The organism is Pseudomonas sp. AMR01, assembly GCF_041946035.1.
In the GTDB taxonomy this organism is placed as follows: Bacteria; Pseudomonadota; Gammaproteobacteria; order Pseudomonadales; family Pseudomonadaceae; genus Aquipseudomonas; species Aquipseudomonas antarctica_B.
This window is the reverse complement of the sequence record NZ_JAUTYR010000001.1, coordinates 57,672-115,342: the sequence shown is the minus strand read 5'-3', so window position 1 is coordinate 115,342 and position 57,671 is coordinate 57,672. Positions and strand designations below refer to the sequence as shown.

50 protein-coding genes and 1 pseudogene (2 of these 51 cut by a window edge) are annotated in these 57,671 nt (G+C 60.2%); 24 read left to right on the top strand and 27 right to left on the bottom strand.

Annotated elements, in window-relative coordinates; all coding sequences use genetic code 11:
- Positions 1-362, top strand: partial view of a LysR substrate-binding domain-containing protein gene (locus tag Q7C20_RS00485; protein ID WP_375064377.1) — the 3' end only. The gene continues 535 nt to the left of window position 1, outside the view; 362 of the gene's 897 nt are visible here — the last part of the coding sequence; its start codon lies beyond the left edge, outside the window; its stop codon occupies positions 360-362.
- Between the two features lie 213 nt (positions 363-575).
- Entirely contained in the window at positions 576-1,706 is a 1,131-nt protein-coding gene (locus tag Q7C20_RS00480; RefSeq protein WP_375064375.1) for a GGDEF domain-containing protein, read from the top strand.
- A gap of 154 nt (positions 1,707-1,860) precedes the next feature.
- On the opposite strand, the gene Q7C20_RS00475 is transcribed toward Q7C20_RS00480, so the two are convergent.
- The 5 genes and pseudogenes from Q7C20_RS00475 to Q7C20_RS00455 form a co-directional block, all read right to left on the bottom strand.
- Positions 1,861-2,565, bottom strand: a complete 705-nt coding sequence (locus Q7C20_RS00475; RefSeq protein ID WP_375064373.1) for a methyl-accepting chemotaxis protein — start codon at positions 2,563-2,565, stop codon at positions 1,861-1,863.
- Positions 2,562-3,482 carry an MCP four helix bundle domain-containing protein gene (locus Q7C20_RS00470; RefSeq protein WP_375064371.1) on the bottom strand — a complete coding sequence of 307 codons (921 nt, stop codon included), beginning with the start codon at positions 3,480-3,482 and terminating at the stop codon, positions 2,562-2,564. Before Q7C20_RS00470 ends, Q7C20_RS00475 begins: the two co-directional genes overlap by 4 nt.
- Before the next feature lie 138 nt (positions 3,483-3,620).
- A complete protein-coding gene (locus Q7C20_RS00465) occupies positions 3,621-4,325 on the bottom strand; it encodes a methyl-accepting chemotaxis protein (protein WP_375064837.1) in 705 nt (234 codons plus the stop codon).
- Between the two features lie 153 nt (positions 4,326-4,478).
- Positions 4,479-5,249, bottom strand: a pseudogene (locus Q7C20_RS00460) (MCP four helix bundle domain-containing protein); the annotation flags it as partial.
- A 226-nt stretch (positions 5,250-5,475) separates the two neighbouring features.
- Positions 5,476-6,084: a dTMP kinase gene (locus Q7C20_RS00455; RefSeq protein ID WP_375064369.1), complete on the bottom strand. Its 609-nt coding sequence runs from the start codon at positions 6,082-6,084 to the stop codon at positions 5,476-5,478.
- 153 nt (positions 6,085-6,237) lie between these two features.
- Between Q7C20_RS00455 and Q7C20_RS00450 the strand changes: the two genes are divergently transcribed.
- Positions 6,238-7,143, top strand: a complete 906-nt coding sequence (locus Q7C20_RS00450; RefSeq protein ID WP_375064835.1) for a LysR family transcriptional regulator — start codon at positions 6,238-6,240, stop codon at positions 7,141-7,143.
- Between the two features lies 1 nt (position 7,144).
- Here the strand turns inward: Q7C20_RS00450 and Q7C20_RS00445 are convergent, their stop codons facing one another.
- A complete protein-coding gene (locus Q7C20_RS00445; protein ID WP_375064367.1) occupies positions 7,145-8,077 on the bottom strand; it encodes a cupin in 933 nt (310 codons plus the stop codon).
- Positions 8,078-8,800: 723 nt separating this feature from the next.
- Here Q7C20_RS00445 and Q7C20_RS00440 point away from each other — a divergent pair.
- The 6 genes from Q7C20_RS00440 (at position 8,801) to Q7C20_RS00415 (ending at position 15,256) form a co-directional block, all read left to right on the top strand.
- Positions 8,801-10,195, top strand: coding sequence for an MFS transporter (locus tag Q7C20_RS00440; protein WP_375064365.1), 1,395 nt, complete (start codon positions 8,801-8,803; stop codon positions 10,193-10,195).
- Between the two features lie 126 nt (positions 10,196-10,321).
- Positions 10,322-11,650, top strand: coding sequence for an OprD family outer membrane porin (locus tag Q7C20_RS00435; RefSeq protein ID WP_375064363.1), 1,329 nt, complete (start codon positions 10,322-10,324; stop codon positions 11,648-11,650).
- A 184-nt stretch (positions 11,651-11,834) separates the two neighbouring features.
- On the top strand, positions 11,835-12,863 hold the full coding sequence (locus Q7C20_RS00430; protein WP_375064361.1) for a LacI family DNA-binding transcriptional regulator: 1,029 nt from the start codon (positions 11,835-11,837) through the stop codon (positions 12,861-12,863).
- Between the two features lie 15 nt (positions 12,864-12,878).
- Positions 12,879-13,856: a nucleoside hydrolase gene (locus tag Q7C20_RS00425; RefSeq protein ID WP_375064359.1), complete on the top strand. Its 978-nt coding sequence runs from the start codon at positions 12,879-12,881 to the stop codon at positions 13,854-13,856.
- A gap of 148 nt (positions 13,857-14,004) precedes the next feature.
- A complete protein-coding gene (locus tag Q7C20_RS00420) occupies positions 14,005-14,874 on the top strand; it encodes an oxaloacetate decarboxylase (protein ID WP_375064357.1) in 870 nt (289 codons plus the stop codon).
- 202 nt (positions 14,875-15,076) lie between these two features.
- Positions 15,077-15,256 carry a hypothetical protein gene (locus Q7C20_RS00415; protein WP_375064355.1) on the top strand — a complete coding sequence of 60 codons (180 nt, stop codon included), beginning with the start codon at positions 15,077-15,079 and terminating at the stop codon, positions 15,254-15,256.
- A 70-nt stretch (positions 15,257-15,326) separates the two neighbouring features.
- On the opposite strand, the gene Q7C20_RS00410 is transcribed toward Q7C20_RS00415, so the two are convergent.
- Complete coding sequence (locus tag Q7C20_RS00410) at positions 15,327-17,936, bottom strand: hypothetical protein (RefSeq protein WP_375064353.1); 2,610 nt, start codon at positions 17,934-17,936, stop codon at positions 15,327-15,329.
- Positions 17,937-18,395: 459 nt separating this feature from the next.
- Here Q7C20_RS00410 and Q7C20_RS00405 point away from each other — a divergent pair, with 459 nt between their 5' ends.
- From Q7C20_RS00405 to Q7C20_RS00395, 3 genes are all read left to right on the top strand, one after another.
- Positions 18,396-19,718 (top strand): OprD family porin, encoded by a 1,323-nt coding sequence (locus Q7C20_RS00405; RefSeq protein WP_375064351.1) that lies wholly within the window; start codon positions 18,396-18,398, stop codon positions 19,716-19,718.
- A gap of 72 nt (positions 19,719-19,790) precedes the next feature.
- A complete protein-coding gene (locus tag Q7C20_RS00400; protein WP_375064349.1) occupies positions 19,791-20,171 on the top strand; it encodes a RidA family protein in 381 nt (126 codons plus the stop codon).
- Between the two features lie 247 nt (positions 20,172-20,418).
- Entirely contained in the window at positions 20,419-22,398 is a 1,980-nt protein-coding gene (locus Q7C20_RS00395) for a U32 family peptidase (RefSeq protein WP_375064347.1), read from the top strand.
- Here the strand turns inward: Q7C20_RS00395 and Q7C20_RS00390 are convergent.
- Complete coding sequence (locus Q7C20_RS00390; protein WP_375064345.1) at positions 22,376-23,281, bottom strand: DMT family transporter; 906 nt, start codon at positions 23,279-23,281, stop codon at positions 22,376-22,378. The genes Q7C20_RS00395 and Q7C20_RS00390 overlap by 23 nt on opposite strands.
- Before the next feature lie 109 nt (positions 23,282-23,390).
- Here Q7C20_RS00390 and Q7C20_RS00385 point away from each other — a divergent pair, with 109 nt between their 5' ends.
- Positions 23,391-23,834 carry an Lrp/AsnC family transcriptional regulator gene (locus tag Q7C20_RS00385; protein ID WP_348059703.1) on the top strand — a complete coding sequence of 148 codons (444 nt, stop codon included), beginning with the start codon at positions 23,391-23,393 and terminating at the stop codon, positions 23,832-23,834.
- A 352-nt stretch (positions 23,835-24,186) separates the two neighbouring features.
- On the top strand, positions 24,187-24,645 hold the full coding sequence (locus tag Q7C20_RS00380; RefSeq protein WP_375064343.1) for a transposase: 459 nt from the start codon (positions 24,187-24,189) through the stop codon (positions 24,643-24,645).
- 267 nt (positions 24,646-24,912) lie between these two features.
- On the opposite strand, the gene xylB is transcribed toward Q7C20_RS00380, so the two are convergent.
- The 5 genes from xylB to Q7C20_RS00355 are packed head-to-tail and all read right to left on the bottom strand — an operon-like array spanning position 24,913 to position 30,874.
- Positions 24,913-26,373, bottom strand: a complete 1,461-nt coding sequence (gene xylB / locus Q7C20_RS00375) for a xylulokinase (protein WP_375064341.1) — start codon at positions 26,371-26,373, stop codon at positions 24,913-24,915.
- 15 nt (positions 26,374-26,388) lie between these two features.
- Positions 26,389-27,381, bottom strand: a complete 993-nt coding sequence (locus Q7C20_RS00370) for a LacI family DNA-binding transcriptional regulator (RefSeq protein WP_375064339.1) — start codon at positions 27,379-27,381, stop codon at positions 26,389-26,391.
- Positions 27,382-27,404: 23 nt separating this feature from the next.
- Entirely contained in the window at positions 27,405-28,337 is a 933-nt protein-coding gene (locus tag Q7C20_RS00365; RefSeq protein WP_375064337.1) for an ABC transporter substrate-binding protein, read from the bottom strand.
- 34 nt (positions 28,338-28,371) lie between these two features.
- Positions 28,372-29,349 carry a ribose ABC transporter permease gene (locus Q7C20_RS00360; RefSeq protein WP_375064335.1) on the bottom strand — a complete coding sequence of 326 codons (978 nt, stop codon included), beginning with the start codon at positions 29,347-29,349 and terminating at the stop codon, positions 28,372-28,374.
- Positions 29,342-30,874, bottom strand: a complete 1,533-nt coding sequence (locus tag Q7C20_RS00355; protein WP_375064333.1) for a sugar ABC transporter ATP-binding protein — start codon at positions 30,872-30,874, stop codon at positions 29,342-29,344. Before Q7C20_RS00355 ends, Q7C20_RS00360 begins: the two co-directional genes overlap by 8 nt.
- A gap of 343 nt (positions 30,875-31,217) precedes the next feature.
- On the opposite strand from Q7C20_RS00355, the gene Q7C20_RS00350 reads away from it, so the two are divergent.
- From Q7C20_RS00350 to Q7C20_RS00340, 3 genes are read left to right on the top strand one after another with little or no spacing between them, the layout of a single operon-like run.
- Positions 31,218-32,573 carry a sensor histidine kinase gene (locus Q7C20_RS00350; protein WP_375064331.1) on the top strand — a complete coding sequence of 452 codons (1,356 nt, stop codon included), beginning with the start codon at positions 31,218-31,220 and terminating at the stop codon, positions 32,571-32,573.
- Positions 32,558-32,941 (top strand): response regulator, encoded by a 384-nt coding sequence (locus Q7C20_RS00345; protein ID WP_375064329.1) that lies wholly within the window; start codon positions 32,558-32,560, stop codon positions 32,939-32,941. The genes Q7C20_RS00350 and Q7C20_RS00345 overlap by 16 nt, the downstream gene beginning before the upstream one ends.
- Positions 32,942-32,950: 9 nt before the next feature.
- Entirely contained in the window at positions 32,951-34,204 is a 1,254-nt protein-coding gene (locus Q7C20_RS00340) for an EAL domain-containing protein (protein ID WP_375064327.1), read from the top strand.
- Positions 34,205-34,221: 17 nt separating this feature from the next.
- Here Q7C20_RS00340 and Q7C20_RS00335 read toward each other — a convergent pair whose 3' ends face one another.
- Both Q7C20_RS00335 and Q7C20_RS00330 read right to left on the bottom strand, forming a co-directional pair.
- A complete protein-coding gene (locus Q7C20_RS00335; RefSeq protein WP_375064325.1) occupies positions 34,222-34,344 on the bottom strand; it encodes a hypothetical protein in 123 nt (40 codons plus the stop codon).
- Positions 34,341-35,105, bottom strand: a complete 765-nt coding sequence (locus tag Q7C20_RS00330) for an N-acetylmuramoyl-L-alanine amidase (RefSeq protein ID WP_375064323.1) — start codon at positions 35,103-35,105, stop codon at positions 34,341-34,343. Before Q7C20_RS00330 ends, Q7C20_RS00335 begins: the two co-directional genes overlap by 4 nt.
- Before the next feature lie 750 nt (positions 35,106-35,855).
- Here Q7C20_RS00330 and Q7C20_RS00325 point away from each other — a divergent pair.
- Positions 35,856-37,208, top strand: a complete 1,353-nt coding sequence (locus Q7C20_RS00325) for a sodium:proton antiporter (protein ID WP_348057190.1) — start codon at positions 35,856-35,858, stop codon at positions 37,206-37,208.
- Here Q7C20_RS00325 and Q7C20_RS00320 read toward each other — a convergent pair.
- The 3 genes from Q7C20_RS00320 to Q7C20_RS00310 all read right to left on the bottom strand — a co-directional run bounded on the left by Q7C20_RS00320 (position 37,199) and on the right by Q7C20_RS00310 (position 38,182).
- Positions 37,199-37,333 (bottom strand): hypothetical protein, encoded by a 135-nt coding sequence (locus Q7C20_RS00320; RefSeq protein WP_014718417.1) that lies wholly within the window; start codon positions 37,331-37,333, stop codon positions 37,199-37,201. The two genes, Q7C20_RS00325 and Q7C20_RS00320, sit on opposite strands and share 10 nt — an antisense overlap.
- A gap of 11 nt (positions 37,334-37,344) precedes the next feature.
- On the bottom strand, positions 37,345-37,557 hold the full coding sequence (locus tag Q7C20_RS00315) for a hypothetical protein (RefSeq protein WP_375064320.1): 213 nt from the start codon (positions 37,555-37,557) through the stop codon (positions 37,345-37,347).
- Positions 37,558-37,636: 79 nt separating this feature from the next.
- Positions 37,637-38,182 (bottom strand): hypothetical protein, encoded by a 546-nt coding sequence (locus Q7C20_RS00310; protein ID WP_375064318.1) that lies wholly within the window; start codon positions 38,180-38,182, stop codon positions 37,637-37,639.
- A 502-nt stretch (positions 38,183-38,684) separates the two neighbouring features.
- On the opposite strand from Q7C20_RS00310, the gene Q7C20_RS00305 reads away from it, so the two are divergent.
- Entirely contained in the window at positions 38,685-40,094 is a 1,410-nt protein-coding gene (locus Q7C20_RS00305) for a circularly permuted type 2 ATP-grasp protein (RefSeq protein WP_375064316.1), read from the top strand.
- Between the two features lie 2 nt (positions 40,095-40,096).
- A complete protein-coding gene (locus Q7C20_RS00300) occupies positions 40,097-41,047 on the top strand; it encodes an alpha-E domain-containing protein (protein ID WP_375064314.1) in 951 nt (316 codons plus the stop codon).
- Positions 41,048-41,229: 182 nt separating this feature from the next.
- Here Q7C20_RS00300 and msrA read toward each other — a convergent pair whose 3' ends face one another.
- Both msrA and Q7C20_RS00290 read right to left on the bottom strand, forming a co-directional pair.
- Entirely contained in the window at positions 41,230-41,925 is a 696-nt protein-coding gene (msrA, locus tag Q7C20_RS00295) for a peptide-methionine (S)-S-oxide reductase MsrA (RefSeq protein ID WP_375064312.1), read from the bottom strand.
- A 145-nt stretch (positions 41,926-42,070) separates the two neighbouring features.
- Positions 42,071-43,813 (bottom strand): cytochrome c biogenesis protein DipZ, encoded by a 1,743-nt coding sequence (locus Q7C20_RS00290; protein WP_375064310.1) that lies wholly within the window; start codon positions 43,811-43,813, stop codon positions 42,071-42,073.
- Between the two features lie 484 nt (positions 43,814-44,297).
- Between Q7C20_RS00290 and Q7C20_RS00285 the strand changes: the two genes are divergently transcribed.
- A complete protein-coding gene (locus tag Q7C20_RS00285; RefSeq protein WP_375064308.1) occupies positions 44,298-45,008 on the top strand; it encodes a response regulator transcription factor in 711 nt (236 codons plus the stop codon).
- A complete protein-coding gene (locus Q7C20_RS00280) occupies positions 45,005-46,471 on the top strand; it encodes an ATP-binding protein (RefSeq protein ID WP_375064306.1) in 1,467 nt (488 codons plus the stop codon). Before Q7C20_RS00285 ends, Q7C20_RS00280 begins: the two co-directional genes overlap by 4 nt.
- Here the strand turns inward: Q7C20_RS00280 and Q7C20_RS00275 are convergent.
- The 3 genes from Q7C20_RS00275 to Q7C20_RS00265 all read right to left on the bottom strand — a co-directional run bounded on the left by Q7C20_RS00275 (position 46,434) and on the right by Q7C20_RS00265 (position 51,354).
- Positions 46,434-47,375, bottom strand: a complete 942-nt coding sequence (locus Q7C20_RS00275; RefSeq protein ID WP_375064303.1) for an alpha/beta fold hydrolase — start codon at positions 47,373-47,375, stop codon at positions 46,434-46,436. The two genes, Q7C20_RS00280 and Q7C20_RS00275, sit on opposite strands and share 38 nt — an antisense overlap.
- An 80-nt stretch (positions 47,376-47,455) precedes the next feature.
- Positions 47,456-49,711, bottom strand: coding sequence for an ATP-dependent DNA helicase (locus tag Q7C20_RS00270; RefSeq protein WP_375064301.1), 2,256 nt, complete (start codon positions 49,709-49,711; stop codon positions 47,456-47,458).
- Complete coding sequence (locus Q7C20_RS00265) at positions 49,708-51,354, bottom strand: VRR-NUC domain-containing protein (protein ID WP_375064299.1); 1,647 nt, start codon at positions 51,352-51,354, stop codon at positions 49,708-49,710. The genes Q7C20_RS00270 and Q7C20_RS00265 overlap by 4 nt, the downstream gene beginning before the upstream one ends.
- Before the next feature lie 188 nt (positions 51,355-51,542).
- Here Q7C20_RS00265 and Q7C20_RS00260 point away from each other — a divergent pair, with 188 nt between their 5' ends.
- Entirely contained in the window at positions 51,543-51,767 is a 225-nt protein-coding gene (locus Q7C20_RS00260; RefSeq protein ID WP_348057166.1) for a YgdI/YgdR family lipoprotein, read from the top strand.
- 255 nt (positions 51,768-52,022) lie between these two features.
- On the opposite strand, the gene Q7C20_RS00255 is transcribed toward Q7C20_RS00260, so the two are convergent.
- Positions 52,023-52,175 carry a hypothetical protein gene (locus Q7C20_RS00255; protein WP_348057164.1) on the bottom strand — a complete coding sequence of 51 codons (153 nt, stop codon included), beginning with the start codon at positions 52,173-52,175 and terminating at the stop codon, positions 52,023-52,025.
- Between the two features lie 176 nt (positions 52,176-52,351).
- Here Q7C20_RS00255 and Q7C20_RS00250 point away from each other — a divergent pair, with 176 nt between their 5' ends.
- A complete protein-coding gene (locus tag Q7C20_RS00250) occupies positions 52,352-52,603 on the top strand; it encodes a hypothetical protein (RefSeq protein WP_375064296.1) in 252 nt (83 codons plus the stop codon).
- Between the two features lie 15 nt (positions 52,604-52,618).
- Here the strand turns inward: Q7C20_RS00250 and Q7C20_RS00245 are convergent, their stop codons facing one another.
- The 3 genes from Q7C20_RS00245 to Q7C20_RS00235 all read right to left on the bottom strand — a co-directional run.
- Entirely contained in the window at positions 52,619-54,049 is a 1,431-nt protein-coding gene (locus Q7C20_RS00245) for a lipase (RefSeq protein ID WP_375064295.1), read from the bottom strand.
- A gap of 107 nt (positions 54,050-54,156) precedes the next feature.
- Positions 54,157-57,264: an autotransporter domain-containing protein gene (locus Q7C20_RS00240; RefSeq protein WP_375064293.1), complete on the bottom strand. Its 3,108-nt coding sequence runs from the start codon at positions 57,262-57,264 to the stop codon at positions 54,157-54,159.
- 168 nt (positions 57,265-57,432) lie between these two features.
- A protein-coding gene (locus Q7C20_RS00235) for an autotransporter domain-containing protein (protein ID WP_375064291.1) crosses the window boundary here: on the bottom strand, positions 57,433-57,671 show its end. Its footprint extends 2,719 nt past the window's final position; only the last 239 of its 2,958 coding nucleotides appear in the window; the start codon falls outside the window, past its right edge — the gene reads right to left on this strand; the stop codon is at positions 57,433-57,435.

Here is a 57,671-nt window from a genome sequence, read left to right as displayed (position 1 = left end):
TGTTGGACGAACTCAGTCATCACGCATGCATCGTCCTGCACGCCATGCCGTATTGGCCGTTCGCCAAAGACGGCAATCCGGTGAGCATCCGCGCGCACGGTGCGTTTTCCGCCAACAGCGTCGAGGCGGTGCGCACAGCGAGCAAACAGGGCTTGGGGCTGGCCATGCTGACGTATTGGGACATCCGCAATGAGCTTGCTGAAGGTTCTCTGGTGCTGGTGAGCCTTGAGGATGTCATCCCGGAGCAGCTTTCCATCACCGCAGTACTGCCGACACGTCAACAGGTTCCGCATCGCGTGCGCGTGTTCGTGGACTGCTTGGAGGCAGAACTCAAGAAAACCGCCTTACCTATTGCGTCTTGATAAATTCCAGCATCAATTCATTGCCATCGAGAATGTCCGTACAGATAACATGCCCCGCTGCCCCCTTCCCGCCTCTATATGACTCCAACAATCCGATGATGGTTAGCCCCGACGGTATTCAGTCTTAATCGCGGTATTTAGAGCCGGGTACCCTAAGCTTATGTATAGTGCTAAAAGGCCATCATTCGTTGTGGCTTTATAGCGGACTAGCCTATGTCTAATTTTCACTCTTTTCCCAGTACACCGTTTATCCGCTGGTTTGTGAAAGACAACCAAAGCCTGGATCGGGACATACGCTTAAAGCTACTTAAAGGTCCCTTTACCTCACGCGCTGCGCTGGTCGCAGCGGGGATGAACACGCTGCTCGTATGCAGCGTTGCCGTCGTGCTTCACCCAACGCTGTTCTTCATCAGTTGGTTAGTCGCCGACATGGTGATTTGGATCATCCGCTGGTTCCTGCTGCAGAGATTTATGGCCAGCGGCAAATCCAGTCTCAGATACGCAACGGACCTTTCTCTGCTATTCGGTTTGATCTGGGCCGCCGAAATAGGCATTGGCACGGCGGGATGCATTATCAGTCAGGATCCGGTGCTCCAAGTCCTGGCATGCACATCGGCGGTCAGCATGAATGGCGCGATTGCCATGAGAAACCAAGGCATACCCCGCTATGCATTCACGCAAATCCTTCTCACGGATTTACCGATGAAATTGGCCACGTTGTTCCAACCGGAACCCATGTTGCGGTTGCTGATTCTACAAGCGCCCATGTACCTGACTGGCTTATGGGTGCTGTTGAACAACCTCAATGCAACCCTGACGACAGCCTATATTTCAGAAGCACAGAGCACACATTCAGCCACCCATGACAAATTGACCGGGGTGCTGAACCGCTTAGGTATCTTGAATGTGATGACAGCATCACTTAACTCGAAAACCCATGGGGATAGCGATTTTTGCGTACTTTGTCTGGATTTGGACGGGTTCAAAAAAATCAATGATGCCAACGGTCACGCCACCGGCGACAGAGTATTGGTTTCTTTCTCTGAAATGGTCACCCGGGTGGTACGCAAGGGGGACGCAGTGGCGCGAATAGGCGGTGACGAATTCATCGTGTTGATGCCGGACACCGACAAGATATCCGCATCACTCATTGCCGAACGCATCATAAAAGGCCTCGAAGATTACGCCGGCAAATACGAGAATTATGAAGGTCTCGGCGTCAGCATCGGCATTACCCAGACCTCCCCTTCAGAGCAAGGCAGTGTTGATCAGGTTTTATCCAGAGCGGATGTCGCGATGTATAAAGCAAAATCTGCGGGCAAGAACTGTTTCAGGTTTGGATAAGTCTTTGGCGGATAGGGATGAGCCTCGTTCGCGGGTTTAGCCTTCGGTTCTACACGAAAAATCCGAGTGACCATGAAATAGGAACGGCGTTTTGGCTGCATGAGGTACCCGCTTAAAAGGCTAGAGCTGGTGTCCACTTAAAATCGACTCTGTTTCACACCACAAATCTTTTAACCAACTGATTCAGGTTAACCGCCAGTTTGGACATTTCACCACACGCACTTGCTGTCTGGCTGGCACCCGCAGCACTCTGAGTTGCCAGCTCGCGAATACTGACCAGATTACGGTCAACCTCACGCGCAACATGCGACTGCTCTTCAGAGGCTGTGGCAATCATGAGGTTACGCTCATTGATCTGAACAATGGCCGTCGCTATTTGATCCAGCGAGGTACTGGCCTCTTGGGCAACGCCAAGTGAATCGGTCGCCAGGTCTCTGCTCGTGTTCATCGCCTTTACGGCCAGGTCAGAGTCGTTCTGGATGGCAGCGATCATCTGCTCGATTTCTTGAGTCGACACCTGAGTGCGATGGGCCAAAGCCCTCACTTCGTCAGCTACTACCGCAAAACCACGGCCTTGCTCGCCTGCGCGTGCTGCCTCGATAGCAGCGTTCAACGCCAAAAGGTTGGTTTGTTCTGCAATCGCCCGAATCACCTCCACAACTTTAGTGATGCTCTGGGCACGATCTGACAAACCTTGAATTTGTTCGCTCGTTTTTTCAACGTTACCGTTGAGCTTTTGAATGGACTTGAATGTCTGAGCCACTCGGGCCAAACCTACCTCGGTATAGCCCTGGGTACGCTTTGACTCTTGCGAAGCTGACTCCGCGTTACGAGCAACTTCATCAACCGCCGCGCTCATTTCGGTGTGACAGCTGTGGCAGCTTGATTGACCTCGTCATTTTGGGCGACAAGACCCCGACTCGACGCCTCAGTGACCGCTGTCATCTCTTCTGAAGCAGAGGCCAGTTGGGTGGACGAATCGGATATCTGCATAATTGTATTGCGCAGGTTTGCCTGCATCTGCGCAAGCGCCTTCAACAGTCGCCCAGCCTCATCAGTCCCGCTGACCAAAACCTCCTTGGAGAGGTCACTGGCCGCGATACGCTCTGCCACGGACAGGGCATCGTTAATCGGAGAGGTGATACTTTTCGTCAGCAATAATGCCAATCCAAACGTCAGTATGACCACGCCCGTTATAAGACCGACAACAAGCCAAAGGCCATTGTTATAGAGATCGGTCGCGTTTTGCCCAGCCTGCGCTGCACCTTCATCGTTATAGGTGGTCAGGGCTTTAATCTGTTGTTCCATGGTATTCGTCAGAGGGCGGATTTCTGCACTTACCTGATTGACCGCTGCCGCTATGTCACCCCGCCTCATCAACGGTTCGAGAATATCCAGTTGTTTGGAGTAGGCTTCGGCGCTGTTTGTTATCGGTGTATAAAACGAGCGCTCTTTATCAGTCTCTATCAGAGGCTCATAATTGGCCACCGCCTCATTGAACGCCTTACGATAGCCAGCGAAGCTTTCAATATTCTTTTGAATGGATTGGGGGTCAGCAAGGCCTCGCTGTGTTTCGAGCCGTAGGCGAAGGGCCGCATTGTTCATCAGCGCCGTTTGCCGGATGCTGGCCATCCAATTGAGTTCGACGTCTTTTTCGGAATCCCTCAGTTTGCCCATTTGCAGGACTGCGAATGCGCCGAGTACAAAAACCAACGCAATAATTAACGCGAAAAACAGGGCGGCGCGTGGCGCTACATTGAAGTTTCTAAGACGCATAAGAGATTCCTGTTCGCCAACGGTGGTTGATACGCTCAATAGGCTATCGACCAAAAGTTGGAAACTTTAAGGACCTCGTTGCGTGGGAACTTGCGCACCGACTCATTGCGCAGCTCCCTCGCAAGCACACTGGAAGTTTTACATTTGAAACTGCTTGACCAGTCGATTCAATTCGACCGCAAGTTTAGTCAGCTCAGAGGTTGCGATTGCTGTCTGACTGGATCCTTCTGACGCCTGATTTGACAAGTCCCGGATGCTGACAAGGCTGCGATCCACTTCCCTGGCCACCTGGGCCTGCTCTTCCGACGCGGTAGCGATCAACACATTTCGCTCGGTGATGTTATCAATGGATTCAGTGATTTCCACCAATGCACTGCCCGCGCCTTGTGCAGTTTCAAGTGTTCTTTGAGCTTGGGCGTTAGTGTGAGTCATCGCCGATACAGCCGCCCCAGTGCCTTTCTGAATCGAGCTGATCATCTGCTCAATTTCACTGGTGGATTGCTGCGTACGATGGGCTAACGCCCTCACCTCATCCGCCACTACTGCGAAGCCTCGACCGGCCTCACCGGCCCGAGCGGCTTCGATGGCAGCGTTCAAGGCAAGAAGGTTGGTCTGCTCCGCAATCGCGCGTATCACATCCAGGACCTTGCTGATGTCAGTTGCCATAACGGCGAGCCCTTGTACCTCTGCAGACGTGTCTTCAACATTTGCGACCATCAAGCTGATGGCCTTAACGGTTTCATCTACGCGTGCACGACCCGCCAAGGCGGCGGAATTGGATCGATTGGCTGCTTCAGAGGCTGCTGAGGCATTTCTAGCCACTTCTTCCACAGCGGCGCTCATCTCGGTGACGGCAGTAGCGGCCATCTCAACCTCGTTGTTCTGATGCAGCATGCCTTTATTGGCATCTTCAGTGACGGCGTGCATTTCTTCAGAAGTGGATGCGAGTTGATTGGACGAATCAGATATCAGAGAAAGCGTACCTCGCAGACCTTGTTGCATAGATTTCAAAGCCTGCATGAGCTTGGCAACCTCATCATGCCCTTGCACGTCGATGACTTCACTGAGATCGTTTTTGGCAATACGCTCAGCGATGGCCAGTGACTGACTAACGGGAATTGTGATACTGCGGGTATACATGAGGGCGAGCGCAATGGCAGCCAGGGTGCTGACCAGGATAAAGCCACCCACAATCAGTTTTGCCTGCTCGTAAATATGAGAGGCTTCCTCACCAGCTTTTTTAGCCTTGTCATTGTTCAGCACGATGAGTTTTTTTATATCACGCTCTACGACATCTGCTGATTGCTTCATAGCCTCGTTAGACAACTTGACGGCTCCATCCAGGCTGCCGGAAGCAATCAATGACAGGTACTGATCCTGTACCTGCTGATAAGCGGCATAGTTTTGGGACAGCTCACCAAAAATCTGTTTTCCCATAGCCGTCACTATGTGCGCTTGAAGCTTCGACAACAGTTCCTGGACACCTGCTCGGGCTTTCCTGACGTCCTCAAGCGCTTGAGTCTTGCGCTCTTCTGGCTCCACAGGATTACGCAACCGCGCGTTGCTGCCTCTAATGCTTACAAACTCCCTGTCGATCGAGCCCAGCAAAGATATGCTGGGCACTACGTTGGTCTCCACGAACTTTTCAGAGTCGTTCAAACTGCTCACTTGCTTGAGGGCAATGAGCCCCATCGCAATCATCAGCAGGCAGAAGAATCCGAAGCAAAGCGCCGAGCGGGGAGCGAGGTTCAGCTTGCGCAATATCATAATGAAATCTCTCGTGGTTTTTACTTGTCTCGACGCTTGCGAACAGGTCTGAAGCCGCCGTTCGTCGCCCCGACGACAGCAGCCAATAAACACGAGTATTCACAGGCCAAACATATGTATCCGAATGTGACCGTTGTTAATTTGAAGAGCGGTACCGCCCGCCGCACTGCCAGTCTAATCCGGCGCTCTTCTCTCCTCGGTCCTCGATCCGTCAGCGCATGCGGCCTCAAAGAACCCCATAAATCTCGGAAACCACCTGCATCGTCGCCTCTTCAAGCGTCCCTTCGTTACGGCATAAAACCCAACCGTGCTGCGCAGCCGCGCGCTCGAACGCCTGGGTACACGCGACATGCTCTTCCAGCCGATGGATCACCGTACTGCCCAGCCCACGCTGGCGTTGCGCCGCCCTCGCCCATGAAATTTCAGGGTCGGTCACGACTCCCACATGCAGGTCCGGCACTTGCACGTTTCGATCCCTGTTTAACCGCAAAATCTCTGCAAACGGCACCGTGCGGCGAAAGGCTGCGTCAGAGGGGTACCAGCGGTCGATCAAGATGATGCTGTCGGAAGGCTGTTTGGTGAGTACGTGCCGGGAAATCCAGTGACGACTGTCGGCCAGGCGTTCGCACACCTGCCACTCCACATCCCGGGAGGGATTTTTGACGAGTGTGTTCACCAGGACCATGGTTTCACTTCGGTAGGGATCGCTTTTTTTCTCGCACAGGCGGATGACCTTTTTGTTGTCCGCCCTCAGTGCTTTGGTAACCGCCTCCAGCAGCGTGGTTTTACCCGTGCCCTTGGGCCCATCCAGAGAAATAAATAGCGGACGATTCATGCTTCACGTAATGATTGAGAGTGGAGAGCCCTGGTGAACAGGCAGTGACGAACACTTTAACTGAATCAGTGGCTGATTCGACAAACCCGCGCCTGTCGCCCACTCTCTGCGATGCAACCGCGCCTTCCACCCTGCTCCCTGTCGAGGTCTCACCTGGATTACTTTGCCGCCCTCACCGCCTTCGTCGAAGCCGCCGAAGGCAATAACTTCTCCCGCGCGGCTGATCGCCTTGGCATCAAGGCCTCCACCGTTTCGCGCTACGTGAAAGACCTCGAACAGGATCTGGGCATTGCGCTGTTCAATCGTTCGACGCGCACGCTTCACCTGACCGAGGGCGGCCAGACGTTTCTGGTGCACGCCCGCCGCGTGCTGGATGAGCTTGAGCACGCCAAGGCCGCCACGTCGGCGTTGAACCAGCACCCTCGTGGCGTGCTGAAACTCAACCTGCCGCCGGCATTTGCCCGTCACCATATTCTTCCGGCCTTGAACGACTTTCTGGTGCGCTACCCGCAGATCAGCGTCGAACTGGTTCTGGATAACATCCAGGTCAACCTGATTCATGCCGGCGTCGATCTGGCGATCCGCATTGGTACGCTGGCCGATTCCACGTTGAAAGCGCGCAAGCTCAGCGACGGCGAGTATCGCGTGGTCGTCAGTCCGGCCTTTGGCAGCCTGCACCCGCCGCCGGCAACGCCAGCCGATCTCGCGTGCGTGCCCGCAGTGCTGGGTACCGGTGCTGCGGGCGATATCACCTTCGTCTCCGGGGCTCAGGTGTCACCGCTCGTGCATGCCAACTGTATCCGCATAAATGACTTGGACGCACAGCTGATTGCTGCGCGCCAGTGCTTGGGTTTTGCCCTGTTGCCGGACTGGTTGGTGGCGCGAAGTATCCATGCCGGCGACCTGGTGGTCTGGCTGCCCGCATGGAGCATCCGCAGCGTTGAGCGGGAGTTTGCCGTGTGGTTTGTCTACCCGCCCAAGCGCATCGTGTCTTCCAAAGTCAGGTGTTTTATCGACTTTATGGTCGAGCGATTGGGTGAAACGCCGGATTGGAAATGACTCAGCTGAAGCGAATATCCAGTGCTCGCAGGTAAGTTTGCAGCCCCGCATCCTGAATAGGGATTAGGAACGCCTCGGTGTCGGATTCATTAAAGTGTGCATGCCAATACCCCGGTGGCGTCACGAACGCCAGGCCGGGCGACCAGTCGACGCGCACCGGGTTACGGATTTGCCCATCTGCCGCAAGCTCGGTGCCCACCAATGAGTAACACCCCACCGGGCAATCAATGATGAAATCCAGCGCAATAGATTGATGCCGATGGGGCTTTTGCACAGAGCCCGGCGGCAAAATCCCATACATCGCCCACAGCACATGAGTCACCGTGCGCGTCTGGGGAAAGTGGCGATTGCCGAGCAGGATACTGATGCGACTGCGGTCCTGTGCACGAGGATCATCAGCCGCCTCACGCAGCTTCGCGTTCGCCAACTCGGCGGGATACAGCGTCGGGGCGAAGCGATCTGCGCTGGCGGTTACGCCCAGATAGCGCAACAGCGGCTCGTCATGCACATAGTAAAGGCGCGCATCCTGGGCGGCGCTGAACTGCGCCGCCTGTAAACCCGGCAACGCAATAAAGCAGCCCTTGGACCATTTAATCTCATGCTCGCCCTGAGTGACGCGGCCCTCTCCGGCGATCACATAAAACACTTGCGAGGTCGCGTTGGGTTGCAGGGTGAGCGTGTCGCCACCGTTAAGGCGCATGAAGTTCGCGCAAAGCCCGGGTCCCGTTGCCGGCCCCTCACAGCCCAGGGCTTCACTGAGATCGAGCGGTACGACGCGCGAGGGGCCGCTGTCATACAGCGAGGCGGGAAAGCTGTGGTAGGGAATTCGCGGGATCAGGTTGGCACTGATGGGGTTAGCCGCTTTGCTGTACTCGAAATACTCGGCATCTACCTGGTTGCTATCGGTCATTGCGGGCTGGAATTCACGGTTCATCAGGTTCACCTCAGTCTTGTGCTGTGTGCCGCAGTGGCCTGGAACCGACTGCGGTGGTGAACTCACTATAGGCAGTGCCCCTGACTGGATGAAGTCCCCGCCCTGCACAGCAGTTATGCCAAACGGGGAATCGATGGCTTCGGGGGTTGTAAACGTCGGCCTGTCCAATCTGTTTATCGGGCAAACCCATCGAGCTCTTATGTCCAGCCATTTCAAGGTCTTTAGGTAGAACAGGCGATAAGTATCCCGTGGCGAGCGGGCTTGCCCCGCGTTGGGTTGCGCAGCGACCCTAAAAAGGACGAATGCGGTGATTCAGACAATCTCCGGCCGCTGGTTTGGGGCCGCTTCGCAGCCCAACGCGGGGCAAGCCCGCTCGCCACAGGGATAGTGTTCGCCTGTCAGATAGATTTCCAAAGATCTTGAAACGGCTGGCTCTTATGTCGGCGCCGTGGCACATGTCGCATCGCTTTAAGCGCCACAACGCCTGTCATCCGCTCGCAACATTTCCCAGCCTAGAATCCGGGCCGGAGACCAACCACACGGGTCTTCCCCTGACGCCAACACGTCAACCCCTTATCGAACACCGCTCTATCGAGTATCAGCACCGGCCTTTGAGGTTCATCTTCGGGCCGTTTTTCAAGGACTGGAATCTACGCGCGTAGATAGCTGTGGAACACAGGGATCGAGTGGTGATCGGCACATCCTCAGATCAGGAGTTTAGTGATGTCCACGGTAGAAAATACCGCCCACCCCGCCGCGTATGCAGGCCGTGGCGCGGCGGATGAAAGTTTGACGACATCGCGCGGGCGCCGAGAGATGTACCGCGCGACCCTCGCCTGCTGGCTTGGCACCGCCATGGAATACGCCGACTTCGCCCTGTATGGCTTGGCGGCCGGGCTGATTTTCGGCGACGTGTTTTTCCCTAACGTCACCCCGGCCATGGCCTTGCTCTCGACCTTCGCCACCTGGTCGGTCGGCTTTGTGGCGCGGCCCATCGGTGCGTTGTTCTTTGGCTGGCTGGGCGACCGCAAGGGCCGCAAAGTGGTCATGGTGTACACCGTGGTGCTGATGGGCGCTTCCACCACCCTGATCGGCTTGATCCCCAGTTACGCCTCCATCGGTATCTGGGCACCAGCGTGCCTGGTGCTGCTGCGGTTTACCCAAGGCTTTGGCGCCGGCGCCGAGCTGGCGGCGGGCACGGTGATGCTGGGCGAATTCGCACCGGCCAAGCGCCGAGGGTTGGTGTCTTCGGTGATCGCGTTGGGCTCCAACAGCGGCACGCTGTTGGCCTCACTGGTGTGGCTGGCGGTCATACAGATGGATCAACAGCACCTGCAAGACTGGGGCTGGCGCATTCCGTTCCTGTGCAGTTCGTTGATCGCGCTGGCTGCTTTGTGGCTGCGGCGCAACCTGCGTGAAACGCCGGTGTTCGAGAGACGAAAAGCCGAGCTGCAAGCCCAGCGCGACAGCAGCAGAGCCGCCCTGCCCCAAAGCGTACCCTCAGCCGGGCTCTGGAAAGGCAGCCGCGCGTTCCTGACCATGGTTGGTTTGCGCATCGGCGAAAACGGCCCGTCCTACCTCGCTCAGGGCTTTATCGTCGGCTACGTGGTGAAAGTGCTGACGGTAAACAAGTCAGTCGCGACGCAGGCGGTATTGATTGCTTCGATTCTTGGTTTCCTGATCATCCCGCTCGCCGGCTGGCTGTCCGACCGCTTTGGCCGTCGCGTGGTGTACCGCTGGTTCTGCCTGTTACTGATGCTCTACGCATTCCCGGCGTTCATGTTGCTCGACTCCCGTGACCCCGTGATCGTCACCGCCACCATGGTGGCTGGCATGGGCCTGGCTTCACTCGGCATCTTCGGCGTGCAAGCCGCGTGGGGCGTGGAGATGTTCGGCGTAAAAAATCGCTACACCAAGCTGGCAATGGCCAAGGAACTCGGCTCGATTCTTTCCGGTGGCACCGCGCCGTTGATTGCGGCAGCGCTGTTGTCCTGGACGGGGCATTGGTGGCCGATCGCAACCTACTTTGCCGCTATGGCCGGCGTCGGTTTCTTCACCACCTTTGTCGCCCCGGAAACCCGAGGGCGCGATCTCAACGCCGTGGAAGATGCCATTTAACGCAACTTCCCTTTCGTAAACACCCGCACTGCCAACGCCTCATAGAAGGCGTCAACCCGCACGACTGTGAACTCACAGCCGGGCAAAGCCATGCCTGAAAAACGGCCATTTGATAGGAGCTTCGTCATGAAAAGATCCACTCTCGCACTCGCTATAACAGCCACCGCCTTGACCCAGCAAGCACTGGCCGCAGGGTTTATCGATGACAGCAGCGCGGCCATCAGCGCGCGCACGTTTTACCTGCGCAGTGATAACCCGAACACGCCCGGCGTCGATCAAAACGAACTGACTCAGGGTTTCAAACTCGACTACCTGTCAGGGTTTACCCAAGGCACCGTAGGCTTTGGCCTGGATCTGCAGGCGATGCAGGCGTTCAATCTGTCGGGCGGCACCCAGGACCCGAATGCCACCACCCAGAACTCCCTCGCCCCGGTCAGCTCCGACGGCAGCCCGGTCGATAACTGGAGCCGCCTCGCCGGGAATGCCAAGGTGCGCCTCTCCAAGACCGAGTTTCACGCAGGCGGTGCACTCTCCCCCAACCTGCCCATCCTCGTCGCCAACGATGGTCGCCTGCTGCCGCAAACCTTTGAAGGCGTGACCATCACCTCCAAAGACATCGACAACCTGACCATCAACGCCGGGCAGCTCGACCGTTCCACCGGCCGCGCTTCGTCCAATTCCACTCAGCTCGCCGTCGCAGGCGGCACCGAAGGCAGCAAGTTCACCTACGCCGGTGCCGACTGGAAACTTAACAAAGACACCACTGTGCAGCTTTACCGCGCCAACCTCAGCAACTATTACAACCAGACCTTTCTCGGCCTGCTGAACACCACCCAGCTCGACGGCAATTCACGCTTCAAAACCGACCTGCGCTACTTCAACAGCAACGCCCAAGGCAAAAACGGCCAGCCCGGTTATGTGTTCAACAACAACGGCGGCTACGCCAGCAAGCCCGGCGAAGTCGACAACACCACCTGGAGCGCTGCGTTCACCTACTCCCTGGGCGGCCACGCGGTCATGTTGGGCCGCCAGCAAGTCTCTGACTCAGGCGGCGTGGTCTACCTCAACCAGGGCAGCGTGCTCGACGGCGCCGGCAACAACGAAGGCAATGGCGGCGCGAGCGTGTATTTGATCACTGACGTGATGGACAACTCCTTCATCCGCGCCGGCGAAAACACCAACTTCGGTCAATATTCCTATGACTTCGCCGCACTCGGCATTCCCGGCCTGACCACGTCGGTGCTCTACCTGCACGGCGACAACATCCGCTCCGCCGGTGGCGAGCGCTACTCGGAATGGGAGCGCGATGCGCGCGTCGACTACGTGGTGCAAAGCGGCGCCCTCAAAGGCCTGGGCGCGTCCCTGCGCGAAGGCAGTTTCCGCAGCGGCATCCCCAACGTCGGCGCGGTTGATCAGGCCCGCGTGGTCTTCAGCTACACCTACGCGATCTTCTGAAAAAAGGCTGCGGGTGATCACGTAAACGAATCGCCGGTCATCAAACTGCAATAAAACCGAAGGGATAATGTCGTTTATGAAAAGCCGGTTTTACGCTTCACCTCCAAGCCCTTTTCTATTTTTTTAACGCACGGGTCTACGCGGGTAGACCCCTCGCCAAACGCTGCTAAACGGGAAGGTCACTTTGACCAAACAACACGCAAGCCGCGCCACACGCGACGATGTCGCCCGTGAAGCCGGTACCTCAGTGGCGGTCGTCAGCTACGTGGTCAACAACGGCCCCAGGCCCGTCGCCAAAGCCACACGGCAACGCGTACTGGACGCCATCAAAGCCACCGGTTACCGCCCTAACGGCGTGGCCCAGGCGCTGGCCTCCGGCAAGACCAAAACTTACGGGCTGATCGTCCCGAACATCTCCAACACCTTCATCGCCTCCTTTGCCCATGCCCTGCAACAAGAGGCGCTGGACAACGGTCTGGTGATCCTGCTGGGCGATTCGGGCGACTGCCGCACCCGCGAGCTGAGCCTGATCAACAGCCTGCTCAGCCAGCGCGTCGACGGCCTGTTCTACACCAGCGTCGACCGCCACCCGCATATCGACCTGATCCAGGCCAGCGGCACACCGTTCGTAATGCTCGACCGCGTCGACCCCGAACTGCACGTGAACATGCTGCGCGTGGACGAGCGCGCCGCAGCCCGGCAAGTCACCGCGCACCTGCTCAGCCACGGCTACCGCGACATTGGCATCATCAGTGGCGAACCGGAAATGCTCAACGCCCAGGACCGTCTCAACGGCTGGCGCGACGCATTGGCCGACGCCGCACTTGAAGAACACCCCGAGTGGATCTTCCCCGCCAGCTACACCCGCCAGGGCGGGTATGACGCCACCCAACAGATGTTGGCCAACGGCCGCCCTCCCCGCGCGCTGTTCTGCTCCAACGAAGCGCAAGCCATCGGCTGCGTGCGGGCACTGTCGGAACACCACCTCAAGGTGCCCGAAGACATCGCGCTGGTGTGCTTCAACGGCACCGAAGCCTCGGCGTTCTGCACCCCGTCATTGACCACCGTGTGCCAGCCCGTCAAAGACATGGCCAAAGCTGCCATTTCCATGCTGCTCGCCTGGGATGGCGACGTGAAGTTGCAGGAATTTTCCCATCGCCTGGTACTCGGCGAATCCTGCGGATGCACGCCGGTAAAAACACCGCGAGCCTGAAAACAAGAAGGTGAAATGAAGCGTTTAATCATTGATTGCGACCCCGGCAACGGGATTGCAGGGGCAAATGTTGACGATGGCCTGGCACTGGCGCTGGCATTGGCGGCGCCCGAACTGTGCCTTGAGCTGGTCACCACCGTCGCAGGCAACACGCCAAGCGCCGTGGGCTACAACGTCGCCAAAGACCTGATGGCCCGCGTCGGCCGCGCGATTCCCGTCGTACAAGGCAGCACCCAGGCACTGCAAGAACCCGACGCCCCGTGGCGCGATGCACTGGACAACAGCGTGCACAAACGCCAGCTCGCACATCTGTGGCAAGACGTACGCGCCCCGCAAGCCTTTCAGCCACCCGCCTTGCACGCGGCAGACGCAATCGGCCAACTGATCTGCGCCAACCCCGGCGACATCACCCTCGTGGCCATCGGCCCCTTGACCAACGTTGCGCTAGCGCTGCAACGCTACCCAGCCATGGCCACCGCCGTCAGCCAGATCGTCATCATGGGCGGCGTGTTTGCCCTCGACGACTACATCAAGGACACCAACTTCGGCTTCGACCCCGAAGCCGCCCATCAGGTGCTCACCTGCGGCGCGAACATCACCCTGGTGCCGCTGGACGTCACCACCCAAACCCTGATGACCCACACCGACCTCGACCGCATCGCTGCGCTGGGCACACCACTTGCCGAATTTATCTGCGAAACTTTCCGGCCGTGGATCGACTATTCAATGACTACTCGTGGCCTGCCCGGTTGTTGGATTCACGATGCGCTGGTGATCGCCTGGCTGCTCGACCCCAAGGTTGCCACGGCAGGTGCCTACTTTACCGAAGTGGAGCTGCGCGAAGGCCGCGCACGCGGTAAAACCTGGCGCTACAAACAGCCATTGCGCCTCGATGTCGGCATAGCGCAGCCCACCGGCCGCCCGATCAACGTAATGCAAACCGTGGACAATGGTCGGCTGCTGGCACTGATAGAAAGATATTTGAGCGCTTGAATGCCCTGACGGTGAACCGAAGATCAATGTGGCTGACGCATACCTCATGCTCAAACGTCATAATGCCCGGCCTGTCTGCGTGGTAACCTCGCGCCACCACGAATAGACATTGATCGTCACTCGACGATGACCAGAGCCAGGAAAGAACATGCCGAAAATCTCTCACTCAGCATTGCGCCGCAATTTCCGTGAACTGCTTGCAAAGCCCATCTGCGTTGAAACCGCCTCCGTCTTTGACCCCATGTCCGCGCGCATCGCCGCCGACCTGGGCTTTGAAGTCGGGATTCTCGGTGGTTCCGTCGCCTCCTTGCAGGTACTCGCAGCCCCGGATTTTGCGCTGATTACATTGAGTGAGTTCGTTGAGCAGGCCACCCGCATCGGCCGCGTCGCCCAGCTGCCGTTTATTGCCGACGCCGACCACGGCTACGGCAACGCCCTCAACGTGATGCGCACCGTCGAAGAGCTTGAGCGCGCCGGAGTGGCAGCGCTGACGATCGAAGACACGTTGTTGCCGGCGCAATTTGGCCGCAAATCCACTGACCTGATCTCGATCGAAGAAGGCATTGGCAAGGTCAAGGCGGCACTCGAAGCGCGTGTCGACCCTGAGCTGTCGATCATCGCTCGTACCAACGCCGGCGTGTTGCCGACCGAAGAAGTGATTGAGCGAACCAGGGCCTACGAACAAGCCGGCGCCGATGGCATCTGCATGGTTGGCGTCAAAGACTTCGACCACCTCGAGCAGATCGCCGAAAACCTCACCGTGCCGCTGATGCTGGTGACCTACGGCAATCCGAAACTCAACGACAGCGAGCGCCTGGCCAAACTTGGCGTGCGCATTGTGGTAGCCGGCCATGGCGCCTACTTTGCGTCGATCAAAGCCACCTACGACAGCCTGCGCGCCCAGCGCAAACTGACCCACAGCACCGACAACCTGGGTGCCACGGAGCTGACGCATACCTACACGCGGCCGGAAAGTTACGTGGCCTGGGCGCAAGAGTTCATGGACGTCAAAGAGTAAGTCTCCCTCTGCGCATTCGCCCTGCAATTCGCTGAATTGCAGGGCTGGCCTCTCCCCCGTTGCACAGTCCTCGACGTTCAATATTCCCGATATTACGTTGAGCGATTTTAAAGCCCTCCAGGAACGCCGCCCAGCATGAGGTGGCATGCCGTTTGCTCGTGTGTAGTCAGACTTGAGCACAAACGACCCAGGGGTAGAGGCCATGCACAGTTTGTTTTTTGCCAACGACCACGTCTTCAACCGGCGTTCACAGCCGCTTGATTCGATTGAAAACCCCGACTGCAACGGCGTGTTATCCCTTGAATGGCAAGCGCGACTGGCGATTGCCTTTTCGCTGTGTACCCTCGGCGGCTGCGCGGTGCTGTGGTTGATAGCCGGCTGATGCCGAACCAAAAAGGTGCGCCATCAGATTTCCTGCCCGCCAGACACTTCGATACGCAGGTCAAGCGCGATCAGTAGTTCGCGCTGGGGTTGCCTACGTCCACGTAGCCGTTTTTCGGCGCGATAATCACGTCTAATGGCGGCGGCGTGACGCCGAAACCATTGAGCTGCTCCGTCAGCCCCTTGTACCAATCCTCCTGCTGTTTTTTGCGCGCGTTGTCGGCCTTGATGTCGGCAATAATCGCGTAGATCAGCCCACCCACCGCCGCAATCCCGCCCACGGCGCCGGCCAACGCACCGGCCGCACCGCCAATCACACCCGCCGCCTCGGCCACACCGGCTGCCACAGTGGTAATACGCGGCACCACGTAAGTGGCGACTTCCACGGCACCGGCCACGGCAGACAAGCCATTCAGGCCCGCAAACGTCCCCTGGAAGCCCGCTGCGACCTTGTCACCACTCTGCGCCGAGTTCTTCGCAGAAATCGCCCCGGTGACCAAGCCCAGCACGTTACCCGCAACACCGCCGAGGCTCTTGCCGACGTTCTCCACATCCTTCACAAATTTCGGTGCATCAAACTTGTACGTGCCTTGCTTGGTGCGGTCGAACTGGTCCTGGACGAACTTGGCGCCGCCTTCCATGAACAAGCCGGCCGCCTGAAACGACTGGCCCACGGTCTGTGCCGTACTGCCGCCCTTGCCGCTGGCGATCCGCGTGCCAATGGCACCCGCCAGCAGCACGCCGGACACGCCGTGCATCACCCCGGCCTTGTACGCCGCACTCACCCCGGATGGCAGCTTGCCGCCCCAGGTGCTTTGCACTTTCTTGATTGCGTCGTCGAACTTGGCGCCGCCGCGCATGGCGTCGTCCACCGCGCGAATGCCGCTGATGATATCGGCGGTCTTTGGCGGTGCTTCACCGGGGGCTGTAAAGGCGGCGATGTTGTCGTTGATGACTTGCTCAAGGCGCGGGTCGTTGGCGCCGGTGACGCCCAGGCCACGGTAGAAGTCGTCGATGGACTGGCCCTTGAGCAAGTCTTCGCGGCCCAGCTTGGCGGCGGCGTCATTGAAGCTTGAGCTGCCCGCTTGCACGGTTTGGTCGTCCAGCACGGCGTCGAAAACTGCCTTGTTGACCCCGGACTGAATCACCGCTTTGTCCGCCGGCACGCCGCTGGCGATCAGGTCGTTCATTTGCTTGCCGGAGGTGATGTTTTGGTACTCGGCCTTGACCTTGTCCTTGATGTCTTGCGGGGCGTTTTCCAGGGCTTTTTTGTAGTCCGGCTGCTTGCCAAGCGCCTGGGCGTAAAAGTCGGGGTACTTGATAAAGCTCGACAACGCGTCCGTGGTGCTCGCGCCCTTGACCGCAAACGCGCTTTCCAGGGCGTCGGTGCTGGAGGACGCTGCCAGGCGGCGTTCCATCTCGGCTTTCAGTGACGGGTCGGCGGCGACCATTTTCTGCAGTTGCTCGGTGCCCTGGGTGTTGAGGAACTGCTGGACGTCCGGGTCCTTGCTCAGCTTGTCGATGCGGCTTTGCACGTCATTGATGAAATCTTCACGTTGCTGGCCCGGCGACGTGCCGTCACCCGACCACTCGTTGGCGGCGTCTGGCCCCTGATGGGCGAACGCGTCGGCACCCGCCTTGTAGTTGGCCAGCCCGGTGGACAGCTGGATGATTGCGGCAGTTTTATCCGCGCCGCTGGCGCTGCTGTCGCCGCTGACGAAATAGTCGGCACCGACCTTGGCGGCGTCGCCGCCAGCGGCCTTCACGGCGTCTTCGGTGGCCTTGGCGTTGAGGTCCTTGATCTGGTCGTCGGCGCTGTTGCCGTCCAGGCCCTTGAGGTTGTCGTAGCCGTACTTGCCAAAATCCTGGAGGCGCCCCGCTTCCGTGCCGTGGCGCGCTTCGCCACTTTTGGTGAAGCCGTCGATGCGCCCATTGCCCACATCGCCACCGTCAATGTGCTTGCCGGTTTCGTCGTAGTTTTCCACGTAATTGAGCACCTGGGCTGCGCGCCAGGCGGCGTCCGGGTCGTGCTCAAAGTCACCGACGCGCTCGCGCAGCGCGTCTTTTACGCCACTCTGGTTGCCGAGGTTCTTCAACAACGGGTTGTCGTCGATGATCTGTTGCGCGCTGCGCGTGTCGCCCACCGGGCGCCCTTCGCCGGGCAAAGGCAGGTGATTGGACGGTGCATCGCCTTTGGGTGGGGTCTTGGGCTTGCTGACCGGCAAATCGCCTTTGAGCGTGTCCCAGCCGTACTTGCCGAAATCCTGCAGGCGCCCGGCTTCGGTACCGTGGCGAGCGTCGCCGCCTTTGGTGAAACCGTCGACCTTGCCGTTGCCAGCGTCGTTGAGTTCGGCCCGCTTAAGCGGAGTTTTACCGTTTTCGTCGAGCTTTTCGATGTGTTCCAGCACCCGGCTCGCGCGGTAGGCAGCGTCCGGGTCATGCTCGAAATCGCCCACACGGTCACGCAGCTTGTCTTTCACGCCACTCTGGTTACCGAGGTTTTTCAACAGGGGGTTTTCATCAATAATCTGCTGCGCGCTGCGAAAGTCGCCCTGAGGGCGCTTTGTATCCGGCCCTAGAGGGTTGTCACCGGCCTGATTGTCCACCGCTCTGGAAACCGCTGTGTTCCAGTTAGGGTTGCTGCCCGCTTTTGGCGTGCTGTCGACCGGTTTCACCTGCATAACCTTTCTCCTGTTTGGGTATGGGAGAAGGATTATTGGACGGCAAGTGCAACAGTCTTGTTACACGCGAACAATTGACATCAGTAGAGTCACACTGCCACTACTGAACAGTATCGCCATGTATGAACTTTTAGTCAGGTTAGTTTAACTTGGCTTAAAAAATCCGCCGCAGGCGCTGCGGCGGCAAACCAAAGGTTTTTGTCGAAGCAGAGCGGCTAAGACCCTATCAACGCTACACCGGCGGCCGATTAAAAAACGTGAAGTTTAATTAATCGAGTTTAATTAATTTCACGGCTGCAGGCCGCGCAAACTGTGCTTAGAATCAGCCACGGCAAACACGCCGACCACAATAAAAACGGCAACGCCTCACTTCAAAACCCTGCCCAAAAAACCGATGCATTGTCCAAATAAAGTGCGGTGTTTCTGTGCGCGCGTTAATTATTCCGGGGAAGTAAAAACATGATCAAACAGTGGAGCCTGTTAACACTGGCGGTGTGCGCCGGTATCAGCCAAGTCGCCCTCGCCGACGCCATCGCCGACCAGGCGGATTCCAAGGGTTTTATTGAAGGCAGCAGTGTCACCGGGTTGTTGCGTAATTACTATTTTGACCGGGACCGGCAGAGCGGCAAGGCCGACAACCGTGACTGGACCCAGGGCGCAATGCTCAATTACGCCTCGGGTTTCACCCAGGGCACCATCGGTTTTGGCGTGGATGCCTACGCTTACGGCGCGATGAAGCTGGACGCTACCCACGAAGACAACAACACCGGCAACCTGCCGACCGACCGCAACGGCGACCCCAAAGATGGCTACGGCTCCGTCGGCGCTGCGGTGAAGATCAAGGTCTCCAAGACACAACTGAAATTCGGTGACATGCAGCCCACGGCCCCGGTGTTCGCCACTGGCGGCACGCGTATTTTGCCGCAGACCGCCACCGGTTTTGACCTGACCAGCAGCGAAATCGCCGGGCTGGACCTGGAGGCCGGGCACTTCACCAGCACCAACAGCGGCATGACCAGCAACCATGACCACGATATCTACGCGACCTACGCCAATGTGGCGGCCAACAGCGCAAGTTTCGTCGGCGGCAAGTACACCTTTACGCCGTCCCTGAGTGCAACGGTGTATGCCGGCGAACTGGAAGACATCTGGCGCCAGTACTACACCAACCTCAACTACGTCATCCCGATGGGCCATGACCAGTCGCTGGCACTGGACGGCAACCTGTACCGCACCCTCGACACCGGCAGCGCCAAGGCCGGTGCGATCAACAACACCACTTACTCGGTCGCGGCGGCCTACTCGTTCCTGGCCGCTCACACCCTGACGCTGTCGTTCCAGAAAGTGCACGGCAACACACCGTTCGACTACATCGGCACCGGCAACAACGGCGCGGGTGAAGGCGGCGATTCGGTGCTGCTGGCCAACTCGATCCAGTGGGGCGACTTCAATGGCCCGGGCGAACAGTCCTGGGGCGTGCGCTATGACCTGAACATGGCGAGCTACGGCGTGCCGGGCTTGAGCTTCATGACCCGCTACGTGAATGGCTCGGACATCAACGGCACCCACACCCCGGCCAACAGCGCGTATGTCGGCGATTACGGCGCCGATGGCGACCACCACGAGACGGATGTGGAGGCCAAATATGTGCTGCAAAGCGGCCCGGCGAAGAACCTTTCGTTCCGTGTGCGTGACGCCATGATTTCATCGAACGCCGATCAGGGCGACGGCAAACTCAATGAGCTGCGATTGATCGTCGACTACCCGTTCACCCTGCTGTGACCGGCGGTTTGCCCCTGCTGTGATTTTCGCGGACCATGGGCGCCTTTCTGTTCCTGTAAACAAGAGGCGCCCATGGCCAACCACGACCTGTCCTTCACGCCCGATCCGGATGCCGACTCGATCTCCTCCGACGTCATCGGCTTCAACGGTATTCTGGTCTCTACCCAAATCCCGACGCGCGCCGACGGCAGCCTGGAACTGGGCGACATCACCCTGCAAAGCGAATGCACCCTGCAGGCGCTGAAAGTCGCACTGGAAAAGGCCGGCAGTTCGATGGACCGTGTGATGCACCTGACCATTTACCTCACCGACATGGCCGATCGCGCCGCGTTCAACGACGTCTACAAGCGCTTTTTCGCCAAACCATGGCCGGTGCGTGCAGCCGTGGGTGTGGCTGCATTGGCCGTGGAAGGCATGCGCGTGGAAGTCACTGCGATGGCCGCCAAGGCCTGAGTACTCACCCGCAACGCAGGCTAAATGTGGGAGCGGGCTTGCTCGCGAAGGCGGCGAATCAGTCAATGAATTTTTCGCTGACCCACCGCCTTCGCGAGCAAGCCCGCTCCCACAGTTGATTGGGTTTGCACTCCAAAAGCAGTGCGCACGCGGGGCGCGCGACCCGGCTGTCCTGCGGTAGGTGCCCGCCCAGCGTTTCACAGCTACAATGCGCGCCTCAACCGTGACAAGCCTGACTAAAAAAACTATGTCCTTGCCCAAGCACCACCTGGAATTGCTCAGCCCGGCCCGTGATGTTGCCATCGCGCGCGAGGCTATCTTGCATGGCGCCGACGCCATCTACATTGGCGGCCCAAGCTTTGGCGCCCGTCATAACGCCTGTAACGAGGTGAGCGATATCGCTCAATTGGTCGAATTCGCGCGCCGTTACCACGCCCGGGTGTTCACCACCATCAACACCATCCTGCATGACAACGAGCTGGAACCCGTGCGCAAGCTGATCCATCAGCTGTACGACGCCGGCGTTGACGCATTGATCGTGCAAGACCTGGGCGTGATGGAGCTGGATATTCCGCCCATCGAGCTGCACGCCAGTACCCAGACCGACATTCGCACCCTGGGCCGCGCAAAATTTCTCGACCAGGCCGGTTTCTCGCAGTTGGTCTTGGCCCGCGAGCTGAACCTGCAGGAAATCCGCGCGATTGCCGATGAAACCGAGGCCGCCGTCGAGTTCTTCATCCACGGCGCGCTGTGCGTGGCGTTTTCCGGGCAGTGCAATATCTCCCACGCGCAAAATGGCCGCAGCGCCAACCGTGGCGACTGCTCCCAGGCGTGCCGCCTGCCGTATACGTTGAAAGATGACCAGGGCCGCGTCGTGGCCTTTGAAAAGCACCTGCTGTCGATGAAAGACAACAACCAGAGCGCCAACTTGCGTGCACTGGTTGAAGCCGGCGTGCGTTCGTTCAAGATCGAAGGTCGCTACAAGGACATGGGCTATGTGAAAAACATCACCGCCTATTACCGCCAGCGCCTCGACGAAATCCTCGAAGACCGCCCGGACCTGGCCCGCGCTTCCAGCGGCCGTACCGCGCATTTCTTCCTGCCGGACCCGGAAAAAACCTTCCACCGGGGCAGCACCGACTACTTTGTCAGCGACCGCAAGATCGACATCGGCGCCTTTGACACCCCGACCTTTACCGGCTTGCCGGTAGGCGTGGTGGAAAAAGCCGGCAAGCGCGACCTGCAGGTGGTGACCCACGAGCCGCTGTCCAACGGCGACGGCCTGAATGTGTTGGTCAAACGCGAAGTCGTCGGCTTCCGCGCCAACATTGCCGAGCCTAAAGGCGAGTTTGAGGAAGACGGCGAGAAGCGCTACCGCTACCGCGTCGAGCCCAACGAAATGCCGGCCGGCCTGCATCAATTGCGCCCCAACCATCCGCTGAACCGCAACCTGGACCATAACTGGCAACAGGCCTTGCAGAAGACTTCGGCAGAGCGCCGCATTGGCCTGTCCTGGGCGGTACGCCTGCGTGAAGAAGGCCTGGACGTGACCGCGACCAGCGAAGAAGGCATCAGCGCCAGCGTCACCCTGGCCGGCCCGTTCGGCGTGGCCAACAAGCCCGAACAAGCGCTGGACACCTTGCGCGACCTGCTCGGCCAACTCGGCACCACCGAGTACCACGCCACCGGCATCGCGCTGGATGCGCCGCAAGCGTTCTTCATCCCCAACTCGCAGCTCAAGGCCTTGCGCCGCGAAGTGATCGAAGCGCTGACCGCCGCCCGCGTCGCCGCTCACCCCCGTGGCGGGCGTAAAGCCGAAACCTCACCGCCGCCGGTGTACCCGGAAGCGCACTTGTCGTTCCTGGCCAACGTCTACAACCAGAAAGCGCGTGACTTCTACCACCGTCACGGCGTGAAACTGATCGACGCGGCCTTCGAAGCCCACGAAGAAACCGGCGAAGTGCCCGTGATGATCACCAAGCACTGCCTGCGTTTCTCATTCAACCTGTGCCCCAAACAGGCCAAGGGCGTGACCGGCGTGAAAACCAAAGTGGCGCCGATGCAGTTGATCCACGGCGATGAAGTGCTGACCCTGAAGTTCGACTGCAAGCCTTGCGAAATGCACGTGGTCGGCAAGATCAAGGGGCATATCCTCGGGCTGCCGCAGCCGGGCAGCGCTGTGGAGCATTTCAACCCGGAAAATATTATCTTCCAGGGCACGCACTAACCCGCCGGGAGCGGGGCCACCACCAGCCCCGCTGCAACCCGGCCGCCGCCAGCAGAATCGCCGCCACCCCCAGCCATTGCAGCCAGCCCAGGCGATGACCAAAGGCAAACCAGTCGACGAAGATGGCGGCGATGGGGTAGATAAACGACAGCGCGCCGGTGATAGCCGTTGGCAACTTCTGGATCGCGCCATACAGCAACACGTACATCAAACCGGTGTGCACCACCCCCAGCGTGACCAGCGCCGCCCAGGCATTCGTCGAGGCAGTCAGGCTGTTCCAGGGCACCAGCGGCGCCAGCAACAGCGCGCCAGTGGTCACCTGGATCAATGCCATCAAATGCGGCGGTACATCCTTCAAGCGCTTGATGATCAGCGCGGCAATCGCGTACAAAAACGCCGCGCCCAGTGCCAGCGCGATACCCACCAGGTAATTCTCGCCACTGCTTTGCGCCTGGCCGTGGGCGGTGACAATCGCCAACATGCCCAGGAACGCGACACTCAACCAGGCCATTTTCTGCACGGTGATCCGTTCACCCAGGAACACCGCCGCCAGCAACACCAACATGAACGGCTGCACGTTGTACACCGCCGTGCTGATGGCAATCGAGGCATGGGAATAGGATTCGAACAGCAACAGCCAGTTGCCGACAATGGCCACGCCGCTGAGCATGGCCAGGCCGAACCTGGCCCAGGTCAACAGGTCCAGCCGCAGGTAACCCAGCACCGCGCACACCAGCAGCAGCGTCAGCCCGCCAATTACGCAACGCCAGAACACCACTTCGATCACCGACACACCCGACACCAGCACAAACCAGCCGATGGTGCCCGAGATCAGCATGGCGGCGACCATTTCCCACGACCCGCGACGGATAGATGTGTCCACGTTTTATGCTCCTCAAGTGAGGCTCAATTATGGCAATCTGCACACAGCCGGCTCCAGCGACAAAAAAAGGCAAAACCCGGCAAATACCTTTTCTTATTAGGCATACAGCATGATTGACACTATCGACAGGCAACTCATCGCAGCCCTGATGGACGACTCGCGCTTGTCGCTCAAGGCGTTGGCAGGCATTACCGGGCTGTCCTCGCCCAGCGTCGGCGAACGCCTGCGCCGCCTTGAAGAGCGCGGCGTTTTGACCCACTACACCGTCGACATCGACCCCAGGCACTTCGGTTACCTGCTGCAAGCCATCGTGCGTATTCGGCCATTGCCCGGCAAATTGCAGGAAGTGGAACGCCAGATCCAGGCGATCCCGCAGTTCACCGAGTGCGACAAGGTCACCGGCGAGGACTGCTTCATCGCGCGCCTGCACGTGCGCACCATGGAACAGTTGGACACCCTGCTCGACCGCCTCAATGCCTACGCCGAAACCAACACCGCCATCGTCAAGAAAACCCCGGTAAAGCGCCGGTTGCCACCGTTGGCGGATGAGTGATTCGCTGGCGAGCTGGCTTACAAGGGAGACCGGGCTTGTTGTGACAAGTGGTCCCGTTGTGGCGAGCGGGCTTTCTGTGGCGAGCGGGCTTGCCCCGCGTTGGGCTGCGCAGCGGCCCCAAACCTGTCTATGAAATATGTCTGGAAAAACGCGGTGACTATTTTGGGGCTGCTCCGCAGCCCAACGCGGGGCAAGCCCGCTCGCCACAACAGGCCCGCTCGCCACAATAAATCCTTCATCCGCTCGCCATAGAAATCACCTGCGCTGAAACATGGGGACACCCAACTCAACACCTCCGGCCCACAACCTTGGCTAGCGTGAAAACTCCCTATTCACACCAAGGTGCAACGGAATGCCTCTGCAACCCAACTCTCACCAGCTACGTCGTGGTCGATATTCAGAACCCGGCCGGGCTTATCTGGTCACCGCAGTAGTCCATCAGCGCCAGCCTTTGTTCCGCAATTTTCAACTAGGCCGGTTATTGGTTGCCGAACTCAAACGCGTGCATGACACAGGCTTGGTCAACTCACTGGCGTGGGTGGTAATGCCGGATCACGTTCACTGGTTATTCGATTTGAAAGAATCCACGCTGCCTGACGTGATGCGCCAAACCAAATCGCGCAGCACGCTGAGCATCAACCGAGCGCGGGGCAGCCAGGAGAAGTTCTGGCAGCGTGGTTACCACGACCGCGCCGTGCGGGCAGATGAGGATGTTCTCAAAATGGCCCGCTACGTCGTCGCCAACCCACTGCGGGCGGGATTGGTTGAGCACATCGGCGATTACCCGTTGTGGGATGCAGCCTGGTTATAAACCCCGGTTTTGTGGGTGAGCTCGATTTTGTGGCTGGCGGGCTTGTTGTGACAGGTGGGCCTTCTGTGGCGAGCGGGCTTGCCCCGCGTTGGGCTGCCGAGCGGCCCCAAACCTGACGATGAAATATGCCTGGAAGAACGCGGTGACTGTTTTGGGGCTGCTTCGCAGCCCAACGCGGGGCAAGCCCGCTCGCCACAACAAGCTCGCTCGTCACAACAGGCCCTCACAACAGGGCCTTTTGCGACGGCAGGCCCGCTCGCCAGCGCCTCAGTCATGCAGCCCTGCGGCCGCCGCCAACAACCCCCGAAACTTGCGGTACCGCGCTTGCAGCACTGGCTGTTGCGTAACATCCGGCCAGTACCGAGCCTTGACCGGCAGCCCCGCTTGCAGCAACTCCGCACCCTGCCCGATCGATACAAACCCCAGCTTCGCCGCGCCAATGCACGCGCTCAGTTCACTGCCGTGCAGCGTGAAAATCTCTCGCTGCAGGATATTCGCCAGCAACTGCGCCCAGTATTCACTGCGCGCTCCGCCGCCAACCAGGGCGCAAGCCCCTACGTCGGCGCCCGCCGATTGCACCGCGTGCAGCGCGTCGAGCAGGCCGAAACCCACGCCTTCCATTACCGCATACCCGAGCATCGCCGGTGTGCAGTCGTGGCCGAGGCTCATGAAGCCGCCGCGCAACAAGGGATCGTTGTGCGGCGTGCGTTCCCCGGCGAGGTACGGCAAAAACAACGGCGTGTCCAACGGCACGGGTTGGGTGATTGGCAAATGCGCCTGCACCTGGTCCAACAACGTGTGTTCATCCGCCGTGCCGGTGAGCCGTGTCACCCAGCGTAAACAACTGGCGCCGGCGAGCATGGCGCCCATGGTGTACCAGCGGTCTGGCAACGCATGGCAAAAACTGTGCACGGCGCTGGCCGGGTTGCCGGCGGCGTGATCGGTGATCGCCACAATCGCGGCGCTGGTGCCAAGGGTGATAAAACCGTCACCGGCGTTGATTGCGCCGATGCCCACGGCGGCCACCGGGTTATCGCCACCACCGCCCGCAATGACTACCTCAGGCGACAAACCCAACCCGGTGGCGGTTAAAATCCCACTGGCCGCGCCGCCTTCTATCAGCCTCGGCATCTGCGCAGGTGTCAGCCCGGTGGCCCGCAGCATCGGCGTGAACCACTCGCGCCGCGCCACATCCAGCCACAGCGTGCCGGCAGCGTCCGACATCTCGCTGATGCGCTCGCCACTCAGGCGCAGCCGCAGGTAATCCTTGGGCGACAGCACGCAATCAATCGCCTTGAACACGTCAGGCTCATGCGCTTGTAGCCACAGCAGTTTCGGCGCGGTCAGGCCCGCCATGGGCAGGCTGCCGGTGACGTCGGCAAAGCCTGATCCAAGCCGTTCGGCTTCGGCGACGGCGCGTGAGTCATCCCACAAAATCGCCGGGTACAACACACGATTATCGGCGCCGAGCAATACCGCGCCGTGCATCTGGCCGGACAGGCCAATGCACGCCACCCGGCTGAAAGCCTCATGGGCGCGCAACACGTGAAGTGCCTGCAAACAGGCTTGCCACCAGTCTTCGGGAGTTTGTTCGGACCAACCACTTTGGCGCCGCGAGACGTTCAGGCGTACACCGGCGTGGGTCAGCACGGCGCCGCTGGCGTCCATCAGGATCGCCTTGAGTTCAGAAGTGCCGAGGTCAATGCCAAGGGAAACGGGGCTGTTCATACGCAAGTCTTCCAATCAGATACAGCCACATGAGTTACGCCGTTGCAGGTTCGGCGCCAGGCGCACGCTTTGGGTCGGTGCGTGCGGCGTTGCCATGCGCTGCAACAGCATCTGCACCGCGCGAGCGCCCAGTTCCTTGACTGGCTGGGCGATCAGAGTCAGGCGCGGCACGAAAAAGTCCGCCCAGTCAAAATCATCAAAACCGACCAGGCACATCTGCCCTGGCACCTCAATGTGCGCATCACGCAGGGCATGCATGGCGCCCAATGTCATCAGGTTATTGCCCGCCATGATCGCCGTGGGCGGCACCGGCAACGCCAACAGCTGTGCGGTTGCAACTCGCGCCGGCTGGCTGTTGGAGCCGCCGTTGACCAACAACTGCGCGTCGAATGCCAGGCCTGCCGCCTGCAACGCGGCGCAGTAACCGGCCACGCGTTCATCGGTAGTGCCCAGCCCCGCACGCCCGGCGATAAAACCGATGCGACGGTGCCCGTGTTCAATCAAATGCGCGACCAGCGCCTGGGTGGACTGGGTATTCTCCACGCCGACCTGATCAAATTCCTCGCTCGTCATGCGGTCCACCAGCACCGTCGGCATCTCGTTGGCCTGCAAATACTCCAGGGCCAATGAGCCGGTGGACGGCGCCAGTAAAATCCCGTCAACGCGCCGGTGATGTAGCGCCGTGACCACCCGCAGCTCCTGCTCCGGGTCGTCGTGTGTGTCCACAAACAGCATCATGTAGCCGTGCTTGGCGCATTCGGTTTCGATGGCGTGCACGGTTTCGCTGAAGTAATGGTTGGACAGTGCCGAAATCGCCACACCGATCGTGCTGGTGCTGGAGCGTGCCAGCGAGCGCGCCAGGGTGTTGGGGATGTAACCCAGTTCCTGAATCGCGCGCTGAACCGCCTGCACCGTGGCCGGGCTGACTTTGCGCGTGCCGTTCAACACATGCGACACCGTTGAGGTCGACACCCTTGCACGGATTGCCACGTCCTCAGTGGTGACCACGGCACTGCTCCTTTTTCAGTAGATCAATGTTTACTCGACCAGCCGCTGTAGGTGCCCACGTTGTCACGGGTGATCAGTTTTGGCGCAAGCAGGGTCACCGCTTCGGCCGGGGCTTTGTCATTGAGAATGTCATTGCCCACGTTCACGGCCGTTTGCGCCATGGCCCACGGGTCCTGGCTGGCGGAGGCCTGAATCTGCGTGTCGGTCTTCAGCGCATTCTCGATGTCGGGCGCACCGTCCACCGAGGTAATGATGATGCCGCTGCGTTTAAGCTGCTTGGCCGCCAGGTCGCTGCCGATGGCTTGCGGGTCGTTGATTGCAAACAGGCCGTCGATTTTCGGGAAGCGTGTGAGGTAGCCCTGCATCACGTTCAAGCCGCCTTCGCGCGAGCCTTTGCCGTCTTGATCATCGGACAGCACCTTGATGCCCGGCGCACCGGCCAGTGCGGCCTTGCAGCCTTTGACGCGGTCGGTCACGGCGGTCACTTGCGGGCCGTTCTGGATGATTACGTTGCCTTTGCCCGAGAGCTTGTCCACCAGGAACTGGCAGGCCAGTTTGCCGGCTTCGACGTTGTCGGTTTGCACCGTGGCGTTGACGCCTTTGGCGTCTACATCCACAGCAACGACGACGATACCGGCGTCGCGGGCTTTCTTGATCGCCGAGGCCATGGCCGAGGGGTCGACCGCGTTGATCAGGATCAGGTCGACCTTGGACGAGATGAAGTTATCGATCTGCGAAAACTGCTTGCTCAGGTCATAGTCAGCCGACACCGAGGTCACTTTGACGTTGGGGTTCAGCTCCTTGGCGCGGGCCGTGGCGCCGTCGGCCAGGGTCACGAAGTACGGGTTGCCGAGCGAGCCCATGCTGATACCCAGGGCTTTCAATTCACGGGCCTCGACGGCTTGGGACATCAGGGCAGCCAGGGCGATAACGGGAAACAGGCGTTTGACGTTCATGCGGGTCTCTCTTGTGATTGTTGTTTGAGTGAATTCAGGTCCGCGCACCGGACTGGCGATAACGATCCAGCGCCACCGCGCCAATGATCACGATGCCTTTGATGATGTACTGCCAGATATCCGATACGCCCAGCAATACCAAGCCATTGGTGAGTACCGCGATAATCAGCGCGCCAATCAGCGTGCCGCCGATGGTGCCGACGCCGCCGGTGAAACTGGTGCCGCCGAGGATCACCGCAGCAATCGCATCCAGCTCATAGGATTGCCCGAGTTGCAGGCCGTTGGCGGCGAACAGGCGTGATGCGCTCATCACCGCGCCGAGCCCGGCGAGGGCACCGGACATGGCGTAGACGAACAGCAACACCTTCCACACCTTGATCCCCGACAGCCGCGCGGCTTCGGGGTTGCCGCCCACCGAATAAATCTGCACGCCCATCACCGTGCGCCGCAGGATGAACCACGACAGCGCCACCACGGCCACGGCGATGATCACCAGCCAGGGCACGCCGAGCACAGAATCATTGCCAATAAACGCGAACGGCAGGTCGGGGTTGAACACGGTTTTGTCATCGGCCAGCAAGCGCGCCAGACCGCGCATGGCGGTGAGTGCGCCAAGGGTAACGATAAACGGCGGCAGGCGCATGAAGGCGATCAAGCCGCCATTGACCAGGCCGAGCAACAGGCCGAAGCCGATACCGGCGGCAATCCCGAACATGCCGAACTGCGGCGACATCGAGGCTTGCAGGGCCACCACCGCCGACGCCGCCAGAATCGCGCCCACCGACAGGTCGATGCCCGCCGTGAGGATCACGAAGGTCATGCCCGCCGCCAGCACCACATTGACCGAGGCCTGTTGGGTGATGATCGACAGGTTCTGCATGGTCAGGAAGTTCTCGCTGGCCAGGGCAAAACCCACCAGCAGCAGGATCAACACCGGCAGCATGCCGACCGTGCGCATGAGCTCGCGAACCCGCTCAGCTTTACCTACTGTTGCAACATTCAATTCAGCCATTGGCAACCACCTGATCGCCACCGGTGGCGAGGTCAATAATACGTTCCTGGGAAATAACGTGGCCGGACGCCCCGCCGACTTCGGCGACCAACTGGCCTTCGCGCATGATCAGCACACGGTCACAGGTGCCGATGATTTCCGGCAGCTCGCTGGAAATAACCACGATGCCCACACCGGCCAGCGCCAGTTGATTGATGATGCGGTAGATCTCGGACTTGGAGCCTATGTCCACGCCGCGTGTGGGTTCGTCGAGAATCAGCACGTGTGGCTTCACCTCCAGCAAGCGCGCGAGCAGCACCTTCTGTTGATTGCCACCGGATAACGCGCCGACGCTGACCTTGCCCGACGCCACGCGAATCGACAGCGACTTGATCGCGTCAGTCGAACGCTGCAAGGCGTGGCCACGGTCAAGCACACCACCGGCATGTGCATCCGGCACGCAGGCGCAGACATTGATGTTGTCCGCCACGCTCATGTCGAGAAACAGGCCCTGGGCCTTGCGGTCTTCGGTGAGGTACACCACGCCGGCGCGAATCGCGTCCGCCGGGGTGCGTAGTTGGGTCACGGTCTTGCCGACCACTTCAAGGGTGCCGCTGGTGCGCGGGTCGGCCGCAAAAATCAACCGCGCAAGCTCGGTACGCCCTGCCCCCACCAACCCGGCAATGCCCAGCACTTCACCGGCGTGCAGGTCGAAACTGCAGTTGCGCACGCGCTTGCCGTCGGCCATGTCACGCACGCGCATCACCACGTTTCCGGGGTTGTAGGCGGCGTGCTCCTTTTTGTAGAAGCCGGAGAGGTCGCGGCCCACCATCATTTTCACCAGCACTTCGGCCGACAACGCATCGCGGGTCAGCTCGCCGATGTATTGGCCGTCGCGCAGCACCGAAACCCGGTCGGACAACTCATAAATCTCGGCCATGCGATGGCTGATGTAGATGATCGCCAGGCCCTGGCTGCGCAGTTGTTTGATCAATGCAAACAGGCGGTCGGTTTCGCGCGATGACAGCGGCGTGGTCGGCTCGTCCATCACCAGGATTTTGGCGTGGCCATGCAGGGCACGGGCAATTTCGACCAGCTGGCGCTCGGCAATCGACAGGCTGCTGACCCGTGTCGCGGGCTTGAATTCAGCGCCCAGGCGTTGTAGCACTTCCTCGCAACCGGCCTGCATGCCCTTGCGGTCGATGGTCCAGCCGCGCCGCAGTTCACGGCCCAAATAGATATTTTCGGCCACACTCAGGTTCGGGCACAGGCTCAGTTCCTGATAGATCACGGCGATGCCGAGGGCTTTGGCGGTGGCGGGGTTGAAGGTGGCGACGGGCTGGCCGTCAATGCGGATTTCACCGCCGGGGTCGGCCTGGTAAGCGCCGGAGAGGATTTTCATTAAAGTCGATTTGCCGGCGCCGTTCTCACCCATCAAGGCGTGTATTTCACCGGGGTAGACCTTCAGGCCAACATTTTTGAGCACGCGCAAACCGTTAAAGGTTTTGCTGATGCCCTGCATCTCAAGCAAGGGTTCAAGGCTCATGGATGAGCTCCTGGCATTATTATTTTTGTAGTCGAGTGCCGCCGACTCTAGTCAGTTACATTTCCTTACGCAAGCGCTTGCGTGCGCCGTTTATCGTTTGATGAAACGTTTCATCATGCGATTAAGTCGCAAGGGCGAAAAATCTGTCCCTGCGCGCAAAGAATCATAAATGACCGTGGATTAAGCTGGCAGATGGACACCTTCAATGCTCTAAACGCCACAATGTCTGCTATTGTCCAAAGACCTCATCTCCTCCTCGTCGCGCTCGCGCGACCTTCTGTGAGCATGCTCTGCGCCATCCTCTGTTGACGATGGCGGGCCTGAAGTTCACGGATGTCTTGCGATGGATACACGCTCAACCGACCAACCGCCCGAACCGCAGTCGCGGGCTGAAAAAATAGTCGAATTCAAACGCCAGAAAACCCTGCTCAAGACCGGTGCCCTGCAAGACGCGATTTTCAACAGCGCGTACTTCTCCAGCATTGCGACCGATGAAAAAGGCGTTATTCAAATTTTCAACGTCGGCGCCGAACGCATGCTCGGCTATGCCGCCGCCGACGTAGTCAACCGCATCACCCCTGCCGATATTTCCGACCCTGTTGAATTGATCACCCGCGCCGACGCCCTCAGCCTGGAACTCGACACGCCTATCACCCCAGGTTTCGAAGCGCTGGTGTTCAAGGCCTCTCGGGGCATCGAAGACATTTACGAACTGACCTATATCCGCAAGGACGGCAGTCGACTGTCGGCGATGGTCTCGGTGACCGCCTTGCGCAACCGGCATGACACGATCATCGGCTACCTGCTGATCGGCACCGACAACACCGCGCGCAAACAGGAAGAAGCCGAGCGCAAAGGCTTCGAACGTGCGCTGGAAGAAAAGAACCTGGAGCTCGAACACGCCAGCCGCATGAAGTCGGAATTCCTCGCCACCATGTCCCATGAGCTGCGCACGCCACTGAACGCGGTGATCGGGTTTTCCGAGGCGCTCAAGGATGGCCTGGTCGGCGACATGAGCGACACTCAACGCGAATACATTGGCGACATCTTCACCAGCGGCCAGCATTTGTTGTCGCTGATCAACGACATCCTCGACCTGTCCAAGGTCGAGGCCGGCATGATGGAGCTGGAACTGGAGCCAGTGGAACTCGCGGGGCTGTTGGCCAACAGCCTGTTGATCGTGCGCGAAAAGGCCGCCCTGCAGCGCATCCAGCTCAAGCTCGAATACGCAGACGATGTCGGCAGCCTGGAACTGGACCAGCGCAAGACCAAGCAAATCGTCTACAACCTGCTGGCAAATGCGGTGAAGTTCAGCGCACACGGCAGCAGCGTGACCCTGGCGGTGCGCGAAGTGGACCGCGAGCAGGTCGGGCAGATTCCCGCAGACTGGCCGGCCCACGGCTTTGCACTGCAACCCAGTACGCACCAGCGCTTTCTGGAGTTAAGCGTCAGCGACACGGGCATCGGCATTGCCGCAGATGACATGGGCAAGCTGTTCAAGGCGTTCAGCCAGATCGACAGCAGCCTGGCGCGCAAATTCGAAGGCACCGGCCTGGGGCTGGCGATGGTCAAGCAACTGACCGACCTGCATGGCGGTAGCGTTGCCGTAGCCAGTCGCGAAGGTTTGGGCGCGCGCTTCGTGGTGTGGTTGCCGTTGCGTCGCGCGCCACTCACGGAGGCCCCATGGCCGAAATCCTGATCGTCGAAGACAACGAGGCCAACATGCGCCTGGCGCGCTTGCTGCTGGTCAATGCCGGCCACAGCGTGCTGTGGGCCGCCGATGCCGAGACGGGCCTGACCCTGGCCCGGGACAAGCAACCGGCACTGATCCTGATGGACATTCAACTGCCGGGGATGGACGGCCTGGCGGCCACTTTGTTGCTCAAGCAGGACCCGCTCACCGCGCACATTCCGGTGATTGCCCTGACTGCGATGGCCATGAAGGAAGACCGCGAGAAGACCCGACTGGCCGGTTGCGATGCCTACATCATCAAACCGCTGCGCTACAAAGAGCTGTATCAGGTGATCGACACCTTGCTGCAAACGAACATCAGCCCTCTCACATGAGTTCTCTCCATGGCCAGCCAACCCGCAACGTTATTAATCGTTGATGATGAACCCCAGGTTCGCAAGTTATTGGAAACCTTGTTGCAACATGAGGGCTACCTGACCCTGACTGCGGGCAGCGGCGAAGAAGCCTTGCTGTTGGTGGCGCAACAGCCGCCCGACCTGATCCTGCTGGACATCATGATGCCAGGCATGGACGGCTACGAAGTCGCCAGCCAGCTGAAAAGTGATGAAGCCACGGCGAACATCCCGATCATCATGCTGTCAGCGCTGAGCGAGGCCAGCGCGCGTGTCAGCGGGCTGGAAACCGGCGCGGAGGAATTTCTCAGCAAACCGGTGGAGCGTGTCGAGCTATGGCTGCGCGTGCGCAACCTGCTAAGGCTGAAGGCGCGCGGCGATCAACTGAAAAACCACAGCCTGATGCTGGAGCAACAACTGCAACAAAACACCGGCGCAATGACGGGCATGAACGTGCATGACCTCGCCCGCAAGGACCTGGAGGCGGCGCTGCGCCTGGCCGTTGACCAGGGTGATTTCACCGTGCATTACCAGCCCAAACTTGAACTGGCGGGCGGCCAGATATGTGCCCTTGAAGCCTTGCTGCGCTGGGAGCGCCCAGGCTACGGCGCGGTGTCCCCGGCGGTGTTTGTGCCGATACTGGAGAGCCTCGGGCTGATTGTCACCGTGGGCCGCTGGGTCATCAAAACCGTGTGCGAACAAATTGCCGAGTGGCAGCGTGGCGAGATTGGCCCGGTTGAAGTCTCGGTGAACGTCTCCGGCTATCAATTGATCGAGGGCGACCTGATTTCGGATATTTCGCGCATCCTCGCGCAAACCGGGGTTGAGGCGCATTGGCTGGAGGTCGAGCTGACCGAAGGTTCGCTGATGGAGAACACCCAGCACACCATCGACAGCCTGCAGCGGCTGCGCGCCATGGGCGTGAAAATCTCCATCGACGACTTCGGCACCGGCTATTCAAGCCTGGCGTACCTGCGGCGTTTCCCTATCGATACGCTAAAGATCGATATCGCGTTTATTCGTGAAGTCACCACCAACCCGCAGGACGCGGCCATCGCCCGTACCATCATCGAACTGGCCCACAGCCTCAACCTGCGAGCGGTGGCCGAAGGCGTGGAAACCCAGGAGCAACTCGCCTTTTTGAAAGAGGCCGGCTGCGATCAGATTCAGGGCTATCTGTTCAGTCGACCGTTGCCCGTCACAACCCTGGAACGCCTGTTACTGGAGCGTCTCAAAGGGCCGTGAAATAGTCGCGCGCAGGCTTAGATCGAGCCGCGATGGGCAGCACTCAAGCGCCTAGTGCGGCTGATCAGCGCCAGCACCGGCTGCAGGGCAGACACCTTGAGGTCGCCCACTTTCACCCAAATGCTGCGAGCTCGTTTCATGGAAAATACTTCTCGACCAGCGCGTAAAGAATGGCAGCTGTTTCAGCGTCCAGAACGCCATCGTACTTTTTAGGGCGAAAATGAAGTTGAAAGGCGCGTATCAGATTAGTGCAGTTTTGTTGAACGCTTGCTCCAGAAACGTCATACCCGTATCGGCTCATTTTAGCCAAGACCTCCGCGTTCGTCGGCAGGACATTTTCAAATCGCATGGTGTAACTTTGCTTCGTTGCCTCGTCGTACCAGGCTCCAACTCCAGCGTCATGCAGTTTTTTCCACGGAAACTCAGCACCCGGGTCGGATTTCCTTCCCGCCGAAACATCACTGTGTCCGAGTATTTGGGTGGGGGTGATATCGGTGTAGCGGGAAAGAATGTCTGTTGCCAGTTCTATCACTGAATTCACCTGTACGGGGTCATAAGGCGGGAACGTAAATACCCCTTTATTATCAACAGCCAAACTAACGATCTCGACGCCAATGGAGGTGTCGTTAAGGTTACTGCGTCCGGCCCAACTGCTGACGCCCGCATGCCACGCCCGTTCTTTTTCGTCGACCAGGCCAAAAATAGTCATGCCGTTGAATCCTGCGTCAACGTAGGTTTGTTCGGTGGGGTCTGGCACCAGGTAATGCGCGCTCACTTGGCCTCCAGTAAGTGCGGCTGCCGCGGTCGGCAAATTGCAAGCGGTGTAATGCAGTAAGAGAAAGCGAATTCGACTGTTAAATCCTTTAACGGAGCGATAGGTGGTGGTGTCAAGCTTATACATAACAATTCCCTTTATTTAAGCCAGCAACAGTGAGTTAGCGGACGGCCTCATCGTCACAACCCACCGTGGTATCTACGGGTGCGGCAATCGATTTGAAGCGTCAACTTAATCCGCAGCAGGCGCGTGGCAGGCTGCGTTCAACTAACGTATCTGTTTGACTGAGGTGCCACACCTGTCAGGAATAACAGTTCTTTATATTTTTTCGAGATAACTGCAATCCCCGGTTAACTTCAGCCGCAACCTTGTTTCTGCACATGCACTTACCGAGTTATTGAGCGTTCCAGACAGGTCGTGAATGAAATTCATCGGGTGTAGGACGTCCAACTGTGGGAGCGGGTTCACCCTGGAAAATCAGCGTGATCGCAGGTCAGTCCGAGTCAGGTTCAGGAAGGCTTGGAGCCTGCCCTTTCAAGGTCTTCAGCCAGAACAAACGATAATTATCCTGTGGCGAGCGGGCTTGCCCCGCGTTGGGTTGCGAAGCGACCCTAAAAAGCAAGAATGCGCTGGGTCAGGTACTCCTCGGCCGCTGATTATGGGGCTGCTTCGCAGCCCAACGCGGGCGGTGCGACGATTCGACAAGCCCGCTCGCCACGGGGTACTTATCGTCTGTAGGGGTCAGCCGGGCTTGCGTCAACTGATCGACATGATTCGCCGCAAAACCATCGACCAGCAACGAATGGAAACACATTGAACCTGTGCCCGGCGGCTGGCCTCCAAGGCGGATAGACCACGGCCCCCGGTACATGCTCGATGACGTTTATTCTATGGATGGCCGTACTCGGCGCCGTATTGCTGACCCTCGCCCTCACCTCCTCGTACCTGCGCTGGATGCCAGTGACCACCTCAGCGGTGTGCCTGCTGCTCGGCGTGGCCATCGGCCCGCTCGGTGTGGACCTGTTGCACCTGGATATCAAAGACTCCGCACGCTGGATGGAGCACTTGACCGAAGTCGCGGTGCTGTTTTCGCTGTTCGTCAGCGGCTTGAAGCTGCGCCTGCCGTTGCGCCATCGCACATGGCGCATCGCCTTTGGCATGGCTGGGCCGGTGATGCTGCTGACCATTCTGGGCACCTGCCTGGCGCTGCATTACCTGTTTGAACTGTCGTGGGGTGTGTCGCTGCTGGTCGGCGCTCTGCTTGCGCCCACCGACCCGGTACTGGCGGGCCTGGTGCAAGTCAACAACGCGCAGGACTATGACGCGCTGCGCTTTGGCCTGTCCGGTGAAGCCGGCTTGAACGATGGCACCGCCTTTCCCTTTGTGATCTTCGCCCTGCTGTTTATGCAGCACGGTGGGTTCGACGGCGACTGGCTCGGCGGCTGGGTCCTGAAAAACCTGCTGTGGGCGGTACCGGCTGGGTTGTTGATTGGTTACTGGATGGGCCGCGGCATTGGCCGCGTGACCTTGTGGATGCGCATCACCAATGCCGACAGCACGTTGTCACCCAACGACTACCTCACGCTGGCGCTGATTGCCCTGGCCTATGTGGTCGCCGAGGCCGTGGGTGGCTACGGCTTTCTGTCGGTATTCGCCGCCGGCTTGGGCCTGCGACAGGCCGAGTTCAAGTCCAGCGGCAAAGCTGAAATCCCCTCCGAACATCTGGCATTGCCCGTGGTGGGCCACCTGGAAATCGAGCCGAAAAATGCCCTGCAGGGCGACACTGCTCACCTGGCCGACACGCAAATTGCGGCCGGGGTGATGATGGGCGACATGCTCGCATTCGGTGGTTTGGTGGAACGCTCGATGGAAGTGTTTCTGGTGACGGTGCTGGGAATCGTCCTGGCCAGCCACTGGGATTGGCGTGCCTTGGCAGTGGCAGCGTTGCTGTTTTGCGTGATTCGCCCGATCAGCGTGTTCGCCATGCCTTGGGGCAGCCTGATCAATCGGCAACAACGCGGGTTGATGGGCTGGTTCGGCATCCGTGGGATCGGCAGCATTTACTACCTGTTTTACGCACTTAACCACGGGCTGATTGGCACCAGCAGCGCAGTGGCGGTGAATCTCACCTTGTCGGTGATTGCCCTGAGCGTCGTCGTTCATGGGTTGAGTACCCAGCCCATGCTGGCCTGGTATGAACGACGCGCCGGGGTGAAAGGTCAGTCCTGATTTTCGGTATTACCAACGTCAGCCGCTTCATCCAGATCATTGAGCGGCACTTCAGCATCGTCCATCAGCGAGCCTGGGTCTTCGTTGCCCGGGTCGTTGAGTTCGTCATCCAGTTCTTTTGACATGTCCGTCTCCTCTAACCGCCTTGGGTATCGATATCGGCATCGGTTTGCGGCTTGGCCTCAGGCTCAGGCTCAAAGTCCGGGCTGTAGTCGTTTTCCTCGGCCTTGGGGTCGGGCGCAGGCGTCGGGTCTTTTGGCGCATCGGCAGCAGTACCGGGGGCCGGCTCGCCGCCGTCGATGGCCGGGTCGTTGCGACCGCTGACTTGGGGATCGTTGTCTGTGCTCATGGGTCACCTCTTCGCAGCGTCTGAAAACGTGTGCTGCGTAAGGTTAAGGTCGCGTGCGTTGGCGTGAAGTTCAAAACACTTACGAGCCTGGGTTATCCACCTGGATATAAAACGCATAGGCGCCGAGCACTACCCAGAACACCATGAAAATCCAGGGCGTGCGCACTGAAAACAGCAGGGACTTGCGGTAGCCCTTGTGCGAGGACTCAACCTCGGAAAACAGCGGCGACTCGTCATAAGCCATGCCCATGACAGGCTCGCTGCGCAGCAATTCGCTTTGCTTGAAGTGCCAGTGGTCAATGATGTCGTACGCTGCGCGGATACCCGGCCAGGCGTTCAGCGAGCTGAGAATCCCCAGCGCCGCGAGGATTACCGGCACCACTACGGTGAACAGCTTGCCCCACTCCGGGTTGAGATTGCCCATGCCCGAGACAAAGGCGATGACCAGGAACGACTGCGCGGTGAGGTAGGCGTCGGTACGGTTGGCCAGGATGGTGGTTTCGTACTGGATTTCGCGGCGATAGAAGTCGAGACGGTCTTTGGGCGAGCCGAAGATCTTCGCGGTGTGCTCGCTGTGGTCGTTCACAGCCGACTCGGGGGTGTCTGGGGAGATGATTCTGGGCACGACGGTGCTCCATACGGGAACGAGTCACGTTAGAAGAATCGCGGGGGAGTGAAGTTCAGTTTGTTCATGCACCAATTTGGAACACAGCACGCACCTGTGGCGAGCGAGCCTCCTGTGTTGAGTTGGCTTGTGTGACCAGCGGGCTTACTGTGGCGAGCGGGCTTGCCCCGCGTTGGGCTGCGCAGCGGCCCCAAAAAAAGCGGGAGCGCTGCGCACTCCAACGCGGGGCAAGCCCGCTCGCCACAACCACACCTTCTGACCACAATAAGCTCGCTCACCACAGGTTTTTCGGCAGCCCATCTGCCGTTCCGGCACAAGCATTGCTTTATCCATTCATCTGCCCGGATTCAGGAGCATTCGTTACCCCTCCACCCAGAGCCGACCCCCATAAGAAAGTAAGGACCAGGCCCAGTGGCACCCTGCGCTACGGGCTCATAAAAAAATGCGTTTTTTTTAGCGGCAGTGCCACCCATGCAACGCTGGGCACTGACAAGGTACTGGAATGGCTCGATCTTTCTTTGATGAAATGAATGACGCAGACGGCGCGTGCCGTGCGCACTATCAGGATTTCTCCCGCTGGCTGGCCAACACGCCGCCGGAACTGTTGGCCCAACGGCGTCGCGAAGCCGATTTGCTGTTCCACCGGGCCGGGATCACCTTCACCCTCTACGGTGACGAACAGGACACCGAGCGCCTGATCCCCTTCGACATCATCCCGCGCAGCATCCCCGCCAGTGAATGGGCCGTGATCGAACGCGGCTGCATCCAGCGCGTGAACGCGCTGAACATGTTCCTCGCCGACATCTACCACGACCAGCGCATTATCAAGGCCGGCATCATTCCCGCCGAACAGGTGCTGGGCAACGAGGGTTACCAGAAGGCGATGGTCGGGCTCGACTTGCACCGTGGCATCTACTCGCATATTTCCGGCGTGGACCTGGTGCGCGACGGCGACGGCACTTACTACGTGCTTGAAGACAACCTGCGCACTCCCAGCGGCGTGAGCTACATGCTCGAAGACCGCAAGATGATGATGCGCCTGTTCCCCGAAGTGTTCGCCAAACAGCGCATCGCGCCGGTTGACCACTACCCCAACCTGTTGCTCAAGACCCTGAAAAGCTCCAGCCGCCTCGACAACCCCAACGTGGTGGTGCTGACGCCGGGCCGCTTCAACAGCGCGTTCTTTGAGCACGCGTTCCTCGCCCGCGAGATGGGCGTGGAACTGGTGGAAGGCGCCGACCTGTTCGTGCACGACCTCAAGGTGTTCATGCGCACCACCGACGGCCCCAAGCCGGTGGACGTGATTTACCGGCGCATCGACGACGCCTTCCTCGACCCCAAAGCCTTCAACAAGGATTCAATGCTCGGCGTTCCCGGCCTGGTGGCCGCCTATTGCGCGGGCAATGTGGTACTGGCCAACGCCATCGGCACCGGCGTGGCGGATGACAAATCGATTTACCCGTATGTGCCGGAGATGATCCGTTTCTACCTCGACGAAGAGCCTGTACTGCAAAACGTGCCGACCTTCCAGTGCCGCAAACCCGATGAACTGTCCCACGTACTGGCGCACCTGCCGGAACTGGTGGTCAAGGAAACCCAAGGCTCCGGCGGCTACGGCATGCTCGTGGGGCCGGCTTCAACTGCCGCCGAGATCGAGGACTTCCGCCAGCGCATCAAGGCGCGGCCGCACGCGTATATCGCCCAACCGACCCTGAGCCTGTCCACCTGCCCCACCTTTGTCGAAAGCGGCATCGCGCCCCGGCATATTGACCTGCGGCCGTTCGTGCTCTCGGGCAAGGAAACTCGCCTGGTGCCCGGCGGCCTGACCCGCGTAGCGCTGAAGGAAGGCTCGTTGATCGTCAACTCGTCGCAAGGCGGCGGAACCAAGGACACCTGGGTGGTGGAGGGCTGAGTATGTTGAGTAGAACCGCCGCAGATCTGTACTGGATGTCCCGTTACCTGGAGTGCGCCGAGAACCTGGCGCGCATGCTCGAAGTGAGTTACTCGCTGTCGTTGATGCCCCAGGCCGGGCGCAGCGATGGCCTGGACGAACTGGCAATGTCGTTGCTCAGCAGCGGCACCCTCGATAGCTACCGCGAACGCCACAAGCAGCTGGACGCCGAGCGTATGCTGCACTTTTTCGCCCTTGACGAAGAAAACCCGGCGAGCATCTACAACTGCCTGCGCGCCGCCCGCGGCAATGCCCACGCGGTACGCGGGCGCATTACCGCCGACATGTGGGAAAACCTCAACGCCACCTGGCTGGAAATGCGCAGCATCGCCGCCGGCGGCCTGGCGCGCCATGGCATCAGCCACTTCTGTGACTGGGTCAAGCAGCGCTCGCACCTGTTCCGTGGCGCGACCTCGGGCACCATCATGCGCAATGACGCCTACCGATTCATTCGTCTGGGCACCTTTGTCGAGCGCGCAGACAACACCTTGCGCTTGCTGGATGCGCGTTATGAGATGTTTGGCGAGGAGTCGGAAGAAGTCAGCGACTTGTCGGCCCGTGGTTATTACCAGTGGAGCGCCCTGCTCCGCGCATTGTCATCGTTCGAGGCGTATACCGAGCTGTACCCGAATGCGCTGAATGCGCGCTCCGTGTCTGAATTGCTGCTGTTGCGCAGTGACGTGCCGCGTTCATTGCACGCGTGCATCGAGGAACTGAGCCATATCCTCGCAGACCTGCCCGGCAGTTACGGGCGCACCGCCCAGCGCCTGGCGGCTGAGTTCGAGGCGCGGCTGCGCTACACAGGTATCGACGAAATCCTGGAAGAAGGCCTGCACAGTCGCCTGACGGACTTTATCGACAATGTGCGCGAACTGGCACGGGCGATTCAAAGCTCGTACCTGGAAATGGTCTGAAGCGTTGGGTGAGTAAATGGGGCGGCGCTTGGCGCCTTTTCTGGCCAAGACCAAATCCCAAGCCTAGTGGAGCTCTAATGTGGGTGGGGGCTTGCTCCCGATAGCGGGGTGTCAGTCGACCTATTCATGACTGAACCACCGCAATCGGGAGCAAGCCCCCTCCCACATTTGATGTGTGGTGGTTATTGGTTTTTCACCAGCACCGGTTCGGCGCGGTATTGGTCGGGGAAGAGTTTTTTCAGCTGCGCCACCTTCGGCAGGTCGTTGATCACGATGTACGGGTAGGACGGGTTTTCGGTCAGGAAGTCCTGATGATAGGACTCCGCCGGGAAGAACGACTTGCCCATTTCCACCTTGGTCACAATCGGTTTATCGAACGCTTTGGCCGCATCCAGCTGCGCGATATAGGCCTGAGCGACTTTTTGCTGCTCGGCATTCTGCGCGAAGATTTCCGAGCGGTACTGCGTGCCGCTGTCCGGGCCCTGGCGGTTCAGCTCGGTGGGGTTGTGGGCCACGGAGAAGTAGATCTGCAGGAGTTTGCCGTAGCTGACTTCTTTCGGGTCGTAGGTCACCGAGACGGATTCGGCGTGGCCGGTATCGCCCTCGCTGACGGATTCGTATTGGGCGGTGTTCGCGGCGCCGCCATCGTAGCCGGAGACGGCGTTTTTGACGCCCTGCACGTGTTGGAACACGCCCTGCACGCCCCAGAAGCAGCCGCCGGCGAAAACGGCGGTTTGCAGGTTGCCGGACTCGGCGGGCAGGTCCATGGCGGGCGGTGCGATCATCACCGCGTCTTCAGCGCCACCGAAAGAGAACGCCGAGCTTTGGCCGACGAAGGCAGCGAAGGCAAGAGCGGGCAAAATTTTGAGTAGTTTCATCAATGTCACTCCAGTGCGCGGTCGACTGTGGGAGCTGGCTTGCCTGCGATGGCAGTGTGTCAGCACCCGATAAGCTGGCTGACCCGCCGCTATCGCAGACAAGCCAGCTCCCACAGTGATTGGGTTGCCAGGTCAGGAAATCGGGTTAGCCGAAGGTGAAGGCGTAGGCCGCCACGTTCGGGTCGAGAAATTCGATACTGAAGGTTCGGTCCTGCACAGCACCCGGCTGACGCACCAACTGGTACAAGCGCTGCTCGGTCACCGTGCCGCTGCCGTCCGGCGCCACGTCGGTGCCGTGGGCATCGCCCGGGGCCTGGCCGTCGATGCTGACTTTGAAGCGCACCGGCGTGCCATCTGCCCCAGGGCCCAGCACCAGGTGCAGGTCACGGGCGTGGAAGCGGTAGACGATGCGCCCGCCGGCACCCTCAAGGGTCGCCTGCTGGCCGCCGACGTTCCATTGGCCTTCCAGGGTCCAGTTGTTCAAGGCCAGCTTGCCGGCCGCCGGGTAGTTCACCACCTTGTCGGTACCCAGGGTGCCGGTGGTGACGAAGTTCTCGGCGCGCTGAAAGCCCAGGTAGGTTTCCGGCGACTGCACTTCATTGCTGTCCGGCGCCTGTTGCACACCTTTGGCGTCGGCTTCGATCAAACCACCGGCAACGTTTTTGGCGCCGGCTTCACGCAGCAGTTGTTGGATCACCCGCTCCGACTCGGCGTAATCGCCTTCGCCAAAGTGGTGGTAACGGATCTGGCCCTTGGCATCGGCGAAGTAATGCGCCGGCCAGTACTGGTTATTGAAGGCGCGCCAGATTTTGTAATTGTTGTCGATCGCCACCGGGTAGGTGATGCCCAGGTCTTTCATGGCCTTGGTCACATTGCTGACGTCGCGCTCAAACGCAAACTCCGGGGCGTGCACGCCAATCACGACCAGGCCTTGATCGTGGTACTTCTCGGCCCAGGCTTTGACATACGGCAAGGTGCGCAGGCAGTTGATGCAGGAGTAGGTCCAGAAATCCACCAGCACAACTTTGCCTTTGAGCGCTTCGGCAGTCAGCGGCGGGCTGTTGAGCCATTGCACCGCGCCGTCGAGTGGCGGCAACGCGCCTTCAATCGGCAGCGTGTCGCCGTGGTTGGCGGCCGCCATCATCGCGCCGCCCTTCTGCTCGGGCTTGGCGTTCAACTGGTCGACCAAGCGTTGTTCCAGGCCACCCGTGGAGGCGGTCGACAAGCGTGACAGCACGCCCGTGTCCAGGCCCAGCGCGATGGCAGCCACACCGGCCAGCATCAGCGCACCGAGGCCACGGCGCAGCCATTCACCGGCGCCGAGGGATTTTTTCATGAAGCCAAAGACTTTACCGCCGACCAACAGGGCCAGGGCCAGGGACGTAGCAGCACCGGCGGCGTAGGCCAGCAGCAGCAAGGTAGTGCCGATGCTGGCGCCCTGCAGCGCGGCGCCGGTCAGCACCAGGCCCAGAATCGGCCCGGCGCACGGCGCCCACAGCAAACCGGTGGCCACGCCGATCAGGAACGAAGCGCCCGGACGCGGTTTGGCATCGGCCCCGGCGGCTTCCGACAGGCGACTGCCGGCGGCTACCAGCGGACGTGTCAGGCGCTCCGACAGTTGCGGCAGCAACAGCGTGAGTCCGAACAGGGCAACGCACAGCAACGCGAGCCAACGCCCGTACTGATTGACTTGCACCACCCAACCGCCGCCCACCGCCGCCAGCGAGGCGACCAGGGCGAACGTCACCGCCATCCCCGCTAACAGCGGCAAGCCACTGCGCATAAACGGCTGCCCGGTGCGAGCGAAGACAAAAGGCAGAACAGGCAGGATGCACGGGCTGACGATTGTCAGCACGCCGCCCAAATACGCGAGAACCAGAAGCCACATGGGATCTTCCCTTATACAAATAAAAATTCATCGGCTTAAGCCGCCGTAAACGTCATGGCTGCGCCGTTCATGCAGTAGCGCAGGCCAGTGGGTGCCGGGCCGCCACCGGCCAGCAGTATTTGTCGACGTGAGTACATATGTTTCTCCTCAACCCAAAATTGGATGACTGGCAGCGAACCTTCTGTGGCGAGCGAGCTTGTGTGGCGAGCGAGCTTGTGTGGCGAGCGAGCTTCTGTGGCGAGCGAGCTTGCTCGCGTTGGAGTGCGCAGCGCTCCCGCTTTTTTTGGGGCCGCTACGCAGCCCAACGCGAGCAAGCTCGCTCGCCACGGAAGCCCGCTAGCCCACACACAGCAATTCACTGCCTGCGATAACCCATCCTGCGCGTTTGGCGGTCGCGAAATCCTCACGCAGAGTTAAACAATTCGTGATAACTACACGGCTGCAAAACCCGCACAATGCGCGGACTACAAGTGAAGGTTTCTCTATGGATCAGCCCAAACGTGTCCTGGTGGTCGAGGACGATGCGCACATCGCCGACTTGATCTGCCTGCACCTGCGCGACGAGCAATTTGAAGTGGTGCACAGCGCCGACGGCAACGAAGGTTTGCGCCTGCTGGAGCAAGGCGGCTGGGATGCGCTGATCCTTGACCTGATGCTGCCGGGCGTTGACGGCCTGGAAATCTGCCGTCGCGCCCGCGCCATGACGCGCTACACGCCGATCATCATCACCAGCGCCCGCTCCAGCGAATTGCACCGCATCCTCGGCCTGGAGCTGGGCGCTGACGATTACCTGGCCAAACCGTTCTCGATGCCGGAGCTGGTGGCACGGGTCAAGGCCCTGCTGCGCCGGGTCGACGCCATGGCGCGCAACCTGAAAATGGACGCCGGCAGCCTCGACCTGGGCCAGCTGTTCATCAACCCGCTGACCCGCGACGTCACCCTGCAAGGCCAGCGCCTGGACCTCACCCCGCGCGAGTTCGACCTGCTGTACTTCTTTGCACGCCAGCCAGGCAAAGTGTTTTCACGCATGGACCTGCTGAACGCTGTGTGGGGCTACAGCCACGAAGGGTATGAACACACCGTGAACACCCACATCAACCGCCTGCGCGCCAAGGTTGAGGCCGACCCGGCCAACCCGGCGCGCATCCTCACGGTGTGGGGCCGTGGCTACAAGTTTGCCGAGAGCCCGCCATGAGACTGACCCTGACCCAACGCCTGTCGCTGGTGTTCGCGGTGTTGCTGCTGATTTGCAGCGGGACCTCGGCCTGGTTGCAGGTGCGCTCCAACCACATGCACGAGCTGGAAGTGGTGCAAGGCCTGTCCCGCGACCTGGCCGCGCACATTGCCCGCGACACCCAATTGATGGACGCCGACGGCCTCAAGCCCGATGCAGTGCGCAACCTGTTCAGCCAATTGATGCTGGTGAACCCGAGCGTCGAGGTGTACCTGCTCGATATCAATGGCCGCGTGGTCGGCAACGCCGCGCCCAGCGGGCACTTGCTGCGTGACCAGGTCGATCTCGCGCCGGTCCGGCGCTTCTTGAGCGGCGCCATGTTGCCGATTCTCGGTGACGACCCGCGCAGCGTCGATGGGCGCAAGGTGTTCAGCGCCGCGCCGCTTAAAGCCAACGGCCAGCAAACCGGCTTTTTGTACGTGGTGCTGTTGGGCGAAGCGCACGACGTGTACGACGCCAAGGACGCCACCGGCATGGCGCTGAAAATCGCCCTGTGGTCCATTGGCCTGGTGGCGTTGCTGTGCCTGATGGCCGGCCTGATCGCCTTTGCCTGGATCACCCGGCCGCTGCGCCAGTTGACCGACAAGGTCGGCGAGTTCGACATCAACGGCGCGCCAAAACCCGCGCAAACCCAAACGCCCGCCCTCGACAGCAGCGATGAAATCGCCGTGCTCGACCACGCCTTTGTGCAAATGCAAAACCGTCTGGGCGAACAATGGCGGGCCATCACCCATCAGGACCAGGAACGCCGGGAGATGGTCGCAAATATTTCCCACGACCTGCGCACGCCGCTCGCCTCGTTGCACGGTTACCTGGAAACCCTGTCCCTCAAGGACGCCAGCCTCACCCCGCAAGAGCGCCGCCGTTACCTCGGCATCGCCCTGGACCAAAGCCGCAAGGTCGGCGGCCTGGCCCAGTCATTGCTCGAACTGGTACGCCTGGAACACGGTTTTGTGCAGCCCGTGATCGAAGGCTTCTCGCTGCCGGACCTGGTGCAAGACATCTTTCAGAAATTCGAACTGACCGCCGAAGCCCGTGGCATCACCCTTACCGCCACCCTGCCACCGCAGGTGCCGACGGTGCTGGCTGATCTGGGGCTGATTGAACGGGTGCTGACCAACCTGCTGGACAACGCCTTGCGCCACACGCCGATCAACGGTGAAGTCGAGGTGATCCTCGCACCCGCCGCCAATGCCGTGACCGTAACGGTCAGCGACAACGGCCCCGGCATCGACGCCGAGTTGCGCGAAGGTTTGTTCCTGCGCGCCTTTACCATTGGCGGCGCGCGCCGCGATGGCGGCCTCGGCCTGCGCATCGTGCACCGCATCCTGCAATTGCACGGGCGCAGCATCCAGCTGGTGGACCGCCCAGGCCATGGCGCAACGTTCAGCTTTTGCCTAGAAACCCGAGCATCAGCGCGTTGACCTGCTGCGCCTGCTCGTTCTGGATCCAGTGGCCGCAGTTGGCCAATACATGCTGTTCCAGTTGAGGCACCACGTCGGGCATGCGTTTAAGCGTGTGCGCCTCGAACACGCCGACCGGGTCACGGTCACCGATCAGGAACAGCGTGGGTTGCAGGACCTGCCGGCCAGCCAGAAATTCGCTGCGCTGCCAGTTGCGCTCGAAGTTGCGGTACCAGTTCAGTGGGCCGCGAAAACCATGTTCGGTGAAGGTTTGCACATAGACGTCCAGGTCCTCCTGGCTGCACCAACCCGGCAACGCCCCAGACGCCGTGACGCCTTCGAGCAGTGTGGCGGTGGGCGGCTTGTTTTGTAAAAACACGTCCTGATCACTCATGAACAGCCGCAATGTGCGTTCGATATCAGCGTTCAACTCCTGCTCGGCCACACCGGGTTCCTGGAAATACAGGATGTAATTGAACCGGTCGGCGTACAGCTCACGCATGATTTCAATCACCGGCCTGCGGGCGCGTCCGGCAAACGGCACCGACATCGTCACCAAGCGCATTACGCGCGCAGGCTCCAGCAACGCCAAGTGCCAGGCGATCACGGCCCCCCAATCGTGGCCGACCATCACCACGTGTTCATGGCCGAAATAATCCATGGCCTGCTGGATATCGGCGCACAGGGTCAGCACTTCGTAATCGGCGACCGCAGCGGGTGAACTCGATTGGCCATAACCCCGCATTTGCGGGGCGAAGACACGATGGCCCGCTGCGGCCAGCGCGGGAATCTGTTGACGCCAGGAATGCCAGCATTCAGGAAAACCATGCAGCAGCCAGATCGGTTTACCGTCTTCAGGGCCGGCAATGTGGACACTCAATTCAATGCCGTTGACGGCAATCTTTTGCTCGATCAAGGGGCTCATGGGCATAGCCTTTCTGAGGGTTTCAAGCAGCGTGCAGGATTGCGCGTGGCGCAGCCAGCATCATTGATGGCAGGAATAACTCAGTCTACCGCCCACCACCGAGGCAATAGCTGGCGCACGCGCGACTCGCCAAAGCGGTCATCGATCAGCATCACCACGCCCTCGTCCTGCTGACTGCGGATCACCCTGCCCGCCGCCTGCACGACTTTTTGAATACCGGGATACAGGTAGGTGTAGTCGTAGCCAGAGCCGAAAATCATGCCCATGCGGGCTTTCATCTGCTCATTCACCGGGTTCAGTTGCGGTAATCCCAGGGTGGCGATGAACGCGCCGATCAAGCGAGCGCCGGGCAAGTCGATGCCTTCACCAAACGCACCGCCCAGCACCGCAAAGCCGATGCCCTGGCTGTGCTGGGTAAACTGGTCGAGAAACGCCTGGCGCTCAGCCTCGGCCATGCCGCGTGATTGCAGCCACAGCGCCACCTGCGGGTGCCGCTCGGCCATCAATTGCGCCACCTGTTGCAGGTAATCGAAGCTGCTGAAAAACGCCAGGTAGTTGCCGGGCCGTTGTGCAAATTGCCGGGCGATCAGTTCAACGATGGGCTCCAGCGAGGCCTGACGATGCACAAAACGCGTGGAGATTTCATCGACGATGCGCACCTGCAGTTGCTCGGCCTTGAAGGGCGACTCCACATCCACCCATGCGGTGTCGGCCGGCAGGCCGAGCAAGTCGGCGTAATAATGGCGCGGGCTCAAGGTGGCGGAAAACAGCACGCTGCTGCGCGCGGCGGTCAGCCTGGGGCGGATGAATTCGGCGGGCACCACGTTGCGCAGGCACAGGGTTGACGCGCTGCGCTTGCCGCCGAACTCGCGCTTGCTGATATCAAAGATGAAGTGTTCATTGAACAGCTCGGCCACTTTGGCGAATTGCAGCGCGTCGAAATAGAAGGCTTGCAGGTCGCCGCTGAGGGCTTCGGGGTGGTCGTTGAAATAATCGCCCATGGCGCTGGCGCACAGGCTCAAGGCCTGCAGCAGTTTTTCCGGCCGAGTAGCGTAAGCCTGATACGGCGCGAGCTGGTCCTTGTGCAGGGCATTCCATTCGCGGTTCAGGCGTTTCAGGGGTTTCTTCAGCGGCTCGGGCGCGGCGTCGCGCAGGGTCTTGAGGCGGTATTGATCGAGGCTCGCGCTGTACATCGAGCGCGCACGTTCCACCAGGTTATGCGCCTCGTCCACCAGCACCGCGGCGCGCCACCCGTTGAGCTGGCCGAGGCCGAACAGCATGGCACCAAAGTCGAAATAATAGTTGTAGTCGGCGACCACCAGATCGCTCCAGCGCGCCATTTCCTGGCTCAGGTAATACGGGCACACGTCATGGGCCAGGGCCACGTCGCGCAGGTTGCGCTGGTCGAGCAACCTGACGCTGGAAGCGGCTGTGCGAGCGGCGGGCAGGCGGTCGTAAAAGCCTTTGGCCAACGGGCAGGAGTCGCCGTGGCAGGCTTTATCCAGGTGTTCACACGCCTTGTCCCGTGCGACGAGTTCGAGCACGCGCAGCGGCAAATCGGGGCTGCTGTCGTACAGCACTTGGGCGGCATCCAGCGCCAATTTGCGGCCGGGGGTCTTGGCAGTGAGGAAAAACAATTTGTCCAACTGCTGGGGCGCCAGGGCCTTGAGCATCGGGAAAATCGTGCCGACGGTTTTGCCGATGCCGGTCGGCGCCTGGGCCATCAGGCAGCGGCCGGTGCTGACGGCCTTGTAGACGGTTTCGGCCAACGAGCGCTGGCCGGGGCGAAACGCGGCATGGGGGAACGCCAGGCCTTGGGCGGCGGCATTTCGCGCGTCGCGGTGTTGCATTTCTCGTTCGGCCCAGCCGAGAAACAGCGCGCATTGCTGATTAAAAAACAGTTCCAGCTGCGCCGCCTGAAAGCGCTGGTTCAGTAAGGTTTCACCCTCGCCGACGATGTCGAAATACACCAACGCCAGGTCGATTTCACTGAGCCCCAGCTTCTGGCACATCAGCCAGCCGTACACTTTGACCTGCGCCCAGTGCAATTGGCGGTGGTTGGCCGGCTGGGCGTCGAGGTCGCCGCGATAGGTTTTCACTTCCTCCAGGCGGTTGCTGTCCGGGTCGTAGCCGTCCGCCCTGCCCCGCACTTTGAGCTGCTGGTACTCACCTTCCAGGGCCACCTCGTTCTGATAATGCGCGCTGCGCCGGGACGCGACCGTGCGGTGCCCGACGATGCCTTCCTGGGCGCTGGGTGACGGCGTAAAGCGCAGGTCGAGGTCGCCGACCTTGGCCGTGAACTCACACAACTCGCGCACGGCAACGCTGTAACTCAAGCGGTTTCTGCCCAGCGCACGTAACACACGGTGACCGGCATCTGGTATTCACCACAGAACTCGAGCCAGCGCAGTTGGTTGTCTTGCAAGCGGTCGCCGGGGCCTTTGACCTCGATCATGCGGTAGGTCTTTTGCGCGGGCCAGAACTGGATCAGGTCCGGCATGCCGGTGCGGTTGGCGCGAATGTCCAGCAGCAGCCGTTCAAACCAATAGCGCAGGTGTTCGGCGGGCAGGCACTCCAAGGCTTGCTCCAGCAACTCTTCGCCCAACAGGTTCCAGAACACGAACGGCGACTGGATGCCCCATTTGTCCGCGTAGCGTTGGCGGATGGTGACCTTGTAGCGCTCATCCTGCAGTTGCTCGAAGCACGCTGCGAACAGGTCGGCGCGGCGCTGATGGAAATCCTCACTGTGCAGGTCCACCGGCCCGCGCTGGAACGGGTGGAAAAACGCGCCCGGCAGCGGCGCGAAAATCGCTTCCCAGCACAGCAGGCCAAACAGTGAATTGATTAGCCCGTTTTCGACGTAATGCACGGGCGCATCCGGCTCACTCAAGTGCGCCTTTACGCAGTATTCCACCGACATCAGCGGCTCAGGTATCGCCAGCGCCAGATCCAGGCGCGTGACCTCCCGGGGCTTGGTCTTTGGCAGCGCCGGCTCGCCCAATTTACGCCGCAGGCGGGGCAACACGCGCAACACATGCTGTGCTTCGGCGGCGCTTTCCGGAGCCTGTTGCGCGGTGCACGCCAGGGCCATGGCCTGGGCATAGTGTTCCTGGCGTTCCAGCACGCGGATCAGCCGCGAGCGCGCGCCGGGGTAGGCACACTGGCGGTAAATCTGCTGCGCCAGATCCAGCTCGGCACTTCGCTCGCAATATTGGCCGACCTGAAACAACAGTTTGGCGCGACGTTTTTCCAGCCAGGGGTTGTCGGTGTGCAACGTGGCGATTTGCGCCAGCACGCCCTCCAGCGCTTCACCCGCCTCATACGCCTGCTGGCACCCGTGCAGGAACAGAAACCCGTGCACGTCATCGCGGTTACGCAGGCCACGGGACTCGGCGCAGAACTCGACTTTTTCGTAGGTGTAGATGCCCAAGTCAGCCAGTACGAACTCCGACCAGTCCTGATAAAGGTTGCCGAAGAACATCAGGCGCAGTCGGTCACACAGGTCCATCACGGTGAGGCTGTACAACGCATCACTCAACTGCGGGCACCATTGGGCGAAACTGCGGCGGTCAGGAAATTGTGTTGCCAGCGCCTCCAGCCAATCCGCCTTTTTGCCCTTGGGCTGGTCAATCCAGGGTTTGAACGTTCCGAGAATTTCGCCTTTCTGCAACAGCGTAAACAGCTCGTCAAACGTGAGCAGGCTTCTGTCATCGACCCAACCCAGTTCCAGCAACGCCAGCGCGGCCGTGCGGGTGCAGCCAATTTCAAGGTAATTGAGTTTGCTCGCGCGAAAATGCGCGCCCTTGCGCATCACCATGCGCACCAGCAACGCCTGGGAGGCCTGAGGCAACCTGTCAAATTGCTGAATAAATCGCGATTCGTCCGCATCAAGCAAATCGGCATAACGCTGCCCCAGCCACGACAGCACTTGGCGGAAGTTATGCAGGTAATACAGGGGATCGTCGAGTGGGTTGGCCATGTCGCGCGCTGTTCAAATACTGGTTATGCATACAGAGTGCCGTTGCAACCGCCTTGTTGCAATCGGTAATAGATAAGTGGCGCACGCAACTTTCCGTATAAAAGTGATCAGATGTGTGGGTTGATCACGTAACATTTGCTGCTTGCAGCCTTTGGCTGCAGGACTATCCAGGGTTAAAGGTAAGGGTTATGAACATGAAGAATTTGGGTCTGCCACTGGTTGCACTCACTTTTCTGGTATTGGCCGGTTGCTCGACGCAAACCGTGGTGACGTTGCAAAACGGCACGCAGTATTTGACCAAGGATTCGCCGAAGACCAAAACAGCTGATGGCTTTTACGAATTCACTGACATCGCTGGCAAGCACTTACGCATCAAGGCCGATGACGTGGCGACGGTACGCAAAGAAGACTGACAACGAAAGAGCCCCGCAAATGCGGGGCTTTTTTTTGGGTCGCTAAATCGGCGGTATAACTCGTTGAGCCCGAAGACTACCCCTGTGGCGAGCGGGCTTGCCCCGCGTTGGGCTGCGAAGCAGCCCCAAAACCAGTAGCCGAAGAATGCCTGACTCACCGCATTCTTCCTTTTGGGGCTGCTTCGCAGCCCAACGCGGGGCAAGCCCGCTCGCCACAGGGGGGGGGCTTATTGCCTGTTCTACCCAGGCTGTCGCTCAATAACGGTAATACGGGTGATAGTAGGGATGGTAATAGTACGAATGGTAGTACGGGCGGTAGCAGCACGGGCCTGGGTAGGCCGGGTACACCGCACATCCACCGAGCCCCAGCAGTACCAGGGCGCACAGCAGTAATCGAAGTCGGGACATATTCAGCTCCTCACATGACGCGCGAACCCTCTCGCGGTTAGTGATTGAACGTCTGAGCCGCTGCAATCCGTCGCCGTGTTCAGTGAAGTTTTATTTACCGAAGGATTTCCTGCGCTGCGCCGTTTAACCGTCAAGCCGCCTTCATCTCTGAAGGCGCAGAACGGAGAACCACTGCCATGGCACGCATGCCCCGAGCACTACGCGCCCTTTTTCTGATCCCCCTGACCCTGGCAGCGCTGGCGAGCGCGCCGGCGTTTGCCGACACCATCATCATTCGCGAGCCGCCACGGGTGGTCGTGGTGCAAGGCCCGCCGCCCGTGTATTACGGGCATTGGGGCTACGCGCCACGGCCTTATTACTACCCGCATCACGTCTACGGATATGGTTATGGCTACCCCCACCGGCCGTACTGGCACCGCGGCTGGTAGGGGCTGCGGGTTTTATCAGCTGATGGAAATCCCATCCGCCCACAAGCCGCCCTGCCCGACGCCCACCAGCGTCACCGAGTCGGCGCCAAAGGTGAGCACTGTATCGGCGCCGACCACTTTCGCGTGGTCACGCAGCGCAGTGCTCCCCTCTACATCCTTGAACACCAGCTTGTCGCTGGCCTGGTAGCCAATCACGCGGTCATTGCCGAAGTGGCCGCTGAACAGAAAGGTGTTATGCCCACTGTTGTCGCGGATCGTGTCGTTGCCTTTGCCGCCTTCGATAAAGTCGGCGCCCTTGCCGCCCTGGATCAGGTCATTGCCGTTGCTGCCGATGATGAAGGTGTTGCCCTTGTGAGGCTCGGCGTTGCGGTTGAGGTCCTGCACCCAGGTGTTGCCCCGCGCCGGATCGGACAGGTTGGCGACGATCACCGTGGAGTCACGGGTCATCTGGTCGTAGAAGCCCGATTCGAGAATCCGCGTCATGCCGTCGCCATAGCCGGTGGGCAAGTGCGAGACCCAGGTTGGCAGGTTGACGATGGAAAACGGCAGCGCATTCCACAGCGTCGAGGCGTAGTGGTCGTTGAAATTGACGATATTGTCGGTGGTCGACTCATGGGCTTTGTCGTGCACGCCCAGCGACGACAGATTAACGGATGAGCCGTCCAGCGCGCGGAACACCGGGTCGTTCTCGTAGCCGATGTTCAGCACCTTGTCGCTGGCGCTTTGGGTCGGCGAGGCATAGGCCACGTAGTTGGCATCCTTGTAGAAGCCCGACCATTTTTGGCTACTCAAGTCCGCCATGCTGTTGACCGCCAGCCCGCCCAGGCTGTGGCCACTGACCACCACGTCCTTGCCGCTCAGACCGTGAGCGCTGGCATAGTCAGCGACGTTTTTGAGCAAGCCGCCAAACGCTTCACCGGAATAGTTTTTCGCATAATCCTTAGGCCCCAGGGCCGCGAGCAAATCGCTGATCAGGTCGCCGATGGAGTCGCTGATCAGGGTTTCCCGAGGTCCCGAAGTACCGCGAAAGCCGATGCCGATTTCCAGCAACGTGCCCGCACCGTCGTATTTGCCCAGCACCTCGACCTGCGCCGTGGTGTAGCCGGCTTTTTCGCCAAAGAACGTCCCCCGCGCATCCACCTTGCCGCCGTAGCCCAGGGTGCTGGCACTGATCGGCGTCCACCCGGCTTTGTGCACCGCATCAAGCGCGGCTTTTTCCGAGTTGGGGTTCCAGGGAATGCCGGGAATCACACCTTGTGAATCCGTACTGCCAAGCAGCGCACCCACCAGCGTGGCCGGCAAGCCAAGCCCCAGGCCGTTGTGCTGATAGCCTACGGCAAAGCCGTTATCCAGGTTGTGGTAGGAATACAACGTGATCGCCATGGCATCGGCGAACAACGCTTTTGAGCCCTCGGTTCCGAGGTTTTTATAGTCAAAGATACCCATGGTAGTGCCTCTCTTTTGTTGGATTTGTAGAGAAAGCGAAAACACTGATTAGCTTGTTTGGGAACAGGACGTGTGTGGGAGCTGGCCAGCTCCCACACACAGTTTTTTTAGAACGCCCAGTCGAGGCTCAACCCCACCCCGTGCACCTTGTCCTTGCTTGCGAGCAAACCGTTGTAGTCAAAGTTCAGCCGTGCGTCTTTGCTCAACGCCAGGCTCACCCGTGCACCGACCAACGCCGCATCACGCACCATCGGCGCACTTTCCACCGCAAACGACGGCCCGCCCGAGGCAAACGCCAGGTGCTGCTCCGAATCGGTGCTGCTCAGGTTGTGCTGCCAGCCCAGGGTGCCGGACACTTCAAGCTGCTGATGGTCATTCACATTGAAGGTTTTCAGGGCGCGCACACCCAAGGTGCTCAGCACCACATCGCGGGTATCGTCGTGGCCTTTGAGCGCGGCAGCATCACCCTTCTCGGTGAAACCATCGGTGTTCAGGTGCACGTAAGCCAGGTTGGCGAACGGTTCCAGTGCCAGCGGTTGCAGGTTCACGCGGTACGCCGCTTCACCAAACACCTGAGTGCTGGTCGCGTCGACTTTGGCTTTCTGCTTGCCGGCGACGTTGCCGTATTGCAGGTCACGTTTTACGTCAGCGCGGTGCCAGCTGTAGGTCGCGCCACCACTCAAACGCAAGGCGCCGATTTCATGGCCGGCGTACGCGCCAAAGTGGTAGCTGTCCACCGAGGCGCGGCTGTGGGTGTCACTGCCCATGTTCAGCGACGTATCGCTGTAACCCGCCACGAGACCAATGCGCGTTGACTCGTCGAGCGCACCGTCCACACCCGCGAGCATGCCGCCGATGGACGTGGTGTAGCCCGCCGTGTCGCTGCGGCTATCGGTCTTGCCCCAGGCGCCCAACGCCTTGACCCAGACGTTGCCACGGCTGTCGACAGTTTGGCTGCTCGCGCCCATCTCGCCATTGCGCAGGCGCTCGCCCACGGCTTCACGCACGTAGCGGCTGTCGTTGACCAGCGCGCTTTCCAGCGCCGGGTAAACTTCACCGGAGAGTTGCTGGAAGGCCCCTTGTGCCGAGGCCGCCGTCGGCGCCAGCAGCAGGCTTTCATACACCGCGTTACCTGCGCCCAACTGGTCGGCAGCCGCTGCCACGGCACGCTGGTTTGGCGTGGTGGCCACACTGGCAAAGCTGTTGGTACGCACCACATCCAGCTGCACGCCGGTCGGCGCGTAGTTCAACGTGCCCCCCACAAACAGGTAGTTCGGCACCACCGCCGCAAAGCTGCCGGTCACCCCGCCCGCTGCTTGCAGGATGCTGTACTGACGACCGATCAGGCTCTGCGCCTGGGCATTGGTCAACAGCGTCGGGCTGTTTTCCAGGGCCAGGGTCACGGTGCCGCCGTTGAGCGTGGCGGTTCCGCCCGCGACGATGCGGTCGCTGCTTGTCGGCGACAATTCCACCGCGTAGGTCGAGCCCGCGTCGAAGGTGACGTTGCCCGCCACATTCAGCGTGCCGATGGAGTTGCCCGGCGCCACGGTGCCGCCGCTTTTCGCGCTCAGTGAACCGATGCGCCCGGAGCCGCCCAGCACGCCACTCTGGCTGACGGTAACGTCGGAGGTGAGCGACCCGTTAATCGCCAGCAAGCCCTGGTTGACCAGGGTCGGACCGCTGTAGGTGTTGGTGCCGGTCAGCACCAGCGTGCCAATACCTTGCTTGGTCAGGCCGCCGTGCCCGGCGATGTTATTGCTCCACACATCGCGCCCGCAATGCACGTCGGTGCACAGGCGCTGAGTCGGCTTGCCGGCGTCCACCACAGCGCCAACCCCTGGCAAGTCGGCGACAAACTGCCCACTGCCATACGCACCGTCGATGCGGAACTCGGCCGGGATATCTTCAGCGGTGACGAACATTCCCGGCCCGTTGACCGCCTTGCCCAGGTTGATCATGCCCCAGCCGTACAGCGAATCAATGCCCGGCGCGCCGAGGTCGGTGGCAGTGGTTTTGAGCAGCGTGGAGATCTGGTCGCCGCTCATGTACGGGAAGCGCTCCATCAGCACTGCCGCAGCGCCGGCCACATGGGGCGCGGCCATGGACGTGCCGTTCTTGTTGGCCCAGTCATTGGTGAGGTTGTTCAGGTCGGTGCCGTTGATGATCGAGCTGAAGATTTTGGTGCCCGGCGCCGACACGCAAAAGCTTGCCGCATAACCACAGCGCGTAGAGAACGTGCTGATCACGTAGGGATCAGGGCTCGCGGTGTTCGGGTTTTGCTGCAAGGCTGCGACCGACAGCCAGTTCGGCGCGATCTCCGGCACAAAGTACGCCAGGCCCGACATCGCATCCGGGTTGTTCAGGTTGTAGTCGTTGCCCGCCGCAAAAATGGTCAGCACGCCACTGCGCGCCGCATCGATTGCCCCCTGATAAGCACCGCCGGCGAGGGTGCCGAGGAGCGGCCGGATGACGTTGAACTGGGCCTGTGCTTCATTCACCGTGAAGTTCGGAAAGGCCGGATCGCGACCGCCCTTGGCATACTGATCGCCGATGCCGATGCCCCAGCTGTTGTTGATAATCCGCGCGCCGTTGGCGACCAGCCCGTCCCAGCCGGCCTTGTACACCGCACCGTCGTTGCCAAGGATGATCCCGTCTTCCGGCCCCGGGTCGCCGTTTTCTGCGGTGATGATTTGCGCGTTGAACGCCACGCCGTGCATCGGCCCGCCATCGCGGTTACCGGCGGCAATACCGCCGACGTGAGTGCCGTGGTTACCCAACTTGCCGTTGGAGTCTTTGGACGGCGTGCCGTCATACCGGAACGCATCGCCCGCCTTCACCGGGATGTACGGGTCGGTGTATTGGCGAATGCCCTCGGTGACCACCGTCACCACTTTGTTTGGGCTGGCGAATTCCGGGTGCTGGGCGTACACCGGCTGGTCGAAGATACCCAGCTTCACGTCCTTGCCGGTGTAGCCGGCAGCGTAGGCGTCGTCTGCATGCACCGCGCCCAGGCCCCAATCGGCCTTGAACTCGTTGCTGCGCCAACTGGCGGCGTCGCCCAGTTTTCCGGTTTCCACATAGGGTGCGGCCTGGGCGGTCCCCAGGCTTGCCAGGCAGCACAGCAGCGCGCCGTATGGCACGCAGCTCAAGGCCTTGAGCGGGTAGCCCGGGCCTGTGTGAGTGGCGATAGTTAACCCTGACTTGCGTTTGTTCACGGTGACCTTCCTTAGTTTTCTTATTGCACTTATTTGAAAATCATCTCGTTCATGATCGTTCCCACGCTCCGCGTGGGAATGCAGCCCAGGACGCTCCGCGTCCAAAGCGTGACGCAGAGCGTCACAAGAGGCATTCCCACGCAGAGCGTGGGAACGATCGTGTTGGATTTAGAACTGCCAGTTCAGGCTCAAGCCCACGCCTTGGGTTTTCTCGCGGCCACCCAACTGGCCGTTGTAATCCAGGTTCACCCGGGTGCTCGGGCTGAGCGCCAGGCTGGCCTGCAGACCCACCAGCGCGGCATCACGCAGCAACGGCGTACTGCGCACCGCAAACGACGGCCCGCCCGCGACAAACCCCAGGTGCTCCTCGGACTCAACAGCGGTCAGGCTGTGCTGCCAGCCCAGCG

What these genes read in the sequence shown, in the direction of transcription:
- Q7C20_RS00445 (WP_375064367.1), bottom strand. Translation starts at nt 8,077, where the DNA reads ATGAACCGTGAATTCCAGCCCGCAATGACCGATAGCAACCAGGTAGAT.
- Q7C20_RS00400 (WP_375064349.1), top strand. Translation starts at nt 19,791, where the DNA reads ATGGCCAACCACGACCTGTCCTTCACGCCCGATCCGGATGCCGACTCG.
- Q7C20_RS00275 (WP_375064303.1), bottom strand. Translation starts at nt 47,375, where the DNA reads ATGAGCCCCTTGATCGAGCAAAAGATTGCCGTCAACGGCATTGAATTG.
- Q7C20_RS00280 (WP_375064306.1), top strand. Translation starts at nt 45,005, where the DNA reads ATGAGACTGACCCTGACCCAACGCCTGTCGCTGGTGTTCGCGGTGTTG.
- Q7C20_RS00455 (WP_375064369.1), bottom strand. Translation starts at nt 6,084, where the DNA reads ATGAATCGTCCGCTATTTATTTCTCTGGATGGGCCCAAGGGCACGGGT.
- Q7C20_RS00250 (WP_375064296.1), top strand. Translation starts at nt 52,352, where the DNA reads ATGGCACGCATGCCCCGAGCACTACGCGCCCTTTTTCTGATCCCCCTG.
- Q7C20_RS00245 (WP_375064295.1), bottom strand. Translation starts at nt 54,049, where the DNA reads ATGGGTATCTTTGACTATAAAAACCTCGGAACCGAGGGCTCAAAAGCG.
- Q7C20_RS00380 (WP_375064343.1), top strand. Translation starts at nt 24,187, where the DNA reads ATGCCTCTGCAACCCAACTCTCACCAGCTACGTCGTGGTCGATATTCA.
- Q7C20_RS00360 (WP_375064335.1), bottom strand. Translation starts at nt 29,349, where the DNA reads ATGGCTGAATTGAATGTTGCAACAGTAGGTAAAGCTGAGCGGGTTCGC.
- Q7C20_RS00475 (WP_375064373.1), bottom strand. Translation starts at nt 2,565, where the DNA reads ATGAGCGCGGCGGTTGATGAAGTTGCTCGTAACGCGGAGTCAGCTTCG.
- Q7C20_RS00315 (WP_375064320.1), bottom strand. Translation starts at nt 37,557, where the DNA reads ATGAGCACAGACAACGATCCCCAAGTCAGCGGTCGCAACGACCCGGCC.
- Q7C20_RS00355 (WP_375064333.1), bottom strand. Translation starts at nt 30,874, where the DNA reads ATGAGCCTTGAACCCTTGCTTGAGATGCAGGGCATCAGCAAAACCTTT.
- Q7C20_RS00345 (WP_375064329.1), top strand. Translation starts at nt 32,558, where the DNA reads ATGGCCGAAATCCTGATCGTCGAAGACAACGAGGCCAACATGCGCCTG.
- Q7C20_RS00440 (WP_375064365.1), top strand. Translation starts at nt 8,801, where the DNA reads ATGTCCACGGTAGAAAATACCGCCCACCCCGCCGCGTATGCAGGCCGT.
- Q7C20_RS00425 (WP_375064359.1), top strand. Translation starts at nt 12,879, where the DNA reads ATGAAGCGTTTAATCATTGATTGCGACCCCGGCAACGGGATTGCAGGG.
- Q7C20_RS00285 (WP_375064308.1), top strand. Translation starts at nt 44,298, where the DNA reads ATGGATCAGCCCAAACGTGTCCTGGTGGTCGAGGACGATGCGCACATC.
- Q7C20_RS00290 (WP_375064310.1), bottom strand. Translation starts at nt 43,813, where the DNA reads ATGTGGCTTCTGGTTCTCGCGTATTTGGGCGGCGTGCTGACAATCGTC.
- Q7C20_RS00340 (WP_375064327.1), top strand. Translation starts at nt 32,951, where the DNA reads ATGGCCAGCCAACCCGCAACGTTATTAATCGTTGATGATGAACCCCAG.
- Q7C20_RS00255 (WP_348057164.1), bottom strand. Translation starts at nt 52,175, where the DNA reads ATGTCCCGACTTCGATTACTGCTGTGCGCCCTGGTACTGCTGGGGCTC.
- Q7C20_RS00300 (WP_375064314.1), top strand. Translation starts at nt 40,097, where the DNA reads ATGTTGAGTAGAACCGCCGCAGATCTGTACTGGATGTCCCGTTACCTG.
- Q7C20_RS00465 (WP_375064837.1), bottom strand. Translation starts at nt 4,325, where the DNA reads ATGAGCGCCGCTGTGGAAGAAGTGGCTAGAAATGCCTCAGCAGCCTCT.
- Q7C20_RS00335 (WP_375064325.1), bottom strand. Translation starts at nt 34,344, where the DNA reads ATGAAACGAGCTCGCAGCATTTGGGTGAAAGTGGGCGACCTCAAGGTG.
- Q7C20_RS00325 (WP_348057190.1), top strand. Translation starts at nt 35,856, where the DNA reads ATGACGTTTATTCTATGGATGGCCGTACTCGGCGCCGTATTGCTGACC.
- xylB (WP_375064341.1), bottom strand. Translation starts at nt 26,373, where the DNA reads ATGAACAGCCCCGTTTCCCTTGGCATTGACCTCGGCACTTCTGAACTC.
- Q7C20_RS00365 (WP_375064337.1), bottom strand. Translation starts at nt 28,337, where the DNA reads ATGAACGTCAAACGCCTGTTTCCCGTTATCGCCCTGGCTGCCCTGATG.
- Q7C20_RS00395 (WP_375064347.1), top strand. Translation starts at nt 20,419, where the DNA reads ATGTCCTTGCCCAAGCACCACCTGGAATTGCTCAGCCCGGCCCGTGAT.
- Q7C20_RS00410 (WP_375064353.1), bottom strand. Translation starts at nt 17,936, where the DNA reads ATGCAGGTGAAACCGGTCGACAGCACGCCAAAAGCGGGCAGCAACCCT.
- Q7C20_RS00405 (WP_375064351.1), top strand. Translation starts at nt 18,396, where the DNA reads ATGATCAAACAGTGGAGCCTGTTAACACTGGCGGTGTGCGCCGGTATC.
- Q7C20_RS00320 (WP_014718417.1), bottom strand. Translation starts at nt 37,333, where the DNA reads ATGTCAAAAGAACTGGATGACGAACTCAACGACCCGGGCAACGAAGAC.
- Q7C20_RS00330 (WP_375064323.1), bottom strand. Translation starts at nt 35,105, where the DNA reads ATGTATAAGCTTGACACCACCACCTATCGCTCCGTTAAAGGATTTAAC.
- Q7C20_RS00305 (WP_375064316.1), top strand. Translation starts at nt 38,685, where the DNA reads ATGGCTCGATCTTTCTTTGATGAAATGAATGACGCAGACGGCGCGTGC.
- msrA (WP_375064312.1), bottom strand. Translation starts at nt 41,925, where the DNA reads ATGAAACTACTCAAAATTTTGCCCGCTCTTGCCTTCGCTGCCTTCGTC.
- Q7C20_RS00265 (WP_375064299.1), bottom strand. Translation starts at nt 51,354, where the DNA reads ATGGCCAACCCACTCGACGATCCCCTGTATTACCTGCATAACTTCCGC.
- Q7C20_RS00420 (WP_375064357.1), top strand. Translation starts at nt 14,005, where the DNA reads ATGCCGAAAATCTCTCACTCAGCATTGCGCCGCAATTTCCGTGAACTG.
- Q7C20_RS00470 (WP_375064371.1), bottom strand. Translation starts at nt 3,482, where the DNA reads ATGCGTCTTAGAAACTTCAATGTAGCGCCACGCGCCGCCCTGTTTTTC.
- Q7C20_RS00260 (WP_348057166.1), top strand. Translation starts at nt 51,543, where the DNA reads ATGAACATGAAGAATTTGGGTCTGCCACTGGTTGCACTCACTTTTCTG.
- Q7C20_RS00480 (WP_375064375.1), top strand. Translation starts at nt 576, where the DNA reads ATGTCTAATTTTCACTCTTTTCCCAGTACACCGTTTATCCGCTGGTTT.
- Q7C20_RS00435 (WP_375064363.1), top strand. Translation starts at nt 10,322, where the DNA reads ATGAAAAGATCCACTCTCGCACTCGCTATAACAGCCACCGCCTTGACC.
- Q7C20_RS00350 (WP_375064331.1), top strand. Translation starts at nt 31,218, where the DNA reads ATGGATACACGCTCAACCGACCAACCGCCCGAACCGCAGTCGCGGGCT.
- Q7C20_RS00415 (WP_375064355.1), top strand. Translation starts at nt 15,077, where the DNA reads ATGCACAGTTTGTTTTTTGCCAACGACCACGTCTTCAACCGGCGTTCA.
- Q7C20_RS00385 (WP_348059703.1), top strand. Translation starts at nt 23,391, where the DNA reads ATGATTGACACTATCGACAGGCAACTCATCGCAGCCCTGATGGACGAC.